Annotated in this window: 46 protein-coding genes and 1 pseudogene; 21 read left to right on the forward strand and 26 right to left on the reverse strand. The window is 63.7% G+C overall.

Annotated elements, in window-relative coordinates:
* From M3I54_RS33155 to M3I54_RS33165, 3 genes are all read right to left on the reverse strand, one after another.
* Nucleotides 1–197, reverse strand: a 197-nt coding sequence (locus tag M3I54_RS33155) for a helix-turn-helix domain-containing protein (RefSeq protein ID WP_254343426.1), incomplete at its 3' end; no start/stop codon positions are given.
* A 191-nt stretch (nt 198–388) separates the two neighbouring features.
* Nucleotides 389–1207, reverse strand: a complete 819-nt coding sequence (locus M3I54_RS33160; protein WP_254343429.1) for a response regulator — start codon at nt 1205–1207, stop codon at nt 389–391.
* Nucleotides 1208–1292: 85 nt separating this feature from the next.
* On the reverse strand, nt 1293–1910 hold the full coding sequence (locus M3I54_RS33165; protein WP_254343431.1) for a hypothetical protein: 618 nt from the start codon (nt 1908–1910) through the stop codon (nt 1293–1295).
* A gap of 432 nt (nt 1911–2342) precedes the next feature.
* Here M3I54_RS33165 and M3I54_RS33170 point away from each other — a divergent pair, with 432 nt between their 5' ends.
* From M3I54_RS33170 to M3I54_RS33180, 3 genes are all read left to right on the forward strand, one after another.
* Entirely contained in the window at nt 2343–3266 is a 924-nt protein-coding gene (locus tag M3I54_RS33170) for a lysozyme inhibitor LprI family protein (RefSeq protein ID WP_254343433.1), read from the forward strand.
* Nucleotides 3267–3344: 78 nt separating this feature from the next.
* Complete coding sequence (locus tag M3I54_RS33175; RefSeq protein ID WP_254343435.1) at nt 3345–4112, forward strand: response regulator; 768 nt, start codon at nt 3345–3347, stop codon at nt 4110–4112.
* A gap of 4 nt (nt 4113–4116) precedes the next feature.
* A complete protein-coding gene (locus M3I54_RS33180; protein ID WP_254343437.1) occupies nt 4117–5430 on the forward strand; it encodes an ATP-binding protein in 1314 nt (437 codons plus the stop codon).
* A 48-nt stretch (nt 5431–5478) separates the two neighbouring features.
* Here the strand turns inward: M3I54_RS33180 and M3I54_RS33185 are convergent, their stop codons facing one another.
* Nucleotides 5479–6411, reverse strand: a complete 933-nt coding sequence (locus M3I54_RS33185; protein ID WP_254343440.1) for a tyrosine-protein phosphatase — start codon at nt 6409–6411, stop codon at nt 5479–5481.
* 185 nt (nt 6412–6596) lie between these two features.
* Complete coding sequence (locus tag M3I54_RS33190; RefSeq protein WP_254343441.1) at nt 6597–6815, reverse strand: hypothetical protein; 219 nt, start codon at nt 6813–6815, stop codon at nt 6597–6599.
* Nucleotides 6816–6840: 25 nt separating this feature from the next.
* Between M3I54_RS33190 and flhC the strand changes: the two genes are divergently transcribed.
* Nucleotides 6841–7539, forward strand: a complete 699-nt coding sequence (gene flhC / locus M3I54_RS33195) for a flagellar transcriptional regulator FlhC (protein ID WP_254343444.1) — start codon at nt 6841–6843, stop codon at nt 7537–7539.
* A 17-nt stretch (nt 7540–7556) separates the two neighbouring features.
* Here the strand turns inward: flhC and M3I54_RS33200 are convergent, their stop codons facing one another.
* Nucleotides 7557–8081: a hypothetical protein gene (locus M3I54_RS33200; protein ID WP_254343446.1), complete on the reverse strand. Its 525-nt coding sequence runs from the start codon at nt 8079–8081 to the stop codon at nt 7557–7559.
* A gap of 50 nt (nt 8082–8131) precedes the next feature.
* Between M3I54_RS33200 and M3I54_RS33205 the strand changes: the two genes are divergently transcribed.
* Together M3I54_RS33205 and M3I54_RS33210 are read left to right on the forward strand one after the other, a co-directional pair.
* Nucleotides 8132–8605, forward strand: coding sequence for a hypothetical protein (locus M3I54_RS33205; protein WP_254343449.1), 474 nt, complete (start codon nt 8132–8134; stop codon nt 8603–8605).
* A gap of 401 nt (nt 8606–9006) precedes the next feature.
* Nucleotides 9007–9849 carry a hypothetical protein gene (locus M3I54_RS33210; protein ID WP_254343451.1) on the forward strand — a complete coding sequence of 281 codons (843 nt, stop codon included), beginning with the start codon at nt 9007–9009 and terminating at the stop codon, nt 9847–9849.
* Nucleotides 9850–9935: 86 nt separating this feature from the next.
* On the opposite strand, the gene M3I54_RS33215 is transcribed toward M3I54_RS33210, so the two are convergent.
* Nucleotides 9936–10373 (reverse strand): hypothetical protein, encoded by a 438-nt coding sequence (locus M3I54_RS33215; RefSeq protein ID WP_254343458.1) that lies wholly within the window; start codon nt 10371–10373, stop codon nt 9936–9938.
* A gap of 163 nt (nt 10374–10536) precedes the next feature.
* On the opposite strand from M3I54_RS33215, the gene M3I54_RS33220 reads away from it, so the two are divergent.
* The 3 genes from M3I54_RS33220 (at nt 10537) to M3I54_RS33230 (ending at nt 13597) form a co-directional block, all read left to right on the forward strand.
* Nucleotides 10537–11139: a DUF1326 domain-containing protein gene (locus M3I54_RS33220; protein WP_254343460.1), complete on the forward strand. Its 603-nt coding sequence runs from the start codon at nt 10537–10539 to the stop codon at nt 11137–11139.
* 45 nt (nt 11140–11184) lie between these two features.
* On the forward strand, nt 11185–11979 hold the full coding sequence (locus tag M3I54_RS33225) for a DUF2182 domain-containing protein (protein ID WP_254343462.1): 795 nt from the start codon (nt 11185–11187) through the stop codon (nt 11977–11979).
* A 373-nt stretch (nt 11980–12352) separates the two neighbouring features.
* The gene (locus M3I54_RS33230) at nt 12353–13597 is read left to right on the forward strand and encodes a sodium:proton antiporter (protein WP_254343464.1); all 1245 of its coding nucleotides are present in this window, start codon (nt 12353–12355) and stop codon (nt 13595–13597) included.
* A 24-nt stretch (nt 13598–13621) separates the two neighbouring features.
* Here M3I54_RS33230 and M3I54_RS33235 read toward each other — a convergent pair whose 3' ends face one another.
* From M3I54_RS33235 to M3I54_RS33265, 7 genes are all read right to left on the reverse strand, one after another.
* On the reverse strand, nt 13622–14038 hold the full coding sequence (locus tag M3I54_RS33235) for a universal stress protein (RefSeq protein ID WP_254343466.1): 417 nt from the start codon (nt 14036–14038) through the stop codon (nt 13622–13624).
* Between the two features lie 102 nt (nt 14039–14140).
* Entirely contained in the window at nt 14141–14842 is a 702-nt protein-coding gene (locus M3I54_RS33240) for a response regulator (RefSeq protein WP_254343468.1), read from the reverse strand.
* A gap of 16 nt (nt 14843–14858) precedes the next feature.
* The gene (locus M3I54_RS33245; protein ID WP_254343470.1) at nt 14859–17666 is read right to left on the reverse strand and encodes a sensor histidine kinase KdpD; all 2808 of its coding nucleotides are present in this window, start codon (nt 17664–17666) and stop codon (nt 14859–14861) included.
* 82 nt (nt 17667–17748) lie between these two features.
* Nucleotides 17749–18330 carry a potassium-transporting ATPase subunit KdpC gene (gene kdpC, locus M3I54_RS33250; RefSeq protein WP_254343472.1) on the reverse strand — a complete coding sequence of 194 codons (582 nt, stop codon included), beginning with the start codon at nt 18328–18330 and terminating at the stop codon, nt 17749–17751.
* A 3-nt stretch (nt 18331–18333) separates the two neighbouring features.
* Nucleotides 18334–20484, reverse strand: coding sequence for a potassium-transporting ATPase subunit KdpB (gene kdpB, locus M3I54_RS33255; RefSeq protein WP_302059246.1), 2151 nt, complete (start codon nt 20482–20484; stop codon nt 18334–18336).
* Between the two features lie 13 nt (nt 20485–20497).
* Nucleotides 20498–22306, reverse strand: a complete 1809-nt coding sequence (gene kdpA, locus M3I54_RS33260) for a potassium-transporting ATPase subunit KdpA (protein ID WP_254343474.1) — start codon at nt 22304–22306, stop codon at nt 20498–20500.
* Complete coding sequence (locus M3I54_RS33265; RefSeq protein ID WP_254343476.1) at nt 22303–22398, reverse strand: potassium-transporting ATPase subunit F; 96 nt, start codon at nt 22396–22398, stop codon at nt 22303–22305. The genes kdpA and M3I54_RS33265 overlap by 4 nt, the downstream gene beginning before the upstream one ends.
* 434 nt (nt 22399–22832) lie before the next feature.
* Here M3I54_RS33265 and M3I54_RS33270 point away from each other — a divergent pair, with 434 nt between their 5' ends.
* A complete protein-coding gene (locus M3I54_RS33270) occupies nt 22833–24800 on the forward strand; it encodes a potassium transporter Kup (protein ID WP_254343478.1) in 1968 nt (655 codons plus the stop codon).
* Between the two features lie 225 nt (nt 24801–25025).
* Nucleotides 25026–25883, forward strand: coding sequence for a PA4780 family RIO1-like protein kinase (locus tag M3I54_RS33275; RefSeq protein WP_254343532.1), 858 nt, complete (start codon nt 25026–25028; stop codon nt 25881–25883).
* Between the two features lie 371 nt (nt 25884–26254).
* On the opposite strand, the gene M3I54_RS33280 is transcribed toward M3I54_RS33275, so the two are convergent.
* Nucleotides 26255–27028, reverse strand: coding sequence for an SDR family oxidoreductase (locus tag M3I54_RS33280; protein WP_254343480.1), 774 nt, complete (start codon nt 27026–27028; stop codon nt 26255–26257).
* Between the two features lie 93 nt (nt 27029–27121).
* On the opposite strand from M3I54_RS33280, the gene M3I54_RS33285 reads away from it, so the two are divergent.
* Nucleotides 27122–27757, forward strand: coding sequence for a TetR/AcrR family transcriptional regulator (locus tag M3I54_RS33285; RefSeq protein ID WP_254343482.1), 636 nt, complete (start codon nt 27122–27124; stop codon nt 27755–27757).
* A 151-nt stretch (nt 27758–27908) separates the two neighbouring features.
* On the opposite strand, the gene M3I54_RS33290 is transcribed toward M3I54_RS33285, so the two are convergent.
* Nucleotides 27909–28367: a TetR/AcrR family transcriptional regulator gene (locus M3I54_RS33290; RefSeq protein ID WP_254343484.1), complete on the reverse strand. Its 459-nt coding sequence runs from the start codon at nt 28365–28367 to the stop codon at nt 27909–27911.
* A 75-nt stretch (nt 28368–28442) separates the two neighbouring features.
* Here M3I54_RS33290 and M3I54_RS33295 point away from each other — a divergent pair, with 75 nt between their 5' ends.
* The 3 genes from M3I54_RS33295 to M3I54_RS33305 all read left to right on the forward strand — a co-directional run bounded on the left by M3I54_RS33295 (nt 28443) and on the right by M3I54_RS33305 (nt 31905).
* Nucleotides 28443–29177, forward strand: a complete 735-nt coding sequence (locus tag M3I54_RS33295; protein ID WP_254343486.1) for an SDR family NAD(P)-dependent oxidoreductase — start codon at nt 28443–28445, stop codon at nt 29175–29177.
* Nucleotides 29178–29344: 167 nt separating this feature from the next.
* Nucleotides 29345–29944 (forward strand): NADPH-dependent F420 reductase, encoded by a 600-nt coding sequence (locus M3I54_RS33300; protein ID WP_254343488.1) that lies wholly within the window; start codon nt 29345–29347, stop codon nt 29942–29944.
* A 713-nt stretch (nt 29945–30657) separates the two neighbouring features.
* Nucleotides 30658–31905, forward strand: a complete 1248-nt coding sequence (locus tag M3I54_RS33305) for a glycosyltransferase (RefSeq protein WP_254343534.1) — start codon at nt 30658–30660, stop codon at nt 31903–31905.
* Between the two features lie 2 nt (nt 31906–31907).
* Here M3I54_RS33305 and ubiM read toward each other — a convergent pair whose 3' ends face one another.
* The 3 genes from ubiM to M3I54_RS33320 form a co-directional block, all read right to left on the reverse strand.
* Nucleotides 31908–33218 carry a 5-demethoxyubiquinol-8 5-hydroxylase UbiM gene (ubiM, locus tag M3I54_RS33310; RefSeq protein WP_375542259.1) on the reverse strand — a complete coding sequence of 437 codons (1311 nt, stop codon included), beginning with the start codon at nt 33216–33218 and terminating at the stop codon, nt 31908–31910.
* Complete coding sequence (locus M3I54_RS33315) at nt 33128–33559, reverse strand: hemerythrin domain-containing protein (protein ID WP_302059247.1); 432 nt, start codon at nt 33557–33559, stop codon at nt 33128–33130. The genes ubiM and M3I54_RS33315 overlap by 91 nt, the downstream gene beginning before the upstream one ends.
* A gap of 275 nt (nt 33560–33834) precedes the next feature.
* A complete protein-coding gene (locus tag M3I54_RS33320; RefSeq protein WP_035514678.1) occupies nt 33835–34044 on the reverse strand; it encodes a hypothetical protein in 210 nt (69 codons plus the stop codon).
* Between the two features lie 221 nt (nt 34045–34265).
* Between M3I54_RS33320 and M3I54_RS33325 the strand changes: the two genes are divergently transcribed.
* From M3I54_RS33325 to M3I54_RS33335, 3 genes are all read left to right on the forward strand, one after another.
* Nucleotides 34266–35309 (forward strand): D-cysteine desulfhydrase family protein, encoded by a 1044-nt coding sequence (locus M3I54_RS33325; protein ID WP_254343495.1) that lies wholly within the window; start codon nt 34266–34268, stop codon nt 35307–35309.
* A gap of 54 nt (nt 35310–35363) precedes the next feature.
* Complete coding sequence (locus M3I54_RS33330) at nt 35364–35750, forward strand: SgcJ/EcaC family oxidoreductase (protein ID WP_254343497.1); 387 nt, start codon at nt 35364–35366, stop codon at nt 35748–35750.
* A gap of 233 nt (nt 35751–35983) precedes the next feature.
* Nucleotides 35984–36838 carry an alpha/beta fold hydrolase gene (locus M3I54_RS33335; protein ID WP_254343499.1) on the forward strand — a complete coding sequence of 285 codons (855 nt, stop codon included), beginning with the start codon at nt 35984–35986 and terminating at the stop codon, nt 36836–36838.
* A gap of 4 nt (nt 36839–36842) precedes the next feature.
* On the opposite strand, the gene M3I54_RS33340 is transcribed toward M3I54_RS33335, so the two are convergent.
* From M3I54_RS33340 to M3I54_RS33370, 7 genes are all read right to left on the reverse strand, one after another.
* The gene (locus M3I54_RS33340; protein WP_254343501.1) at nt 36843–38318 is read right to left on the reverse strand and encodes a cytochrome P450; all 1476 of its coding nucleotides are present in this window, start codon (nt 38316–38318) and stop codon (nt 36843–36845) included.
* 24 nt (nt 38319–38342) lie between these two features.
* Nucleotides 38343–39053 (reverse strand): YceH family protein, encoded by a 711-nt coding sequence (locus tag M3I54_RS33345; RefSeq protein WP_254343503.1) that lies wholly within the window; start codon nt 39051–39053, stop codon nt 38343–38345.
* Between the two features lie 84 nt (nt 39054–39137).
* A complete protein-coding gene (locus M3I54_RS33350; RefSeq protein ID WP_254343505.1) occupies nt 39138–41933 on the reverse strand; it encodes an Hsp70 family protein in 2796 nt (931 codons plus the stop codon).
* A gap of 5 nt (nt 41934–41938) precedes the next feature.
* Nucleotides 41939–43783, reverse strand: coding sequence for an Hsp70 family protein (locus tag M3I54_RS33355; protein WP_254343515.1), 1845 nt, complete (start codon nt 43781–43783; stop codon nt 41939–41941).
* Nucleotides 43780–44370, reverse strand: coding sequence for a DUF2760 domain-containing protein (locus M3I54_RS33360; protein WP_201696473.1), 591 nt, complete (start codon nt 44368–44370; stop codon nt 43780–43782). The genes M3I54_RS33355 and M3I54_RS33360 overlap by 4 nt, the downstream gene beginning before the upstream one ends.
* A gap of 401 nt (nt 44371–44771) precedes the next feature.
* A complete protein-coding gene (locus M3I54_RS33365; RefSeq protein WP_254343522.1) occupies nt 44772–45281 on the reverse strand; it encodes a DUF1269 domain-containing protein in 510 nt (169 codons plus the stop codon).
* Between the two features lie 150 nt (nt 45282–45431).
* On the reverse strand, nt 45432–47357 hold the full coding sequence (locus M3I54_RS33370; protein WP_254343524.1) for a potassium transporter Kup: 1926 nt from the start codon (nt 47355–47357) through the stop codon (nt 45432–45434).
* 261 nt (nt 47358–47618) lie between these two features.
* Here M3I54_RS33370 and M3I54_RS33375 point away from each other — a divergent pair, with 261 nt between their 5' ends.
* The 3 genes and pseudogenes from M3I54_RS33375 to M3I54_RS33385 all read left to right on the forward strand — a co-directional run.
* On the forward strand, nt 47619–48728 hold the full coding sequence (locus M3I54_RS33375; RefSeq protein ID WP_254343526.1) for a purine nucleoside permease: 1110 nt from the start codon (nt 47619–47621) through the stop codon (nt 48726–48728).
* A gap of 368 nt (nt 48729–49096) precedes the next feature.
* The gene (locus M3I54_RS33380) at nt 49097–50401 is read left to right on the forward strand and encodes an NAD(P)/FAD-dependent oxidoreductase (protein ID WP_254343528.1); all 1305 of its coding nucleotides are present in this window, start codon (nt 49097–49099) and stop codon (nt 50399–50401) included.
* A gap of 534 nt (nt 50402–50935) precedes the next feature.
* A pseudogene (locus M3I54_RS33385) lies at nt 50936–51058 on the forward strand (GGDEF domain-containing protein); the annotation flags it as partial.
* Between the last annotated feature and the right edge of the window lie 133 nt (nt 51059–51191).

Consider the following 51191-nt stretch of genomic DNA (forward strand, 5'->3'; position numbering starts at 1 on the left):
GCCAGAAACCGGCTCGACCAACGGCTAATGAAGCGGGAGTCACAGCGCAGCCGCTGCATGATCGCCTCACGTGTCTCTCCGTCGTCAAGCATCAGGATCAACCGGGCACGCCGCGTGTCTGCTGCGCGCACCGTTTGACTACGAGCCGCCGACAGCAATTGTTTGCGCTCAAGCGTGGTTAAGTTCATCTTTTCCATGTGTTTCATTGAATACCAAATAAGGTGCTTTTTCAATGACGCAATGGACTAGCGGTTTGAGCGGCTTTCTTTTGCCTACTTTTCTTTGCCGCTGCAAAGAAAAGTAGGTGCCGCCCCGCACAGGGGCAACCCAGGCAGACCGACGCAAAAACAAGGAAATGCCAATGGTTTAAAACCGCACACAAAGACGCTCAGTCTTCCTCACCTTCAGGAATTTCACCTTCAAACTCATCGCCATACTCGCTGCGGGCTTCACCGGCCGGCTCCCGAGCAGCATGCTCACCAAACCGCTCGGCAAACCCCACCTCGCCATCCGGCACAAACACATACCCGTGCCCCCACACCGTCTGAAGATAGCGCGGCTCAGAAGGATCGGTTTCTATGAGCCGCCGCAAACGCCAGATCGCGACATCGAGACTACGGTTCCGATACCGCCCAGCCTCCCCATACACGATTTCGATAATGCGCTCGCGTGAAAGAATCGTCATCGAGTGATTGACGAACAGCTTGAGAAACGCGAATTCGCTAGAACGCAGCGGCATGCGGACTTCGTCGCGATACAGCTCCCGCGAACGGAAATCGAGTTCAAAAGGGCCAAAGCGAAACGATTCCCGGCTCTCCGGCGCGCCCGTGAGGTTCGAAATGCTGCGCCGGCGCATGACAGAACGAATGCGCGCCACAAGCTCGCCCGGATCGAACGGCTTGCCCACGTAGTCGTCGGCGCCGAATTCGAGGCCCAGCACGCGGTCGATCACTTCGTTGCGCGCGGTTAGCATGATGACAGGCAAGTCGTCGCCGCTTTCGCGCAAGGCGCGCAGCGCGCTGATGCCATCCACGTCCGGCATCATGATATCGAGCACGACAACCTGCGGCCGCTCGGAGCGCAGCCGCTCCTGCATCGCGCGCACGGATGGCAGTGTCGTGACAGTCAAGCCACGCATCTGCAGATATTCGGCCGTGACGTCGCGCACGACCGGATCGTCGTCGACGAGAAAGATATTGTTTGCCATGCGTAAATCGTAAGGGACGAGAACGAGCCGGTACAAGCCCGCAGCCTTACCAATCCTTTCCCGCGCCTCGCGCGGGATACCAGGTTTACTGGTCGCTCGAAGCGGACTGGAACGAATTGCCCAATTGCGTCTGGTCGATCACCATACTGTCCAACAGCCCCTTGAGCTTCACCGCCGCGCTCGAATAGCGGTCGGTGCCGAGGCCGCGCACTTCGTAACGCCCCGTAACGGCAATATGGTTATGCATGAAGATCGTCAGGTTGATCGTCGAAAGATAGGCCCGGCTTTCGTCGCTGAACGTCGGCTTGCCGAATTCGATCGATGCGTTATACACGAGCCGTCCTTCACAACTCACCGGCTCGGTTCCGGCGCCATAGACGTCCGAAGTCACGCCGCGCTGAGAGAGCACGAGCTGCAACGAGGGCACGAAGTCTCCCGACGTAACCATGGGATTGTTCTCGATGCAGATCGAACTGAGATTGACCGGCCGGCCCGACACGAATTTAGGCGAGGAGTAATTTGACGCGACCGCGTAACCCGCCTGAATCACGGAGCCAGTCGCGTCGGCCGCAGTGATGAGCGTCCATGCGCAACCGTTGAGCGCGAGCGCCGCGGCGCATGCGGCGCATGCGGCGCATGCGGCGCCGAGTTTCACCGTGCGCGCGCTCGCACGGCTGACGTATGACGCGATTTCATGTGGCATGGGAGCGGATACCCGATGCGTTGATGGGCTGCGCGGAACATGACACGTTCCCGGCAGGACTTGCCACGCATGATCGGTGCAAAGCGATACGCGCGATAGCCGGGACATCGGTCAATGTTGAATGCCACTTTCCACTTCTTCAAAAACCTCCCGCTCGGTAAGGAGTTGAACGGCGATCGTGCGCGCTTTTTCAACGCAAAGGCGCGCACCACAAGCGGTCGACGACCTTGGGTCATTACCGGGCTCGGCTGCGCGTGTAATGTTTCGTAAGCGCTCCTGCATTCTCCCCGCTGAGTGAGACATTGCGGATGCACCGCCGCGCTATCGTTCTCACTGCAGTTCTCAATGCGGCGCCTCGCATCTTTGCGACGCCGGACGAGCCACACGCTGCACCTGTCTTTCTCCTGCTATTTCAACATGATCATGGCTGCCATGAACCGAGAACCGAAAATCCGTCGCGCCCCCTTCTTCAAGCGCGGCCTGAACGCTGCTGCGATCGCGCTGTTCGCGTCGCTCGCTGGCTCGCCGTTCGCACACGCTGCAAGCTTTCACTGCCCGCATAACGCGTCCGCTTCCGAGCGGCTCGTGTGCAACGATCCGACGCTCTCCGCGCTCGACGACAAACTGGCCGCGCTCTATCGCAGCGCGTTCGACACGACCACCGACACGACCGCGCTCGAGGCCGACCGCGTGAGCCAGTGGCAATGGCGCCAGCACAACTGCAAAGACAAGGCGTGCGTCACGGACTGGTACGACCGCCGTATCGCCGAACTCGAAGGCGATCTCAAGCACGGCAAGCAGGCTGCCGTCCGCCGCGTGAAGGAAGGCGTCGTGGACCAGCACCTGGCCCCGTCGGCACAGGACGCCGTGCTCGAAATGCACGGCATCCCGCCCGCGCCGAAGGACGATAGCGCAGCGGCCACACCCTCTGCAGACAGCGCGAAAAGCGTGAAGAAAGCAGGCGCGAAGGCCGCGGCTGCCGAACCCAATGCGCCGCTGCACCTGCAAAAGATGCCGAGCGGCGTGGCCGCTGACGCGCGCCAGACGCGGCTCGCGCAAGCGCACGCCCATCGCCTGCCCACGAAGGATGCCGCACCGTCCGGTGATGTCTCCGCGATGACCGCGAAAATGGCTGGCGCGAACTCGGCATTCGCCAAAGCGGCAGGCATGGCGTCCATCGACACGCCGCCCGCTCAGCCCGCGAGCCCCGCGGCCACCGAAGCAGCCGCAAAGCCGGCGGACCAGCCGAGCGTACAGCAGGGCGTGAGCGCACTCAACTGCGCATCCGTCGCGTCGACGGAACCCGCGCACGCTACGCAAGCGTCCATCGAGCAAGGCGCCGTCGCCATGAAGTAAGGGGCCATGTAAGCTACGGCAAGAAATCTGCGGTCGCGCGCTGTTCTGCCGGTTGTCGATATCAAATAAAATACGGCGATGAGTCCACACGTTCTCATCGTCGACGACGATCCGGTCGTGCGCGATCTCCTCTCCGGCTTTCTTCGAGCCAATGGTTTCGAAGCCTCGGTCCTCCACGACGGCACGCATCTCGGCGCGCGGCTGGAACGCGAGCGGCCATCGGTCGTCGTGCTCGACGTCATGATGCCCCGCACCGACGGCTTGCGTGCCCTTGCCGCCCTGCGCGCGCAAGGTGACGACATTCCGGTGATCTTCGCCTCTGCGCGCGGCACAGTGGGCGACCGCATTGCGGGTCTTACGCTGGGCGCGGACGACTACGTAGCCAAGCCTTTCGATCCCCACGAACTGCTGCTGCGTATCCAGACCGTGCTGCGCCGGCGCGGCAACGGACCCGCGGGCGCACCCGTGGCGCGCGAACGCTACCGCTTCGGCGCCTTCGAGCTCGATTTCATGGCGCGCACGCTCGAACGGGACGGCAAGCGCATACCGTTGCGCAGCAGTGAGTTCGTGCTCCTGAAGATTTTCACGGAGCATCCGTATCGCGTGCTTTCACGCGTGCTGATTCACGACCTGCTCCACGCAGACGGCCTGGAATTTAACGAGCGCAGTCTCGACGTACCGGTCTGGCGCTTGCGCCGCGTGATCGAAGACAATCCTGCACAGCCGCGCTACGTGCAGACCCTGCGCGGCAAGGGCTACGTGTTCGTGCCGCAGAGCGGGGCCGGCATTGAAGGCGACAACGACACTCCCACAGCAGACGACAGCGGCCGCAGCCTGAACGCGTAATTGCATGAACAATCCGTTGAATACGCTGTTCGGGCGCATGGCGCTGATGTCCGCGCTCCTGCTGTTCGCCATTCAGGCATGCTGGTTCATCGTGTTCGCGCCGCAGCCGCGCCGCCACGAAGTGGAAGGCTTCGAGCGCGGTCTGCTGCTCATGCTGCATGCCGCGACAAGCGCGGCACCCGGTACGGCGACGAGCGCGGCACCCAGCGCGCCCCCCAACGAAATGGACCTCGCGCCGGCCCTGCGCGTGCATCTCGTGCCCACGTGGAACATGCCCGCCGACGTGCGGCTCGAAGTGCCGATGCGCGAGCCGCTCGCCGACTTGCGCAAGCAACTTCTGCGCGACCTGCCGCCCGGCACCGAGATTCTCGCCGACCTGCGCCATCGCGAAGCCCTGTGGGTGCGTTTCGCGGGCCAGCCCACGTGGATCGTCGCGCCGGTCGATCTGCCGCCGCCGCGCAACTTGCTGCCGCTGTTCGGTTCGATGCTCGCCATCTCGCTGCTTCTCGCGCTGCTCGCCATGTGGCAAATGCAGCGGCCGCTTTCGCTCGTAGCCCAGGCCGCGCGCGCGTTCGGCACCGGCCATCGTCCCGCGCCCGTCAAGCAGCACGGGCCGCGCGAATTGCGCGAACTGATCGGCTCGTTCAACGGCATGATGAAGCAGCTCAACGAAGCCGACGACGATCAGGCCGTCATGCTCGCGGGCGTCGCTCACGATCTCAAGTCACCGCTCACGCGCCTGAAACTGCGTGCGAGCATGATGGGCTCGGAGCGCGAGCGCGAACAGCTCATCCGCGAAGTCGATTCGCTCAACGATATCGTCCAGCAGTTTCTGGAATTTGCGCGGCAGCGGCCCGAATCGGGTCCCGAAGTGGAAGTCGATGCGCTGCTGCGCGAGCAGTTCTTTTCCGATGCCGGCGACGACCACGATGCCCTCATCAGGCTCGATCTGTGCGCGGGCTCGGCGTTTCGGCTGCCGCGCACGCTGCTCGACCGGCTCGTGTCGAATCTCGTCGACAATGCGCTCGAGCATGGCGTACCGCCCGTGGAAATCGCCACGCGCCGCGAAGGCGCGCAGTGGATCGTCGAAGTGCGCGATCATGGCCCCGGCATCCCACCGGAGCGCGTGGCCTCGGCGATCAAACCCTTCGTACGCCTTGACGAAGCGCGCGGCGGCGAAGGCCATTGCGGGCTGGGGCTCGCCATCGTGACGCGCCTCACGCGCAATCAGGGTGGCCGCTGCGAGTTGTCCAATCACCTCGAAGGCGGGCTGCGCGTGCGTATCGCGCTACCGGCCGATGCACGGGCCGCTGGGTAAGTCCTTTATGGCCCTCCGATTGCCCGTTGATTCTTCGCTGCGCGCCGCTCAGACCACGAGCCGGCCGCGCAGGCGATTCACCGTATCGTACGCAAGGCCGAGGCCCACGGTGAGATAGCGGTTGAGGTCCCCGTAGCTTCCCTGCACCGCGTCGAACGCGGCCTGCAGATAGCTGGCCTGCACGGGCGGCGACACGTTGACCGAATCCACGCCCGTTGAGCGCCACGCATCGGTCAGCATGAAATCCTTCACGATGATTTCGAGCGGCACGTTTGCGATCAGTAGCAACAGCGCGCACGCCCAGCCCACCACGTCCACGCCTGTCCCAGCCGTGATCAACAGCGGCCCCGGCGCGTCCGCGATATGTTCGAGCAGCGCGCCGTAGATCGAACATTGCATGCGGCCAGTCACGAGCGTGCGCCAATGCGTTTGCATCGCCGCATCCAGTTCGCCGGCCAGCATTCCAGCGAACGACGGCCGCTCGAGCGTGCCCAGCACATTGAGCGCGAGGTAACTGGCCGTGGCGGGTGTCATGTCGGGCGCCGCGTCGATTTCCGCAGGCGTGCGCAAATCGTAGACGTTGGAAAGCGCCATGCGCGCAAGCGTCGCGGCGTCGGCTGCGTTCGGGGAGAGCGCGTCGGAGCGGTAAATCAAGGCGCGGCGCACGTGCGCGCCGTCGCTCGTCGAGTAGCCCGGTGCAGCGCCGCCCAGATCACGGAAGTTCGCGACGGAACCGATGACGGGCGTCGGCGCGTCCTGCGCGCCGTCGCCTCCGGTGTATTCGCCGCCACACGCACTCAGCAACGTGCTGGCGCAGCCGCTCAGCGCAAGCAAGCTCACCGTGCCCTTGAGCAGCGCGCGGCGCGGCGGGTTGGCGACTGCGCCGCCGCCACTGCGGTTGAAGTTGCCGGTCGCGGCCACAGGCAAACGCTTACGCGCCTGCGCGAACGAAGAAGTGTAGGCGGAGAAAGGCAAATTCATCGGTTGGCAGCTAATGTTGGGAACCCGCAGTTCGAGCGGGCCGCTGCAACGTCGCGCGTCGCATGCGTTCGGAAAGGGCGCAGTTTACCGGCAGATGCGCCTGAATAGGTAAAAGCGCAAAACACCGTAATAATTCTTTCCGACTTCCGGTGCATTGCGCACTGACATTCTCCGCCGGTTTCTATTTATATTCTTACCGGACCTTTCCATTTACACACAACAGGTAATTCTGGTGCTAATGCGCGGTTATTTCCCGCTTCAATCCATGCTTGAATATCGGCTGCACGGGGCATTTTCTTTATAGATCCTCCAAGTCCTTTCCAAATATTATTCTTGACGCTCTTTGTCGCGCTTTTATAATCGCCCGTGAATTCAGGCATTCGCCTGGCCGTCGTGGCAGTCATCGGCTGCCCCTGGGAGTACTACGTCATGTACAAAGGCAGTGTGACCGAAGAAGCGCGTGAAGTGCTGCGCGCAATCGAGCTGATCCAGCTGGGCGCACGCATGCCTGTGCTCGAAAAAGAACTGACGCTTTCGCGCAATCGTTTGATCAGACTTTATCGGGAACTCAAGAATGCTTCGCCGCCCAAGGGTATGTTGCCGTTTTCGGCGGACTGGTATTTCACGTGGCTGCCGAACATTCATGCGTCGCTCTTCTACAACATCTATCTTTTCCTCACGGATAGAGCGAAATGCAGTCGGCTCGATGCCCTCACGCGGGCGTACCGCCTTTATCTCGAGCACTGCGAAAGCGCCGAAACCGAACGCGTATTGAGCTTCACGCGGGCGTGGACGCTGCTGCGCTTCTTCGAAGGCGGCCTGCTCACGCTGTCGAGCTGCACCGTTTGCTCAGGCCGTTTCGTGCGCCACGTGCGCGACGCACACAAGCCCACCGCCTGCTGCATTTGCATGCCGCCCGCGCGCGCCGGCATGACGCGCGCCGCACGCGCGAGCCGCAATACGGAAACCGACACCCCGGCGTCCACCTCCGCCACGCGAGGCCGCGCCGCAGCAGCGCTGGGCGAGCTATCGGGCACCATGCGCGACACGCTCGCCGAAGTCACGCGCGCCCTCGATCCGAAGCGTTCAGCGAACCGCTTGCGCCTGGTCGCTTCGGTTCCCGTCTAAGCGAAAGCAGACGTTCCTCACCTCACATCCTCATCGCGCTCTGCATCCGCCTGCAGAGCGCGAATATTGCACGCGCAAATCCGGCAGATTGCTTTGTGATCCTGATGAACGTGCCGATTCTGGAGAAGTTCGCATTGCTGCGCCGCAAGCTCGATAGCGTGTGAGTGGGCGGCCTGCCAGATCTCCCAGGCGATCTGCGCGCCGCTTTGCGAATAGTCGTCGTTTTGATCGCGCTCGAGCGCATCGGGCAGGCGCGTGTGGACTTGCAGATAGTGCGTGCGATAAAGCGCCTCGAAAATCTCGCGGCGTGACGGGCGCTTCAAGCTCGCCTCTTCGCGAACGTGACCGGATTTGTGAGGCGCTGAGACTTCATCCACATGCGACGTCGAGGTGTACTTCTTCTTGCGGGTGGGGAGGATCACGCGGTCGTCGCGGGGCAATACGCGCACGATGTTACGGATACCGATATTGTCGCAGGCTGGGTAAAAGAATTGGCCGCGGAATATCGCGAATTTTTCTGCGTTATTCGTGGCTCGTTTCACCTCCGGACCTGCGATTATTGTGGGCATAAGAAAGTCGAAAGGAGTCGACCATGCAAATCGGGGCGGCGACACAGTTCGCCAACAGCAGCGCCAACACGAACACACTCCGTGCGGGCGCGGCTTCAGACCAGGCAGAACAGGACGGCACGCAGTCGAGCGACGATTCGACGAACGTCGCGTCGCCCACATCGCAGGACGATGCCGTGCAGATTTCGCAGCAAGGCTATGCTGCCTCATCCACTGACGATACCGCAGACAGCGACGACGCCGCGACCGACGCGAGCGATGCAACGGACGCGAGCGATACCAGCGATGCAACGGACCCGAGCGACACGAGCGACGCCGCCAGCGCAACCGACGCGACATCGACGCCGGCCAACGCGCAACCCGTGAAATCGCTCGTTTATGGCGCGCTAGGGCTCGAGCGTCCCGACACGCCCGCCGACCCGAACCACACCTATACGCTGGGGCGCTGGATCGCAGCGGGCATCACGCTGGGCGGCATCATTTCCCTGTTTATCTGAGCGCACTGCGTCGCAATGCCCGGCGCGGGGCACATCGGCTTGACGCTGGATGCCCCTGCAATCGCCACGATCATCGGCTGCGTGAAGCCATAAGGCAGGCGCCACGCGTTGGCGCATCGCCTGTCCGTATCCGCCAAACTGGCGGAATCCGCCGATTGATCTTCGCACCGAAGTGGCCCATATTCGAATGAGTGCGCAAATCAGGCACCGATTTCGCAGCATTTCGTCAATCGAAGCGAAAGCACGCTCGTCCCATGCTCAACGCCCCTGGTCACGACGATTCTGGTCCGTCGGAGTGCCCCTACTGCGGGACCAGGTTCAATCTACCGCTCACACTCTGCCCCCAATGCGGAGCCAATCAACTGGCTGCTGCCGCCCGCATCGCAGCCGCGAGCGACCCCGTGCCCGACGAACGCGCGCACGGGGTCGCCGAGCGCCTGCGCGCAAACCTGGGCGCGCTCCCGGGTGGCCTTGGCGGCAATCGGGCCTACGACGGTGAGTACCCTTCGATCGACGAGGCACACGTCGCCGAGCGGACGCGGCTGCCGCGCTATGCATGGGCGGGTCTCGGCGCGCTCGCGATTGCACTCAGCGGTTATGCGTTCCTGCATCGCAGCGAATGGGAGCCGAAGCTCGGCGCACAGGTGGTCGTGGGGTCCGTGAGCGGTGCGAAGGCCACACAGGGCACTCAGGCCACTCGGGGCACACTTGCCGCGCTGGCTAGCCGGCCGCCCGCCGTCCTGCCGCGTGGGAGCGCGGCGCAGCACCGCGTCGCCCAGGAGAATGCGCCTGCCGTCCCACGCGCGCCCGCCGCGCCGCGCTATGCGAGTGCGCATCCCGGCGTCGCGAGCAATCTGGCCAGCGCGCGCCTCAATCTCGACAAGAACAACCTTTGGCCCGCTCGCAGGGCGCTCACGAGTGCGCTCGCCGTAGAGCCCGGCAACCCCGACGCGCAGCAGATGCAAGCCGACCTCGTCGCCCGCGAGCAGCAGCGTGACGCGTTGATCGGCCAGGCACGGCAATGCGAGCACGAGCGCCAATGGGCTTGTGTGCGGCAAGACGCGAGGCATGCCGTGAATGTCGACGCGTCGAGCCGCGAAGCGAGGCGCCTGCTCACGCTCGCCAGCGCCGAGCGCCGGCCGGGCGCCGGAAAGCACAATGGCCGGGCGTGGCCATGGGAAAGCCAGTATGCGCAGGCGGGCGACAGCCGTTCTCGCCAGGATCCTCTCTTCTGGCATCACTGATCCTTCCCGCCCCCGAGGGCAGTACTTGCAGAGAATTTGTGAACGATGAGAATATTGAACAACGTTCAATATTCTCATCCCTATGTCTACACCCACGTCCGCTTCCCCAGGTGTCCTTGCACAATAGATCCCAAAAAAAATAGCAATAGACCCGGAAAACCGGCCTTGCTGTCCCGCATGGACGGCACCTTCACGATCCCAAAGCGGGTGTCCTGCATATCGTCCCAGTTATATCCGACCGTGGCCAATATGCTGCCCAGGAAATAGGAGCCGTCGAGCATCGTGAACATTTGCGTTCCCGGATTATTCGGGAAAAGGTGCTGCGGCGCCGTTGGCCCCATGCTTCGGCGCGCGCCAGTATTCGCGCTAGTCGTGCTGAAGGCCATGCTTTTCCACGTCACAACCTGGCTGAACGAGGTATTAGGCACAATATCGTCGCCGCAGAAGTCGATGTGATCGTGTTGGCTTCGGCAGGAATCCTCGGAGGAATCGCACTGGTTGTGCTGCGTCGGGAAAGTCAGCATGACAGGCGGGCGTAAAAGCACGGCGAACCACGAATCCGTGCAAGACGCTGCGCCGACGGGACAGGATTTTCTTTCATCGGTGCATCCCCACGTCGGCGCGCGGTGCATATATTTAAAGTCCGGTACCGATCATGTCCGGGGAATCACAACAGCGGAGGTCATCATGAGCTACAGCCTGGAGGGACGCATACTGGAAGTCTGCGAGTGCAAGGTGCTTTGCCCGTGCTGGATCGGCGAAGATCCCGACAACGGCACGTGCAGGTCGACAGTCGCGTATCACTATGACAAGGGCGCGGTGGACGACGTGGATGTATCGGGACTGACGATCGCGCTTGCCTGCTTCATCCCGGGCAACGTGTTGAAAGGCAACTGGCGGGTGATCATTTTCGTCGATGAACGTGCCAGCGATGCCCAATTCGAGGCGCTCGCCAGCGTCTACCGGGGTGAGCGGGGCGGCCCACTAGCCGACTTTGGCAAACTGTTCGGCGACATCGTGGCGATCGAACGTGCCGCGATCGATTTCGATGTGCGCGATGGCAAAGGCACTCTCAAGGTCGGTAACACCACCTACGCCGAACTCGAACCTTATCTTGGACCCACTGGCGAGCCGACCAAACTGGTCGAAAGCATTTTCTCGACGATTCCTGGCTCTCCTGCATTCGTCGGCAAGGCCAGCACGTTCCGGATGCAGGACCAGAAGCTCGGCATCGACCTCGATCTGAGCGGGCATAACGCCATTCAGGGGTATTTCACATTCCAGGCGTGATGCACCTCGCAAACGCAGTCGCTGGCATACCGCCTGGGCATCGCAATGAGCGCGGCTTCGCACCCCCGTCTGTTCGTGCCGCTGGCAGTCACGCTGATCGCCGCGGCGTGGCTCACCCTATGGGTATGGGACAGCAGTCCGTACGCGCGCTACCTGCATCGCGTCGACTGGTCTCAAACTGGCTTGGCCGGGCTGTGCAGCGTGGCCCCTGCGGGTCTCACGATCATTCCGGCGGTGCTGCATGCCGCTGCGTGGCTATTGATGATCGTGGCGATGATGCTACCGACAATGCTGCCGTTGCTGCAGATATTCGAGAGGTTGACAGCCGCACGCCCGGACCGAAAGCGTCTGCTGCTGCTCGTGGTGCTCGGTTATCTATCCGTGTGGGGCGCTTTCGGCCTGCTTGCCCATGCAAGCGATGCCGGCCTGCACGAAGTGGTACGGCAAACACCGTGGCTGGTTTGGCATGGGTGGATCGTCGGTGCCTCAATCTTGGGGCTCGCAGGCGCGTATCAATTCAGTTCACTCAAGTATCGATGTCTCGACAAGTGCCGGTCGCCGCTGATGTTTGTCAGCGAGCAGTGGCGCGGCGGCAACGTTCGTCGGAACAGTTTCCTGCTCGGGATACGTCACGGCCTGTTTTGCGTCGGATGTTGCTGGACGCTGATGTGCCTGATGTTTGCCGTCGGCACCGGCAGCATTGGATGGATGCTGGCGCTCGGTGCGGTGATGTCGGCTGAGAAAAATCTGCCTCAAGGACGCAGATTGAGCACGCCGTTGGGCGCCGCCCTGCTAGGGTGGGCGGCGTTGATCGTAGTGAACGGTCTTCGGCAGGCCTAATCGGCCTGACTGCGATTTCCGGTGTCGATGCTTGTCAATTGTATTAGAACCGTTGCCCTGGTGCCCCATGTCGGGGGCCGCTTCTACCGAAGCAAGACCGTCGCTTGGGGTCGGTATGTGCCATTTTGTGACCGTCCGCCTCATGCCAAGCCTCGGTCATTCAATTCACGCAGCCGAAGGGCAGTTGCGGGTCGATATGCGTCCGACGCGACGGGCCTCCATTGCGATCGTTGTCCACCACTGGCCGACGACCTATGGACACCATCCCAACGCCTATCGTCATCCCTCGCGATGAACAGGCTGCGGATTGATGTCCGCGTCGTCCGAGCCCTGCAGCGCAACGCCTATACTGCGGGATTCGCCCAACAACGCAATGCGTTGGCGAGATCGGGCCAGCCGCAGCGAACCTATTGCATCCTCGACCGGAGCCGTCCGGATGGACTTTAACGTCGGCCTCTTCGAAGTCCTGTTGCTCGTTTCGGCATTGGTGGCAATGCTCGTGCGGCGCTTGCACATGCCGTACAGCGTCGGTCTGGTCATCGCTGGCATCGTCCTCTCTTTCCTGGCGTCTTCCCGATTTCCCGTTATCCCCCTCAACGAGGATTTCATTTACAACGTTCTACTACCGCCACTCATTTTCGAAGCGGCGTTTCACATGCGTTGGGGTGAAATTCGCAGGGACTTTGCCGTAGTCCAGACCTTAGCTTTCGTCGGAGTGCTCGTGTCGGCTGGCGTGGCGGCAATGGGCATGCATTACCTGTTGCATTGGGAATGGATTTCGGGCCTTCTTTTCGGCATGTTGATCGCCGCCACGGATCCAGTCTCTGTCCTTGCAAGTTTCAGGGAAGCCGGCGTGGCTGGGCGCTTCAGGAATTTGATGGAGGCAGAAAGCCTGTTCAACGACGGCACGGCCGCGGCAGGCTTTCGCGTTGTGCTGGCATTCGTTGGCGGCGCGCACGTTCATCCGATCGACGTGCTGAGGATCTCCGGCATCGTGCTTCTCGGTTCGGTATTTTGCGGCTTGCTGATTGGCAACGTTGCGCTGTCGCTGCTACACCGTACCGACGATCACCTGGTCGAGATTGCGTTTGCAATGATCGCGGCCTATGGCTCGTTTCTGCTCGCCGAGAATCTTCATCTTTCGGGGGTGCTGGCAACGCTGGTTGCAGGCCTCGTGATGGGGACGCGCAACGCGGTCAATCCGATGACGAAGAGAGGCCGCGAAGCCGTCGAGAACGTACTTGAATACGCGGTATTTTCCGCGAATTCGTTCATCTTTCTCTTCATTGGCATTCAGCAGGTTCAACGGGAGTACGAAACGGTGTGGGCTTCGATCGGCATCGCCGTGGTAGTCGTGATGCTGGCCCGCGCTGTGGCTGTCTACCCGTGCTGCATGCTTTTCGCGCGCTCATCGCTGCGCATCGACGTGCGGCATCAACATATCCTGTTCTGGGGTGGAATGCGAGGTGCGCTGGCTTTGGCGCTCGCGATGGGCTTGCCGCCCGGCGTGCCGCGTCGCGAGGAAATCGTTACGGTGTCCTTTGCCGTGGTCGCCTTTTCAATCTTCGTTCAGGGCACCACGATGACAGCGCTACTGCGGCGATTGCGGGTCGTGTGACGTTACGTGGGTGCGGCGAAGATGTCAGTGGAGCATCGTGACCGGGGTTGAAGTCAGGCGCCATAACCTGGCGAGGACGGTCCATTTGTGGAAGAACCCGAGGTGGCTTGCGTCAAGCACCACAATATCCGCATGCCCCTTCTCTGCACACTGCGCGATGGTCCGCTCCGCCGGCCCGAACACGCGTTTCCATGTGTACGGGACGCCAGCGGCATCCAGAATCGCCCGCGTCTGCATGAGCGCATCGAGTGCTGCCTGTTTCTCCCGCCTGTGCAACGCTGCCGGTGAATGAAACGCTACGGCACGGCCTTGCGCCACATCGTCGAGCACTTCGACGATCTCAACCTCGGATACGCATCGCTCGGCAAACAGGAACGCTCCGTGACGCGCCGCTTCAGTTGCCCCTTTGGCACCGAGCACGGGAATAAGCAGTTTCAGCACAGCCAACCTCCAGTCCACACCAATTCGTCATTCTCAGCTTGATTGAAGCACGGACCTCGCCAGGATGACGTAAAAGTAAAGGAGCGACGTATAAAAATCTCATCAACATCCTACGCCGACCAGGCAATATCCAACCCCGGTCTCCGTCACAATATGCTCGGGTCGGGCCGGATCTCCTTCGAGCTTCTGGCGCAGGTGCGCCATATAGATTCGCAGATAGTTCGCGTTTTGCGCATGGGCGGGTCCCCAAACCTCCTCCAGGAGTTGGCGATGGGTCAGCACACAGCCCGCATGACGAATGAGCGTGACCAGCAGGCGATACTCGATGGGTGACAGATGGATCGTCTCGCCGTCGCGCTGCACCGACCTGGCCGCCAGATTGACCGTCACCGCGCCGAACGACACCCTGGCCGAATCCGGCATCACGGAGCGATCCTGCCTGCGCAGGTGCGCCCGGATTCGTGCCAGCAATTCGGCGATGCCGAACGGCTTGGTCACGTAGTCGTCAGCCCCTGCGTCGAGCGCCGTCACCTTGTCCTTTTCCCGGGAGCGTGCCGACAGCACAATGACCAGCACAGCGGACCAGGCTCGCAGTTGCCGGATCACGTCCACACCATCAATATCCGGCAGACCCGGATCGATAATCACCAGGTCCGGCCTGGCGATGGCGGTGATGGCGAGACCCTCCTTCCCGGTGCTGGCATCGAATACGCGCATCGCCTCGCTTTCAAGCGAGGCTCGCACATACCGGCGAATCTGCCTGTCATCCTCGATCAGGACAACCGTAACGGTCGGATCGCTCATGACATTCATATGCAATTCACGACGTACTACGGGAGACGTTTGGCGACCGGCTCTGGAACGTGCCCGTTTCGGGAAGCTCCGGGACTTCGGTTTCCGCGGGTGGTGTCTCGTCCGCAGGCAACATGAACCAGAAACAGGCGCCGAGCACTTTACCGCTCATATCGGTGCGGTTTGACGCGCCTATCCTGCCCCCGTGCGCCTCGACGATCGCGCGGCAGATGGCAAGCCCCAGACCAATGCCCGGGAGTGCCGATTCCTTCTCACCACGGGTGAACTTGTCGAACACCCGTGATTCCATTCCCGCAGGCAGACCCGGCCCGCTATCCGAGACTTCGACCCGCACGTACCGGTGTGCCTCATCCTGCAACATGGACGCATCGATGGTTAGCAGTGTCCCGGCGGGCGTATATTTGGCCGCGTTCTCGAGCAGGTTCGCGAAGAGCCGTTCGACGAGTACCGCGTCGAACTGCACAAGCGGGATATCCGGGGGCACACGTGCCTGAACCTTGCGTTCGCCCAGCATGCGCCGGTAGCCGGCCAGCGCGGAGCCGATCACCTCCTCGATCGACGACCACTGCCGGTTCAGCCGCATGCTGCCTTCCTCGAGACGCGCCATGTCGAGCAGATTGACGACGAGCCCATTCATCCTCAGTGCCTCCTCGCGGATCGCCTCCGAAAGCTCCTGTGCCCGTGGCCCGCCTGTCACGGCAGCGCCCTGCTCGGCAAGCACCGATGCAAAACCCACGATCGCCGTGAGGGGTGTGCGCAAGTCATGGGAAATCGCGGACAACAACGAGTTGCGCAGTCGTTCCGACTCCATGCTGACCAGTGCGTCCTGCGCGATCTCGACGTAGTGCACCCGTTCGAGCGCGAGCGCGATCTGCGCGACGAAGGTGTCGAGCATGCGCCGCTGCTCGGGCACGGCAAACTCTGCCATCCGTTCGGACAGCAACGCGAACACGCCGCGCGTGCGCATCGGCGCCTTGAGCGGCAGGTACAGCGCCGTCGCGGCAGGAAGGGTCTCCGTGCCGTGACCGGCCTGTTTCTGCTGGTCGTAGACCCATTGGGCGATATCGCGATCGAGATCGACGTCGTTGAGCGTGGTCGCCGGATCGGGATTCTCCACTTTGGGCCGCACCTTCTCCGTGCTATCCGGCAGCAGGATCGCCGTATGTGCCTGGAACACTTCGCTCACGTGACGCATGCCGATCTCGATGATCTGGTCCGTCATCAGTGCGCCACCCAGTTCGCGCGTCATCGCGAACATGGCCCCCGTGCGGCGCTCGCGCAGCGTGGCGAGATGCGCCTGACGCTTGAGGCTCGCCGTCAGGTGACTGATCATCAGCGAGGTCATCAGCATCACGGCAAAGGTGAGCAGATATTGTGTGTCGGCGACCGTGAACGACATGCGTGGCGGCACGAAAAAGAAGTCGAACGCCGCCACGCCGAGAAACGAGAACAGCACGCCTGGCCCGCGCCCGAGCCGTGCGGCCGTGAAGACAGCGCCGAGCAGGTAGAGCATCACGAGATTGGTCTGCGCGATCCGGTCAAGCAGCATGCCCGCGATCGCAGTAATGGCCGCACAGATCGCGACTGCGTAGGCGTAAGGCACCGGTGCGGAGCGGCGCGCTCCCATAGCGGGCCCAGCAAACCCCCTCACCGCATCGTGGCGCTCGGCGGCTTCGCGCACCGCGCCGGAGTTGACCACCGTGACGTCGATATCGCGCGCCGACCAGACCATCTGCTGTGCGACGGACGGACTGAGGCGCGCGCGCCATCCCCTCACAGATGACGCGCCCACCACCAGCTTCGATACGTTGCGCATGCGAGCGTAAGCCAGCACCGTCGGCGCGACCTCGTCGCCCTGCAGCGTGACCGTTTCCGCACCCAGCTCGGACGCGAGCTTGAGCGCGTCGAGCGTGCGCTTACGAATGGCATCAGGCAGCCGCGCAAGCTTCGGCGTCTCAACGTAGACTGCCAGCCAATCCGCTTTCTGATTCGAAGCGAGGCGCGCCGCCGCACGCACGAGATTGCTACTCTCCTGGCCCGCGCCGACGCACACGATGATGCGTTCGCGCGCCTGCCAGATCCGCTCGATCGACTGATCGGCGCGGTATTCGCGCATCTGCGCATCGACGCGGTCAGCCGTGCGGCGCAACGCGAGTTCGCGCAGCGCGATCAGATTGCCCTTGCGAAAGAAATTGCGGACCGCGTGCTCCGCCTGCTGCGGCATGTAAACCTTGCCTTCGCGCAGCCGGTCAAGCAGTTCCTCAGGCGGCAGATCGACCAGCGTCACCTCATCGGCGAGATCGAACACGCGGTCGGGTACCGTCTCCCACACGCGGATGCCCGTGATCTGCCCGACCACGTCGTTCAGGCTCTCGAGATGCTGGACGTTGACCGTCGTGAACACGTCGATGCCGACATCCAGCAGTTCCTGCACGTCCTGCCAGCGCTTCAGATGCCGGCTGCCCTGGACGTTCGAATGCGCGAGTTCGTCGACGAGGATCAGCTGCGGCTTGCGCGCGAGCGCGGCGTCGAGATCGAATTCGGCTAGCAGGCGGCCGCGATATTCAATGCGCGCCGGTGCGATGACCTCCAGGCCTTCGATCAGTGCGAGCGTCTCCTTGCGCCCATGCGTTTCGACGATCCCCACGACGACGTCGGCACCTTCGTCCTTGCGGCGACGCGCGGCCTGCAGCATCGCAAACGTCTTGCCGACGCCGGCCGATGCACCAAAGAAAATTTTGAGCCGTCCTCGCTGGCTTTTCTCCTCGTCACGCTGCATCCGGTCCAGCAGTTCGTCGGGATCGGGCCGGTTCATCGCACGTCTCCTTGCGAGTCATCCCATTGTCGTACTGTCGGAGGGACGCGCGTTGGCCAGGTCACGCCGCGCCAGCAGAACCTCAACGCATCGGCTTGATCTCGTCGAGCGCGAGATTCAGCGTCAGCACATTCACGCGCGGCTCACCGAATATGCCGAGCTGCCGTCCAGAGGTGTGCTGCGCGATCAGTCCGTCGACCTGGTCGAGCGGCAGTCCCCGCGCTTTCGCCACGCGCGCGGCCTGATACGCCGCCGCAGCCGGTGTGATGTCAGGGTCCAGCCCGCTGCCTGACGAAGTCACGAGATCCACCGGAACAGGCATCGTGTTCGATGGATCGGCGTCATGCAGCGCCGCGATGCGCCCCTTCACTTCGTCGGCGAGCGCGGGATTCGTGGGGCCGAGGTTCGAGCCGCCGGAATTCTGTGCGTTATAAGGATTCGGCGTCGTCGCCGATACGCGGCCCCAGAAATAGTACGGCGCGTCGAACTGCTGGCCGATCAGCGAGGAGCCGACCGGCTTGCCGTCCTTCTCGATCAGGCTGCCGTTGGACTGCCGCGAAAACACGGCCTGGGACACCGCCGTCACCACGAGCGGATAGATTCCGCCCGTGATCACCGTCAGCACAACAAATAGGACCAGCACGGGGCGCAGATAATTGTTCATGGTTCAGACCCATCCAAATGCGGCAAGCACGACATCAATCAGCTTGATGAACGGAAATGGCAAGAGGATTCCGCCAAGGCCATAGATCAGCAGATTCCGGCGCAAGACAGCCGCGGCGCCGAGTGCACGATACCGGACACCCTTGAGCGCGAGCGGGATGAGCGCGACGATGATGAGCGCGTTGAAAATGACTGCCGACAGGATGGCCGACGACGGGGAGGTCAGGTGCATCACGTCCAGCACGCGCAGATTCGGATAAGTGGAAGCGAACGCCGCCGGAATGATCGCAAAGTATTTCGCAACATCGTTTGCAATGGAGAACGTCGTGAGCGAGCCGCGCGTCATGAGCATCTGCTTGCCGATCTCGACGATCTCGATCAGCTTCGTCGGGTTCGAATCGAGGTCGACCATGTTGCCCGCTTCCTTCGCCGCCTGCGTGCCGCTGTTCATTGCCACCGCGACGTCAGCCTGTGCGAGCGCGGGCGCGTCGTTGGTGCCGTCGCCCGTCATCGCGACGAGACGCCCGGCCGTCTGATGCTCGCGGATCATCTTGAGCTTGGCTTCCGGCGTCGCTTCGGCGAGGAAGTCATCGACGCCGGCTTCAGCGGCAATGGCTGCGGCCGTGAGCCGGTTATCACCGGTGATCATGACCGTGCGGATGCCCATCTTGCGGAGTTCGGCAAAACGCTCCTTGATGCCACCCTTGACGATATCCTTCAGCTCGATCACGCCGAGCACGCGTGCCGGACCACCTTCGCCAGTGCCGTGGCCACCCGGCTTCTCGGCGACCACCAGCGGCGTACTCCCGCGTCTCGCGACATCCGTCACCGCATTGTTGACCTCTCCCGGATAGCGACCGCCATGGGCCTCGACATACAACTTCACCGCATCCGACGCACCCTTGCGGATCTCGCGCTCCGGCAGGTCGACGCCGCTCATCCGCGTCTGCGCCGTGAAGCCGAGGAACGTGGCGTGCAGCGCGCTCATGTCGCGCTCCCGGATATTGAAGCGCTGCTTTGCGAGCACGACGATGCTGCGGCCCTCCGGCGTTTCGTCGGCGAGCGACGCCAGTTGCGCTGCGTCGGCGAGGTCCTGTTCAGAGACGCCCGGAGCCGGTACAAAGGTCGACGCCTGCCGGTTACCCAGCGTGATGGTGCCCGTCTTGTCCAGCAACAGCACGTCGACGTCGCCAGCCGCCTCGACAGCACGCCCCGACGTCGCGATCACGTTCGCCTGCATCATCCGGCTCATGCCGGCGACGCCAATCGCCGAAAGCAGTCCCCCGATGGTGGTGGGAATCAGGCACACCAGCAGGGCCACGAGGGCCGTGATGGTCACGACGTGGCCCGCCTGTGCGGCCGCAACGGAGAAGATCGAAAACGGCAGCAACGTCGCCGTGGCGAACAGCAGCACGAGGGTCAGCGCCACCAGCAGGATCGTCAGCGCGATCTCGTTTGGCGTCTTCTGACGTTTGGCCCCTTCGACCATTGCAATCATCCGGTCAAGGAATGCCTCCCCGGGATTGACCGAGACCCGCACGACGATCCAGTCCGACAGCACGCGCGTGCCGCCCGTCACCGACGAAAAATCACCTCCCGATTCGCGAATCACCGGCGCGGATTCGCCCGTAATGGCCGATTCGTCAACGGACGCGACGCCCTCGATGACCTCGCCATCAGCCGGAATCGTGTCGCCCGTCTCGACCAGCACGACATCGCCTTTCCTCAGATCGGTGGAGGCCATGACCGTGACGGGCGATTTCGGATGGGAGTCGTTGAGCTTTTTCGCCATCACGTTGTGCTTCGCGCTGCGCAGCGATGCTGCCTGTGCCTTGGAGCGGCCTTCGGCAAGCGCCTCCGCAAAGTTGGCAAAGAGCACGGTAAACCACAACCACAGGGCAATGGCGAGGATGAAGCCCGCCGGCGCCTCGGCCTGACCCGCGAGCGCGGCAAACCAGAGTATCGTCGTCAGGATACTGCCCACGTACACGCAAAACATCACGGGATTGCGCAGCTGCGTACGCGGCTTGAGCTTTCTGAAGGACTCGGCGATCGCGGGCTTCACGAGCACCGGGTCGAACATCGACCGTGCGGCCGTGCGCGCCTGGCCAAGATTGTCGGGACGATGGGCAGGAGGTTGACTGGACGTAGTCATGCTTTCCTCATACTCAGTGAGCTGCAATCATCGACAGATGTTCGGCAACGGGCCCAAGTGCAAGCGCAGGCACGAACGTCAGCGCGCCGATCAGAAGCACGGCCCCGAGCAGCAGCACGACGAACAGCGGGCCGTGCGTGGGTAAGGTCCCTTCGGTCACCCCGATGCGCTTCTTTTCGGCGAGCGAGCCCGCGACGGCGAGCACCGCAACCATCGGGACGAACCGGCCAAACCACATGGCGATTGCCAGCAGCACGTTATAGAACGGCGTATTGACGGAAAGCCCAGCAAACGCGCTGCCGTTGTTGTTCGCGGCCGAGGTAAATGCGTAGAGAATCTGGGAGAATCCGTGCGGGCCGGGATTGGAGATACCCGCGGTGCCCAGCGGTGACAGCACGCCGATCGACGCGCCGACGAGCACGATCAGCGGCATGATGAGGACCGCGATCGATACCATTTTCATCTCGTAAGATTCGATCTTCTTGCCGACATATTCAGGTGTGCGCCCGATCATCAAACCGGCAATGAACACCGCGAGAAGCGCGAATACCAGCATCCCGTAAAGCCCGGAACCTACGCCGCCGTAGACGACCTCGCCCAGCTGCATCATCAGGATCGGGACGAAGCCGCCCATCGGCGTGAGCGAGTCGTGCATGTTGTTGACCGCGCCGCACGATGCTGACGTGGTGGCGACCGTGAAGATGCCGGAGTCGGCAATACCGAACCGCACTTCCTTGCCTTCCATGTTGCCGCCCGTCTGCAACGGCGACCTTGTCTGGTCGACGTGCAACGAGGTGAACAACGGATTGCCCGCCTGCTCGGATGAGATCTCACCCCAGCATCCAATCGCAAATGCGATGGTCATGGCCGCAAGCACGGCATAGCCTTGCCGGTTGTCGCCGACCATGCGGCCAAAGACGATGCACAGCGCCGCGCCAATGCACAGCATGGCGATCATCTGGACGAAATTCGCCAGCGGCGTCGGGTTCTCATAGGGATGCGCGGAGTTGCCATTGAAAAAGCCGCCACCGTTGGTGCCAAGCATCTTGATCGCTTCCTGGGACGCCAACGGCCCCATCGCAATCGTCTGCTTATCCGCCTTCATGTCCTGCATCACGGGGTTGCCCTTTGCATCCTTGAGCGGGTTGCCCTGTGCATCGGTCTTTGGCACCTGGTAGGTCGTGACCTGGAGCGTCGGTACGTCCACGTATGCCCTGAAGTTCTGGATCGCCCCCTGACTCACGAACACCAGCGCGATGACAACCGATATTGGCATGAGGATGTACAGCGTGGAGCGCGTCAGGTCGACCCAGAAATTGCCGATCGTCTTTGTCGTATGGCGGGCAAACCCCCGGATGAGCGCGACGGCCACGGCAATCCCGGTCGCTGCGGAAAGGAAGTTCTGCACGGCGAGCGCCGTCATCTGCGTGAGATAGCTGACGGTCGTTTCCGGCGTGTAGTTCTGCCAGTTCGTGTTGGTAATGAAGCTCACTGCCGTGTTGAAGGCAGCATCGGGCGTCATCGGACCGAATCCCTGCGGGTTCGCAGGCAGCCATTGCTGCAGGCGCAGAAAGCCATACACCGCCAATGCGCCCAGCGCGTTGAACAGCAGCACCGCGAACGCGTACTGCTTCCACGACATCTCGGCATCCGGATCCACCCCAGCAAGCTGATACAGGGAACGCTCGACAGGCCGGCCGATCTTGCGCACGACGACAGACGAGCCGTCGAGCACCGAAGTCATGTAGTGACCAAGCGGAATGGCGACAGCAGTCAGGACGACGATGAAAAGCACGACGTGGAGTAAGTTGTAGGAATTCATTCGAGCTCCTCCGCGCGCAGTAGCGCGTACACGAGGTACACGAGCAGGAGAAGCGTCGCGGCGGCGGCGAGCCAGATCATCCATGCGGTCATGGCCGGCCTCCCGGTGCATGCCCGTAAAGCTTCTCGCAACCAATGACAAGCGCGACACTGAGTCCGACGAAGACCACAATGCCGGCAATGTAGATCAGGTCCATATTGATTCCCCGCAACGGATCGGAAATCACGACGTGAAGTCAGCCCCTTCCACTGGCCTTGTCTAGCCTAGGCAAGGCCAAATAAAAAAGGTGTAAATATCGAAGACATGGGGAAAGGTGGCCGTCGACGCTTCCCTGGCCGGTGCGTCACCTGGGTCGATCGCGTAAGCTGTTTAATTCATCGGGTCCTGGTCTCGATATGACGGAATCGCCTGCAAAATCCTTCTCGTGTGACCTACGCTACGAGCGACGGCGTCGCGGAACTGATGCAAAATCCGCGTACCGATGGCTGCGATTTGCAGTGATTCAAACCACACGACCTTAGCCAACATGTCGAACCCAACTAACACCAGCGTCGATCCGGCTGGCCAGCGCGAGAACAACACAAGTCCTCCACATGCGCCACCCTCAGCGCTCGGCGCCGGCGCATTGGCATCGCTGGCACTCGCAGCGCTCGGTATCGTTTTCGGTGACCTCGGAACGAGTCCGCTGTACGCATTGCAGGAGGCTTTCAATGGCGCGCGTGGTGTGGCGGCGACGCCCGAAAACGTGGTGGGGATCGTCTCGCTCTTTCTGTGGTCCCTCATCCTGATGGTGAGCGTCAAGTATGTTCTCGTGCTGATGCAGGCCGACAATCATGGCGAAGGCGGATTGCTGGCACTCCTGGCGCTACTGGTAGGCGAGCGTACGGGACGCGAAACACGGAAGGCTGCACTACGCTGGGTGTTCCTCGCGATGTTCGGCACAGCCATGCTGTATGGCGACGGCGTCATCACTCCCGCGATATCCGTGCTGAGTGCGGTCGAGGGGATCGAGGTCACCACACCGGCCTTTTCGCACTACGTCGTGCCGATCACCGTAGTGATCCTCGTGGCGCTGTTCGCCGTCCAGCCCCTTGGGTCGGGCAGGGTCGGTGTGGCATTCGGGCCGATACTGGCGATCTGGTTTGTCGTGATCTTTATCCTCGGCGTCGCGTCCATTGCAGGAACGCCCGGCATTCTTGCAGCGTTCAACCCGATCAACGGCTTCACGTTCTTCCTGCACAACGGCTTCAGGGGCTTTCTCGCGCTGGGAGCCGTGGTGCTGTGCCTGACCGGCGGCGAAGCACTGTATGCTGATATGGGGCACTTTGGCGCCAGGCCTATACGTCTGGCCTGGTATGGATTGGCACTGCCTGCGCTCACTGCCAGCTATCTTGGACAGGGCGCACTTTTGCTGCGCGATCCCGGCGCAGCATCGCGGCCCTTCTATTCGACTGTACCCACGTGGGCGCTGTATCCCATGGTGGTCCTGGCGACGCTCGCCACCATCGTCGCGTCGCAGGCCCTGATCTCTGCGGTATTCTCACTCACGCGACAGGCGGCACAACTCGGGCTCTCACCTCGCGTGACAGTCAGGCACACTTCGTCAAGCACGGCCGGACAGATCTACCTGCCCGGTCTGAACTGGCTTCTCATGGCCGGCACCATCGGCGTGGTGCTGCTCTTCCGCTCGTCAGACAGTCTTGCGGCCGCTTTTGGCATTGCGGTGTCAACAACCATGGCGATTACAACCTTGCTGTTCGCTGCTTTCGCCCACGTGCGATGGAAGTGGCCTGTGTGGCGTGTCGCACTCGTCGCCGGGGTTTTCATGGTGGTGGATGCATCTTTTGTTGCCGCTAATGCGCTGAAATTTGCGGACGGAGGCTGGCTGCCACTGGCGATCGGCGCCCTCACGTTTCTGGTATCGACGTCCTGGCTCGTTGGGCTACGGACAATGCGCCGTTCACGGGGGGATTCGGGCTTGCCGCTTGACGTCTTTATCGCAAGTCTCGCGAAAGACACACCATACAGGGTCACGGGCACGGCTGTGTTTTTGATGGCAGCCGGTGACTCGGTGCCCACAACGCTGCTTCATCATCTGAAGCACAATCAGGTCCTCCACAGGCGGGTGATTCTGCTGACGTTGCTGACCGAGGAAATCCCGCGCGTCCCGCAGGAAGAACGGTTCGACGTGCAATGCTTCGACCAGGGATTCGTTCGCGTTGTGGGTCGCTACGGCTATCTGGAGTCGCTCGACGTGCCGGAACTCCTCAGGCAAGCCTTGCAGAAAGCCGGACAAGAAGCGTATGACGCCATGACCACCTCCTTTTACCTCGGGCGCGAATCGCTCACCGTATGCACGGGCCTGAACTTCGGCCGGCGGTTGCTGTTGAGTTTGTTCATCCTGTTGCGCAGGAATGAACTGGATGCGACCACCCACCTACGGGTGCCGCCTAATCGCGTGGTCGAGATGGGGGCGAGGCTCGACCTCGATTGAGTGAGCCGCGGCGATCAGTTTGAGCGAGCGGTCTGGAACTGCGGCGCAATGCATCTACACAGTCGCCGGGAGATTTGCATGGGCTCGTCTTCGGACGCCCTTATAATCCGGCATGACTTCATCCATCTCCCACGCAGCAAGCTTACGGCCGCCAGCACCGGCAGCTCGATTCATCGGTTTTTTGGTCGCGCATACCTCAGCGGGCCATTCACGGCGGACGATCGCATGAAAATACCCAAACGACTTGCACCGCTTCTCGAAGAAGGACTGATCGACGAAGTCATCGGCCAGTTGATGAGCGGCAAGGAGGCAACAGTCTACGTCGTGCGCAGCGGCGAATCGACGCGTTGCGCCAAGGTCTATAAGGACGCGAAGCAGCGCAGTTTTCGGCAAGCCGCGTCGTATCGGGACGGTCGCAAGGTCAAGAACAGCCGGCAGGCGCGGGCGATGGAAAAAGGTACGCGCTACGGCCGTCAGATGCAGGAAGCGTCATGGCAGAACGCTGAAGTCGATGCGCTGTTCCGGCTCGCCGACGCGGGTGTGCGCGTGCCGCAACCCTATATTTGTACCGACGGCGTGCTGCTGATGGAGCTGGTGATCGACGAGGTGGGCGACGTCGCACCACGGCTCAACGACGTCGATCTGACCGAAGCCCGCGCCCTCGAACTGCACGCGCTGCTGCTGAACCAGGTTGTCCGGATGCTCTGCGCAGGGGTGATTCACGGCGACCTGTCGGAATACAACATCCTGCTGGCAGCGGATGGGCCGGTGATCATTGATCTGCCACAGGCCGTCGACGCAGCCGGCAACAACGAAGCGGCCTCGATGCTCAAGCGAGACGTCGACAACCTGGCTGCGTATTTCGGACGGTTTGCACCGCAAATACTCACCGCGAGTTTTGGCACGGAGATCTGGGCGCTCTTTGAAGCTGGGCAGCTGCATGTCGATGCCGAACTGACCGGTCGCATCGAAGCCGACACGCGACCTGTGGACCTCGACGGCGTGCTGCAGGAACTCGAAGAGACACGCCTTGAGGAGGAGGCGCGAGTGCGGCGACAGCAGGAACTGAGCGCAGGCCGGTAACCGTGCTCGATGTCCCCCGAAGATCGTCCGAAAGTAAAGGTCTTCGAGGATGTCGCCGCTCGGCCAGCAGCGGGCAGTGGCGAGCATGAAGCCAATGCCCGCATTCCGCGCGGTTACCATCACGGAATCACGCGATCGCCACCGCGCAACCACACTTGACGCGGCCGTTTGCCCTTAAGGTGACGAGTCGATGGCCTGGTGACGAAAGTGGGCTCGCATCGGCCATGCACACCGCGAGAATGCTTTGTCCATGGTTGCGGCTTGAAGATGCGAGCGACTCACGCCATTCCTCTCGTTCAGAAGTGCATAGCGTATTCGTCCATCGACCTTTATACGCTGGCGTGACCTTTACTATTTAACGGGCGAAATGGTTAGAGCCGGGTGCCGCCCGTCGCGTCGATCACCTGTCCCGTAGTCCAGCGTGCCTCATTCGAGGCCAGGAAGGTGATGACGTCAGCCACGTCGGCAGGTTGACCCACTCGCGAGAATACCGACATGGCCTCCGCGCCGGCACGCGCCTCCGGTACGGTTATCCACGCCGCATTCATGTCAGTTTCCGTCACACCTGGCATGACCGTATTTACCGTGATGCCGCGAGGACCGAACTCAGGGGCAAGCGCCAGTGTGAGGGTTTCAAGGGCACCCTTCGACGCGGCGTAGGCAGGATGCGTTGGAGCGGCGACGCGTGTAAAGCCCGTCGAAACGTTGATAATTCGTCCATCGTCGCGGATGTGGTCGGCAACAGCCTGGATCAGAAAGAACGGTGCCTTGAAGTTCACCGTCAGGACCTCGTCGAAGACGGACTCACTGGTCTGAGACAGAGGAATCGCCGGTGCCACGCCGGCATTGTTGACTAGAATGTCGAGCCGAGGCTCTCCCGTGGCGGCAATCGCAGCTGCCCTGAATTGCTCCCAGATACTGTCCGTTGCTTCCTTCCCGCGACTCAAGTCCGCTTTGATGGCAACGGCTTTTGATCCGAGGGCCTCGATCTCGCGGATGGTGGCGTGAGCAGCGTCCGCGTTGCTGGCGTAGTGCACGCCGATGAGCGCGGCTCCTTGTCTCGCGAAGGCCAGTGCCACAGCACGGCCGATACCACGAGAGCTTCCCGTTATGAGGGCCGCCTTGCTTGAAAGTTTTCCTGACATCAATCGCTCCTGTCGGCCGAATTGAATAGTGACCGCTATAATAATAACGCTGGAAACCACCCTGTCAATGATTTTTATAGTAATCGATATAAAATGACCGAACCCGCCCGAAAACGTGGCAGACCAAGGTTGCTGGACCGCGATGTCGGGCTCGATGTCGCCGCGCGGCTGTTCTGGGAGCATGGATACGAGGGAACCTCGATAGCCGACCTGACCGAGGCCATGGGTATCCCGCCGCCATCCCTCTACGCAACGTTCGGCTCGAAGGATGACCTTTACAGACAGGCACTCGACCATATCAACGAGCGTGAGAACAAGCAGTGGCTGGAAGCGCTGCAAGGAAAGATGCCGGCCTACGATGCGATAGCGTTTTACTTGCACGACGCCGCGGCACGCTTTACCGACCCGGGAAGGCCGCGCGGCTGCATGATTTCGACCGCTGTTCTTCAACATGGCGAAAAGAGCGAGTCTGCCGCCCAGACGGTCGCCGCGTGGCGGGAGCTTGGGTTAGAGGCCATCAAGGCACGCTTCGACCGTGCCTTAGCCGAGGGTGAGCTTGCCAGCGAGACCGACACCGAAGCGCTTGCCCGCTTTTACGGGGCGGTTGTGCAAGGCATGTCGGCGCAAGCCTGTGACGGGGCATGCGGGGCAAAATTAAAGCGGCTGGCTGATATTGCGCTGTCGGCATGGCCGTGGCCGCACGCTCATCGGCAGAACCCGGTTCTGTGAGTGCATTGGTTTTCAGCAAACACGACACGGCTGTACCACTGGGGTTCGGCCATGTGCGGTCGCTGGGTAGTACGACAGCTCAGCCGCTTCAATGTCTCTTCGCCTTCGTCAACAGTCGCTCAAAACCACCGACACGACGAGCCGCACGCCGCTACGTGGCTTCCTTGACATCGTCGCTCGACCGATTTGTCAGGATGGCGCTCGCGATAATGTCAAAAAGATGATCGGCCCGCGGCGCGAATGAGGGCTGGTCGACCAGCCAGCCGAGCGCCGACATCAGGGCGAACAGGTCGACCCCATCCATATCGGCGCGCGCCGTTCCCTCGGCCTGAGCACGGAGCAGTAATCCCTCTCCCGCCGAGTGCACCGTTGCGCATGAAGCATAGAGCGCGGACTCCGGGTCCGAGTGGGCACTCGCCATCAAGGCCACAACGCCGCTATAGCTGTGGACGAATGCCACTCCTCCCCGAAACCAGGACACGAGCGCTTCGCCCGGCGCATCCGACGTTTCGAGTTCGCGTGCCTTCTGCGCCAGTGCGTCCAGATTCGTACACAGCAACGCTTCGAACTGGTCAGTGATCCATATATTGACAATCAGGATCTGGATCACTGATCCACAAGATACAGCGGATTTGTGCGAATGGGAACAGTTCCGTTGTCCGACACCACGAAAGGAGATGATGTCATGGGAAAGCTTGAGGGTAAGGTTGCGGTCGTCACGGGTGGATCGAGCGGCATGGCGCTGGCGAGCGCGAAGCGGTTCGTTGAAGAAGGCGCGTACGTTTTCATCACGGGCCGGAGGCAGGAGGTGCTCGACCAGGCCGTCGAGCTGATTGGCCGGAACGTGACCGGCGTGCGCGGCGACGCCGCCAGTCTCGACGACCTCGACCGCCTGTTCGATACGGTCAAACGCGAAAAGGGCAAGATCGACATCCTGTACGCGAGCGCTGGCATTGGCGAATCCGTCCCACTGGGCGAGATTACCGAGCAGCACTTCGATGCAACCTTCAGCCTGAATGCGCGCGGCACGCTGTTTACGGTTCAGAAGGCGTTGCCGCTGTTCAACGACGGCGGATCGATCTTCATGACCGGGTCAGTTGCTTCGGTGAAAGGTTTTCCTGGTTACGGCGTCTACGCGGCGAGCAAGGCAGCGTTGCGCTCATTCGCACGCACCTGGCTCAACGAACTGAAGGGCAGGAATATCCGGGTGAACGTGCTGAGCCCGGGGCCGATCGCCACACCGATGCAGGACCAGGTTCTCGACGAGCAGGCGAAGCAGATGTTCGAATCCCTGATCCCGCGGGGAAAGATGGGGCGTCCTGAGGAAATTGCGACGGCCGCGCTGTTTCTTGCTTCAGACGATTCGAGCTTCGTGAATGGGGTGGAGTTGTCGGTCGACGGCGGTTTCTCGGCCATCTGAAATCACGCAGAAAAGCGCGTAGCGGGGCCTTTCAGCTTGACGGAGATGATTCGATATCCGCCTGTCAATATGGATTCCTTATCAATTGACGGAATTGATTTCGGTGATTGCCCAGCGGGTGTCGTGACATGGGTCCGCGGCTGATCCCCCTTGAATGGAGAGTTCGCATGAGCTATTCGATCATTGGCTTTGGCGCGGTAGGTCAGGCGCTCGCCCGGGCGTTTGCACGAAAGAACATCGATGTGACCGTCGCCAGCCGGCGCCCTCCCGAGACGTTGATGCAGCAGGCACGAGCGATCGGCCCCTGCGTTGTCCCCAGGACGCGGCAGGAGGCAATCGCGTCCGACACGATCTTCCTGGCGATTCCGTTCTGGGAACATCGCGAAGTCGCGAAGCAGATCGCAACCTGGAAGGGCAAGACGATCATCGATGCGACCAATGCTTACGGTGTTCCCGTTGCAGACCTGGATGGTCTGCCGTCGTCCGCCGTGGTCGCCAAAGCGTTTACCGGCGCGAGGTTCGTCAAGGGCTTCAATCATCTGCCCGCTGCCGTTCTGGCCGCTGATCCGAACGTGAATGGCGGCAGCCGCGTCGTGTTTCTGTCGAGCGATGACGAAGCTGCGGTGGCGCCGGTCGCGGCGTTGGCCGGACAACTCGGTTTCGCGCCGGTTGCGCTAGGACCGCTGAAGGATGGCGGCTTGCTGGTCCAGGCCAAGGGGAATACCTGGGCTGAACTGATCTTCAAGGATCTCGTCAAGTTCAAATAACGGCACATCACGGCAAAGTCACAACGGCCACGTGATGCGGACCGATGTCCGTTCGGAGATGGAAGGCGGTCGTTGTCGGCATGCTGACTCGAATGACGGCTCAGGGTTGCGGATTCAACCGGTCGATGCAACACAATCGAAGCTGCGTGAGCAGCAGAAGTGTTGCATCGACCGGTTGAATCCGCACACAAGAACGAACGTTGCCTTCACGTAGGCCTGTTTTATGGTCGATCCCGCGAGCATTCCTGTGGAGCGCCATAAACGGCGCGCAAAGTCGTATCAGATAAAAAGGTTCAAAAGATTAGGAACAAGTTCCCGAAGCCGCGCAGCAACCGAGCAGCACAGGCCGACGCCATGTATCGCAGGCAGCGCCGCGCGGCGCAAGCCCAGTAGGCTGCGACGGGACCAGGAGAGGTGACGGGACCGGCGGCACGCCCCGGCGTGACTACTGATGCATGCGTGCGGCGCAGCCTCTTCGCCAAAAAGGAGCCAACATGACAATCTGCGTCGTACCGTTGGCCCCCCGCCGAGCCACCTTGGATTCGTTCGCCGCCGCGATATGGAGATTCAACGTTTACCCGTCTGCTGCATACACTTTTACATTACTCTTCGGCAGATCGACCACCACTGAAAAAGACGCTTTTGGTCTGGGTACAACTGGCGGCCCGGAAAGCACCCCGGACGGCCGTGCCGAAATCGAGGAGAAATGCCCCATGAAGCTACTCATCGCGACCTACGGCACCGAGGGCGATGCGCGCCCGTTCGCCGCGCTGTGCCGTGACCTGATGGACGCCGGGCACGAAGCGCGCCTGCTCGCCGACGCCACCACGCTTGGCAGCGCCCACGCACTCGGCGTGCCGGCCACGGCGCTGGCCGGCGACATTCGCGGCATGCTTCGCCCGGACCACGCTATCGCTGGCGTCGTCGCGAAAGGCGGCGGCTTCAACGAGACCGCACGCGCGCTCGCGAAGATCGCCAACGAAAACGCGCAGTCGTGGATGCGCACCATCGTCGAGGAGGGCGAGGGTTGCGATGCGATTCTGGTCGCCGGGCTGGCCGCGTTCGTGGGGCTTTCCGCGGCGGAGTATCTGGGCGCGAAAGGCATAGGCTCGGGCATGATCCCGCTGACGCCGACGGCGGCCTTCCCCTCGCCGTTTTTGCCGCCCAACTGGGTACCGCGCGTGCTGAATCGCGCCAGCCACAGCCTTGTGAACGGCATGCTCTGGAAGGGGTTCCGCGACAAGACCAATGCCGCGCGCGCGATGTTCGGCCTGCCGCCGCGCAAGGCGGTTTGGAAAGACCACCCGATGGTTTATGGTGTCTCGCCAAGCCTGCTGGCCACCCCCGCCGACTGGCCCGTCAACGCTCATCTATGCGGACAGTGGCTGGCGCCGAGCCCGGCATGGACGCCACCGGCCGCGCTGGCGCGTTTTCTCGCTGCCGGAGACGCGCCCGTCTACATCGGCTTTGGCAGCATGACGGGCTTCGACAATTCGCGGCTGCTGAATGCCCTGATCGAGGCCATGCAGGGCCGGCGCGCACTCTTCTACCCAGGCTGGAGCGGCATCGATCCGAACGCGCTTCCTGAAAACTTTTTCGTCGTCGGCGACACGCCGCACGACTGGCTGCTCCCGCGCACCGCCGCCGTCGTTCATCACGGCGGCTCCGGTACTTCGCACTCCGCAACACGCGCAGGAGTGCCTTCCATTGTGACGCCGTTCGCGGGCGACCAGTTCTTCTGGGCGGAGCGCCTGCGCCGGGCGGGTGTCGCGCCGGCGGCCGTGGACGGGCGCAAGCCCAACGCCCGAGCGTTCGCGAGCGCACTCGACTTTGCCGCCAGCGAAACGGTGCGAAACCGCGCCCGCGCACTAGGCGAAACGATGCGTGCGGAAAACGGCGTGGCGAACGCGGTGGCCGCCCTCGAGCGCATCGTGGCGGTCGATGTGCGCGAGGGAGCCTGAAGTTAGCCGGTCAGTGAAGCCGCAATGGCCTTCCTGAACGGCATCAGTTTCGAAGCCGCGCGCAGCATGAAGTCGCGCGCCAGTTTCGCGGGCGCGGTGTTGTTCGTATAGACGTCGGTGATGAACCGGGTCGCGAGATAGAGCGGCCTGGTCGCGCGGCGGTGCTGCGTTTCATAGCGTTGCAAGACCGAGAGGGCTCCGATATCGAAGCCGCTATTTTGTGCATCGATAATTCGGTTACCTAAGGTTTCCACGCCGAGCAGCCCAAAATTAAATCCATGCGCGGTTACCGGATGCATGCCGACCGCGGCGTCGCCCACGGCCGCGAAACGTGTCCCGACGAAGCGCTCCGGATAAACGGCAACGAGCGGATAGACATGCCGGGTGCTCGCCAGCTTCATCGCGCCTAGCCTGTGCATGAAACGATCCTCGATACGCCTCGCGAATTCGTCGGGCTCCAGCGCGGCGATCTCGTTGACCTGGCCCACGGGCAGTGTGAGCACGACCGACGACTGATGCGCGTTCGTCGAGCGCTCCGCGTTCATGGGGAGCAACGCGAGCGTTTGACCATAGCCGAACCACTCCCACGCGGCGTGCTCGTGAGGCGCTTCATGCGTCATGCGGCAAACCAGCATCGCCTTGCCGAAATCGTGCATGTTGGCGGCAATGCCCATCATCTTGCGCGTAGTCGAGAAGCGGCTGTCCGCCGCGACGATCAACTTCGCCGAGAGCGTCTCGCCGCTCTCCAATGACACGCTCGCCAGCGCTTCGCCGGCTTTCACGCTGCTGACCTTTTGCGCCGCAAGCAGCGTCACATCGCCATGCTCAGCCGTGCTTTGCCGCAGCGCCTCGTAGGCAGCCTTGCGAATCAGGTGATTGGAGACCAGCCAGCCCAGCTCCGCGTGACCGCTCAGTTCGTGCCCGATCTCGAGCGCCCCCGGTGAAGAACCATTGAACACCTTGGCGCTGCAAAGCGGGGCACGCGCGTGCGGGTCGATGAGATCCCAAAGCCCGAACTTGCGCATCGAACGCACCGACTTCTGGGTCAGCGCGATCTCGCGCCCGTCGAACTGCGGCTCGCTGATGTCAGCCAAGCGCTGCTGCTCGACCATGACGATCTTGAGGCCAACACCACTGAGCGAACGCGCGAGACATAGCCCCACCGGCCCGGCGCCCACGATTACGATATCTGCTTGCATGAATCGAACGATTTGAATATGACTCAGACAACCTGATCGACCTGCGCGATGCCGCGTTCGCGCAAGGCTTCGACCATGAGCGCGTCCATCGACTTCACGTGCCAGGCGAACCATTCGCGCAGTTCGGCCACCAGTTGCCGCCCCGTGTCGAAGCGCCCCTCGTCGGCAACCTGCCTGCGCACCTCGCCGACCACGTTCAGGACGTGCCGATGCTGGCTCGCATGGCAATGGCGCGGACCGAAGTTCATTTCCTCCATCCACGCTTCTTCCTGCGCGAAATGCTGCTTCGTATGCGCCGCCCACGCGTCGAACGCACCGACCCATGTTTCGTCGCTCGCGCGCGCGAGCACGTCGAGCAGCGCAACGAACCCGGCATGCATCGTATCGGTCATGGGTTCGCCCAGTTGGAGATCGGGCGCAAGTGTTGGCGAGGGGCGCGGCGCGGGTGAGGTCATGAAGGAAAGTGACGGCGTCCAGGAACGGTCTGAAAAGCCCTCTCGGGCAATTTTTCACGATAACGGGGCACATCGGTTTGCGCGCTGATTTTTAGCAAACGTCGCACGATCGGTCACTGAGGTCGATGGACGCGGCCTGCCCGCATGCGGGCGAAGCGATCAGACGAAAGGAAACGTCGATTCCGGCGCAGCGCGGGGAGCGCGGGCCGCAGACGTGGAAGGATGCGAGGAAAGGTGCTGCAGACGCGAAAACACGAAGCCGCGCGGCGCGCGGCTCAAACCAGTTCGGCGAGATTGACGAGGGCGCGGTCGCCGTCGGATTGTGCTTCGTTTTCGGCGCGGAACGTCTTCTCGCTGTACGCGATGACCTTGAACCCGCCGCCTGCCGAACGCTCTATGGTGATACCCCAGTGCCAGCCGCCTTCCTGTTCGAATACGTGCAGCCTAGGACTCGATGGTTGGCTCGGCGATTGAAAAATATTCATGTGATGCCTCCCCGTGGTGGGAATATCGTCTCGGACGATTGCCTGGATAGGAATCAGTCTAAAAAACCCCTTGCTGCGACGCAATACGGAATTACGTGGACGTGAGAACCCTGAGGCGTTGCGCATCATTCGCGCATTACCCTGGTTATGATTCGACGCCTGGCAAGCGCGAATGCAGCCAGCAACGCTCCCATCCCAAACTGCGAGACAGCGAGAGCCCGATGACTACCGTAACGAATGGCGCGGCGCATTCCGCGTCCCCGTATCAGCTTGATCTTTCGCGGCATGCTCGCCGCGCACTGCTGGAAGGACCCACGCCGATCCAGGCATTGCCGCGGCTAAGCCAGGAACTTGGGGGCGTGAATGTCTATGTCAAGCGCGACGATCTGTCCGGCCTCGGCGGCGGCGGCAACAAGCTGCGCAAGCTCGAGTTCCTGGTGGGCGAAGCGCTGGCTGCGGGCGCGGACACCATCATCACCGTGGGCGCCCGCCAGTCGAACCATGCGCGCTTGACGGCGGCTGCGGCAGCGCAAGTGGGACTACAGTGCGAACTCGTGCTCACGCGCGCCGTGCCGCGCGACGACTTCGAGTATCTGGAGAACGGCAACATCCTGCTCGACGACCTGCTCGGCGCACGCGTGCATGACCTGCCCGGCACGGCCAATGCACTGGAGTTCGCACAGGAGCGCGCCGACGAGCTGCGCGCCCAGGGCCGCAAGGTCTATGTGTGCCCGCTGGGCGGGTCGAGCCCGGTGGGGTGTCTGGGCTACGCGGCGTGCGCCGCCGAAATCATGACGCAGGCCCATGCACAGGGATTGAGCTTTGCGCGCATCGTCGTACCCAACGGCAGCAGCGGGATGCACGCGGGGCTCGCCGCCGGCTTTGCGGCGCTGGGCATCGACCCGAGCCTCGTGCTTGCGTTCACCGTCCTGGCGAAGGCTGAGCAGGCGCATGCCGCAACGCTCGAAAAGGCCGCGAAGACGCTTGAACTGATCGATCCGGCGCGGCGCATCGAGGGCCGGTCGATCGTGATCGACGAAACACAACTGGGCGACGGCTACGGCATTCCAACCGACACGATGCGCGAGGCCGTGCGGCTCGTCGCTTCGAAAGAAGGCCTGCTGGTCGACCCCGTGTACGGCGGCAAGGCATTCGCCGGTCTCGTGCAAGCCGTGCGTTCAGGACGCCTTGCGCGCGGCGAGAATGTCCTCTTCATCATGACCGGCGGCTTGCCGGGCCTGTTCGCTTATCGCAGTGCGTTTTGAGGCGCCGCGCGGCGCATTCCAGAATCGTTGATCTGAACGACCAGGGAGTCCACGATGACCGATGACGAACGCGCAATTCGCGAGCTGGTGCAAACGTGGATGGAAGCCAGCCGCTCCGGCGACACAGCCAAAGTGCTGAGTCTGATGAGCGACGACGTGGTGTTCACGGTGCCCGGCCAGGAGCCGTTCGGCAAGGCCGAGTTCGCCGCGGCTTCGCAAGCGCAGCAAGACATGCGCATAGAGGGCACGGCTGAGATCGTGGAACTTCAGGTACTGGGGGATTGGGCCTTTCTGCGCAATCGCCTCGACCTCTCCATCACGCCACCGGGCGCGACCCAGCCCATGCGGCGTACGGGCTACACGCTCACGCTGGTGCGTAAGGATGCGAGCGGACGCTGGCTGCTCGCGCGCGACGCCAATCTCGTGGCGCCGAAGCCATAAATCCGCCGCGCGAACGCGGCCCTCGCCGCCGCAAAACACGATTCGGCCGCGCGTACCAAGCCCGGCGCGCCCGATTGCTTTCGCCACTGAAAGGAAACAACCCCGCCCGACAGGCCTCGCCGCGTTACGCCCCTTTTTTGAATCAGAAAACCTTATCGATTCCTTCAGTTTATTGAGTTTCCCTTAATCGTGCGCTTGCGGCAAAGTGACGCTCATACGCTCGGAGCCACTCCTTGAACCAACGCATCGATCCCTCCCTACTCGCCGCGCCCGACCTGTCGTACGCCACGCTGCACTCGGGCATTGCCCTGCCGTTCCTCGAGCGGGGCGAAGGCGAGCCGCTGCTGTTCGTTCACGGATCGCTCTGTGATTACCGCTACTGGATGCCGCAACTCAACGGCCTTGCGGAGCATTTCCGCTGCATCGCGCCGAGCCTGAGCCACTACTGGCCCGCGGCGGATGCCTGCATCCAGGGCGATTTCGGCTGGGAGAGCCACGTCACCGAGCTGGCCGATTTCATCGCCGCGCTCGGTCTCGAATCGGTGCACCTCGTGGGCCATTCGCGTGGCGGCTGCGTGGCGTGGCATCTCGCGCGCCGCTATCCGCGCCTCGTGCGCACGCTGGTGCTGGCCGACCCGGGCGGCCCGCTCTCTCGCGTGGACAACGACGAAGCCGCGCTGCCTCCCGCGACCAACGCGCTGCGCACGCGCGCCGCCGACCTCATCCACGCCGGCGAAGTCGAAGCGGGACTCGAGTTGTTCGTCGACTCCGTGAGCGTACCGGGCGCCTGGAAAAAAGGCTCCGCGGCGTTTCGCCAGATGGCCATCTCCAACGCCACGACGCTGCCCAAGCAGTTGCAGGACCCGCTGCCGCCTTATGCACCGCGCGCCGCCGGCGAGATCAAGTGCCGCACGCTGCTGATCGATGGCCAGCGCAGCCCGCTCATGTTCCGCAACAACGTCGAAGCGCTGGACGAGTGGATCGAGTTCGCGCGGCGCGTCACGATCAAGGGCGCGACGCATGGCATGAACGGCACGCACCCCGACCTCTTCAACACCCACGTGCATACCTTCATCACGCAAGGTTGAGACGTCAGTCGCGGCCCGGTGAATGCTTCGTTTGGGGTCGAGGCGACGCAACCGTTGGCCGCAATTCCAGCCGCACCGGCATGCGGTTCGGCACCATCGCGAACGCCGTGATTTCCTCGATCGTCGCGGGATCGACGGCCAGCTTCACCGTGAACCGGTTCATCAGCGTGGAAAGCACGAGGCGCATTTCCATGGCGGCCAGATGCCGCCCCGGACACACGCGCGGCCCCGCGCCGAACTGCACCCACGCGCGCGGATCGTGCACGCGCGCATCAGCATCCGCATGGCCACGCAGCCAGCGCTCGGGATCGAAGCGCCCGGGCAGCGAGTAGTGGCGAGCGTCGAGCATGGGCCCACGCGTGAGGAAGAACATCTTCGAACCGGCGGGCAACGCGACGTCTCCCACCTGCACATACTCTACGGGCTCGAAGGCCATGATCGCGGCCACCGGACGCAAGCGCAGCGTTTCGCTGCACACGGCTTCGAACAGATCGAGGTCCTTCACGAGGCCGTACTCCGGACACACCGCGTGTGTGCCCAGCACCGCGCGCGCTTCGCTGGCGAGGCGCTGCTGCAGCGGTTCGTCGGCGCATAGATAGTAGAGCGACCACGCCAGCGCATTGGCCGTGGTGTCCTCGCCCGCCAGCAGCAGCGTGAGCACGTTGGCAGCGATGATGTCGTCGGTCACGTCGGAGCCAGGCGCATCGCGCAGCGCGAGCATCGCTTCGAGCAGATGGCGCGGCGCATCGGACGGCTCGTCGCGCATGCGCTCGCGCGAGCGCGCCATCATGCCGCGTATCGTGCGATGCACTTCGGCGAGCGCCCGGTCCGTGCGGCGGTCGCGCGGCAAACGCACATAGCGCCAGTACGGGAATGGCGCGTTCACCCGATGCATGAGCGTCGGGAAGATCTGCGCGAGATGCTCCTGAATGACGCCGCGCTCCTGTTCGAGGGTGCGCGGGTCCTCGCCGAAGGCGAGCGCGCTCGTCACATCCACCGTATAGCGCTTGAGGTCGTCGGTCATCTCGACCACGTCGCCACGCTCGGCCGCACGTTGCCAGCGGTCGTGCAGACGCGCCGTGATCGTTTGCAGCGTGGGATAGAACGCGCGGATGTGCGGCAGGGAAAGCGCCTGCGTGACGAGCCGGCGCTGTGGCTCCCACGCCGCGCCTTCAGCCGAGAACACGCCGTTGCAGCCGATTTCGGCGAGCACGGGTTCGAGCGACGCGTAACGCCGGTAGCGATGCGGACGCTCGCGCATCACGCTCTGGCTCAGCTCCGCGTCGCTCCATACCGTGACCGGCATGCCGCAGATCTGGAAACGATACGGCGTGCCAAGTTCTTCAGCCCACGCCTCCAGCACGCGGTGCAGCCTGGGCGCATCGAGCTGATGGAGGTTGCCGATGAGCGGCAAGCCGCGCGGGCACGGCAGGTCGCGCACCTGGCGCAGGCGCTGGGCGGAGGATGCGGCGTCGTCCATGGCGCGACGGCGGGCTGACGACGCTCAGTCGAGCGACATTCCCAGTTCGGCGGCCATGCGCGCGACGAGCGTTTGCAAACGCGCGACTTCGTCGGCGAGACGCTGCTGCTCGGCGCGCACCGCCTCGAAGTCCGCGAGCGAGACGCTCTCGCCGGCCTCCTCGCGAGCCCCGGGCGCGAGGGTCCCCGCGGCAACGAAACTCTCCGTGTTGACCTCACCGCACATCAAATGCATCCAGCGGCTTTCGCGCTCGCCCGGCGCGCGCGGCAGCTTCACGACGAGCGGCGGCTCGCGCTCGGCCAGTTCTTCCAGGAAGCCTTCGACCGACGAGACATCGGCGAACCCGTGCAGGCGCGACGAGTTCAGGCGCAATTCCGCCGCCGTCTGCGCGCCGCGCAGCAGCAGCACGGTAAGGAGCGCCACGGCCTGGCTCGGCACGCCCAGCACGCGGTTCAAATTGTGCTCGAAGCGCGGCACGCGGCTGCTGCTGCCTTCGAACACGAGGCTCAGCAGCTTGAGGTCTTCGATGGCGGCCAGGACTTCCGCTTCACTCACGTTCATGACCGGGGTGCGCGCGGTCTTCTGGTTGCAGCCGAGCGTGAGCGCGTTGAGCGAGAGCGGATAGGTGTCGGGCACCGTGTGCTGCTTTTCGATCAGCACGCCGACGATACGCGCCTCGATCGGCGAAAGCGCGCGCAAGGCGCGCGGCGAGGAAGCATCGGCAGGAGAATTCATGGGCAGATCAGTCCGCTGTATTTCAGTTGGAATCAGGCGTTCGATCATACGCGCGCCGGGCTTCCCGCAGAAGTCACGTGCCGCTCAGCCCGCGATCAGTTTCAACCCCGCCGGCAGCGCCTCGCCGAACACCCGGCCCGTGTCCGCCGTATCGAGCGCGACGACTTCGCGCACCATCGTGACCCACGCAGGCGGCGCGTTCGCCGACTCCATACGGCGCACCACGGTCTCGCGCAACTCGGGGGGCAGGTCGCGCGAACGGTCGCCCGTCACGCGGGCGATTTGCGCGGCGGCGAACATTGCCGGTTCGATCTTTTTCCAGTCGAGCGCGAGAATCGCGTCGAGCCAAAGCGCGGCGGTTTCCGGCGGCACCACGCCGTGCGCGCTGCCGTAGAACGGCTGGCGCGCGCCGATACGGCCCACGGCCCACCACGTCTGATGATTCTCGGAAGGCTTCTGAAGCCGCTGCAACAGCCGCTCGCCGATCTCGATCTTGCGCCCGGCCGAAATCTGTTCGAGCGACGCATAGAGCCGGATCATGTCCGCAGCGCCAAGCTTCGCGGGATCGAAGGGCAGCTTGTGGCGCTTCGAGCCGGCCGCCTCTTCGAGGTACGTCATCGCCTCCAGCACCTCGTGCTGCTGCGCCTCGTTCAGGCCGCCAGCCGCGCGCCGCCAGAGCGTCCACCACTCCGACCACACCTGGCCTTCGCCCACGAACTGGATGCCGTCGTCGAAGAGCGACCAGAGTTGCTCGACGCGCCATTCGTCCAGCGGATAGCCGAAGCCCGGACGCAGACAGAAGCCGGCGAGGTTCAGCCACAGGCGTTCGTGATCGGCGGAGCGCCGGCGCTTGCCTGCGCGCTCCCAGAGCACGCCGAACAGCTCGCGCAGGAGCGCGCCGTCCCAGTTCTGGCGCGGCCCGAGCCGCTCTTCGAGATGCGCGCGCAAGCGCTTCACTTCCTTCGCGTCGACCTTGACGGAGCGAGCGCCGAACACGCGTTCGATCGCATCGATGGCTTCGTCGAGGCCAGTGTGGCGTGCCTCGCCGTTCGCCGCGCCTGCGCCGCCCTCGTGCTCCGCGCGGCGCAGCGCGAATTCGAGCAGCCAGCGCTGCGAGGCGTCGTCGGTGGCGATGCAGTGCATCTCCAGCGTGCCGACTTCGGTGAGCGCGGTCGTGAGCTTCACGGGGCGCTCGCGCGCCGTCTTTGCATCGCCGCCTGCGGGCACCACGGTCGCGAGCGGCGGCAGGCGCACGAAGTCGCCCCCCGCGAGGTCGGCCAACTCGCCGGGTTGCCACGCGGTGTCGGCCACTGTCGATGCGAGGTGGAACTGCACCGGCTGCCCGAGTTGCAATGCGAACGTGCGGTCGTCCAGATGCAGCTCGTGGCCTTCCTCCGTGCCGCGCGGCAGGACGCACACGCCGCGCGGAGCGGCATCGGCTCCGGCGCCTTCATCGAGCACGAGAAAGTAGCTGCGCGGCGAGCCGCCGCCGATACGCGGCGCGTTGCCCGCCCGCGCGAGCGCGTAAGCGACCGCGCCGCGCGCGACGGCCACGTCGGGCTGATTGTTCTGCAGCACGTTGAGCGGCTCGCCGCGCCAGGTGCCGAGCGTATCGGCCAGACGCCGCGCGAGCGAGCGAGCGCGGAACACGCCGCCGTTGAGCAGCAGCGCGTCGGGCATAGGCAGCGCGGTTGCCGGTTCACCGGCAGCGCCAGAAGAACCCAGCGCCTCGCGCGATTGCGCGGCGAAGCGCTGCAAAAACGCCGCGATATGGCGCGTGATGGCGGGATCGGCGGCATAGGGCAAGCCGAACTCGACGATCGCCGCGCGCGAGCGGCGCGGCAGGTCGTCCGCAGTGCCCATCGGGAAGAAGCCGTCCACCACGATCTGCGCGACTTCCTCGCGGCCGAGCTGCGTGGTGCGCGCGCCGCCCACGAGACGCGCGCCCGCGCCGAGCAGCGTGATCGGCACGGACTCGGGCGCGCTGGCGTCGAGCAACTGCTCCTTCGCGACGCGGCAGCGCTCCACGAGCTGCGAAAGGCTCGCCGCGCTCAACCGCGTTTGCGCGTTCGCGAGCCGGCTTTCGGCCAGATGCGCGAGCGCGAGATCCATGTTGTCGCCGCCCAGCATCAGATGATTGCCCACGCCAATGCGCGTGAGCTGCGGCTCGCCGCCCTCGAACTGCACCTTGATGAGCGTGAGGTCGGTCGTGCCGCCGCCGACGTCGCACACGAGCACGAGGCGCGACGCACCAAGTTGCACGTCGAGCGTCGCGCGATGGTGATACAGCCAGTCGTAGAACGCGGCCTGCGGTTCTTCGAGCAGGCGCAGCGCGGGCAGCAACGCCTGCCGCGCCGCTTCGAGCGTGAGCGCGCGCGCGCCGTCGTCGAACGAGGCGGGCACGGTGAGCACCACGTCCTGATCCTCGAGCGGCGCATGCGGAAAACGATGGTTCCACGCAGCGCGCACGTGCGCGAGATAGCTCGCGCTCGCGGCCACCGGCGAAACCTTGGCGACGTCGTCGGGCGCGCCCCACGGCAGGATCGGCGCGAGGCGGTCCACCGCCGCGTGCGAGAGCCAGCTTTTCGCGCTCGCCACGAGGCGGCCGGGTACCTGCGCGCCGAGCGTGCGCGCGAGGCGGCCGATGACGGCGTCGGCGCCTGGGGAAGGCGCGCTCCACGGCAAACGCAAATCGCCCGCCGCAAGCTCGCCCGCCGCCGGGTGATAACACGCGGAAGGCAGCATCTTTTCCGCGCCCACCTCCCCGAGGCCAGTGAGCTGCTCGACGTCGAACACGCGGATGGCGGCGCCGCCTGCCTCCACATATGCCACGACGGTATTGCTCGTCCCCAGGTCGATGCCGACGACGTATGGCTTCATCGGGCTCAGGCGCCTGCTCCGCCACGCACGTCGAACTCGACCTTCCAGCGCTCGTTCGTGCCGCTCGGCATGGCTTCGAGCTCCAGCGTGCCCGCCTCCGTCACGCGCGCATGCAGCTTCACGGGCACGACCTCGCCGGGCGTGCGGCCTTCGGTCGGCAGCGTGGCCTGGATCTCCTCCAGTTCCTGCAATTCTTCGGGCGACCAGTAGTCGAGCATCGTGCCGACCTGATCCTGACGCCGCACCGAAGAACCGAAGAAACGGAAGTGCACCGGCTCGCCCACCACGAGGCCGAACTCTTGCGGCGGCAGCGCCGCCTCCGTGCCCTCTTCCATGCCGAACGGCGCGACGCAGAGCGCCGAGACAGGCGGCTCGAGCCCCGGCACCGCCGGCATGGCCGATTCGACGGCCACGTAATACGCGCGCGCCGTGCCGCCGCGAATGCGCACGCCCTTGCCGCGCTTCACATAGCCGTAGTAGGCCGCGCCCCGCGCCACCGCGAGATCGAGATCGGCGCCGCCGAGCAGACGCGCGGGCGCAGCGCCCTCGGCCGCGAGCCAGCCGTTGAGGATATCGAGCACGCGTTGCGAGAGCAGCGCCGACTTGAACACGCCGCCGTTGAAAAGGACCGCTGTGGGATGCAGGAAGGTCGCGCCCTCGGGCGGCGCACCAATGCCTTCGAGTTCCGCGAGCGCCTGCACCTGGCGGCCGAGGAAGGCCGCGAGATGGCGCGTGACGCCCGCGTCCTGCGCGTATGGCAGGCCAAGCTGCGTGAGACCCACGCGCGTGCGCACGGCGGGGCGCGCGGCGGCGTCCACCTGCGGGAAGAAGCCTTCGAGAATGATCTGCGTGAGTTCGGCGCGTGTGAGTTCCGTGCGGATCGAACCGCCGATCAGCTTCGAGCCGCGGCTCGGCACGACGATCGGCACCGTATCGACCGAGGCGTCGCTCAGCAGCGTTTCCTTGGCCGACCGGCATGCATAGGTCAGCGCGCGCAGTTGCCACGGATCGGCCTGCGTGCCCTGGGCCGCGAGCTTGCGCGCGACCACGTGCGCGAGCGCCAGGTCCATGTTGTCGCCGCCGAGCAGAATGTGCTCGCCCACGGCCACGCGGTGCAGTTCGAGATTGCCTTCGCGCTCGACCACGGCGATCAGCGAAAGGTCGGTCGTACCGCCGCCCACATCGACCACGAGGATGATGTCGCCGACCTTCACGTCCTTGCGCCACGCGCCGCCGCTTTTCTGAATCCAGCTATAGAGGGCCGCTTGCGGCTCTTCCAGCAGCGTCATCTTCGCGTAGCCCGCCGCCTGCGCGGCTTCCGCCGTCAGCTCGCGCGCGGCAGGGTCGAACGAGGCCGGAATCGTGACGGTGATCTCCTGCTCGCCGAACGGCGCCTCGGGGTGCGCGTGGTCCCAGGCCTCGCGCAGGTGCGTGAGATAGCGCACCGAGCTTTCGAGCGGCGAAACGCGCGTGACTTCGGGCGGCGCGTCGTTGGGCAGAATGGCCGCGCGGCGATCCACGCCGGGGTGGCACAACCAGCTCTTCGCGCTCGAAACGAGGCGGATCGGCGTGCCTGCGCCACGGCTGCGCGCAAGCTCGCCCACGGCGTACTCGCGCGTGGTGGTCCACGGCAGCGTGAGGTCGCCCGGCGTCAGCTCGCCCGCATGCGGCAAATAGAGAAACGAAGGCAGCAGGTCGGGCGATTCCAGCGTGCCCGGCGCCGTCAGCTGGGTCACGTTCAGCACGCTCTGCTGGGTCTTTTCGCCATCGCTGGCGGTGAGGTCGACGTAGGACAGCGCGCAATGCGTCGTGCCCAGGTCGACGCCAATCGAATATCGCGGATCGCTCACAGCTCCACCTCCGCCGGCGCGATGATGCGCGCGTCGTGCGTCTTGACGAGTTGCGGCAGCTTGACCTCCTCGACGCGCCAGCCGCGATGCGTGAGGCTGCCGCTGAACGGCGCCTCGCCCACCACATTGCCGGTGAGGCGCACGGCGGCGGCGTCGAAGCCGGCCGGCAGCGTCACGCGCGAGCCTTCGGATTCGCTGCGCACCGGGCGGATCGCGAAGTGGTCGCGCAGCGTGGCGCGACAACCTTCGTGGACGATGCGGGCGGCGGCGCCGATATCCGCATCGGCATAACCGGCGATGTCTTCCTCGACGAAATCGACGAAGCGCGCGTTGCGCTGGAGCAGGCCGAGCAGTTGGAGCGCGGCGTCGGGCGTAGCTTCCTTGATGACGGTCGGCGCAGGCGCGGGCGCGGGTGCCGGCTTCGCGACCGGAGCCGCGGCGGGCGCAGGCGCAGCGGCGGCGGGCGCAAGCCCGCCTTCACGCAGACGGCGCACGTTGGCGGCGAGCTCGCCATCGCCGAGGATCGCGAAGAACGATCCCAGCGCGACCGAAAGGCGGCCGAAGAAAGACAGATTCGATTCGGGCATGTAGACGACTCCAATATCGCTTGAGGGCTCGCAGGCAAGGCGAGCCGACCTGCCGGGCTCGCAACGAGGCCCGATCGATGCCTGGAAGGAGGCGGCCGGCAGGGGGAACTCGAGCCCGGCGCGGGCTCAAAACCCGTATTTTGCCTTGTCGCGGGCGCAAGCCGGTCAAAATGCGGGATTTGGCGGGGGAATGGCGTGCCCGGCGCCGGGCGCGGGGCTTTGGCGGCGGGCTATGCGCGCGGGCAGCGCGGCTGAACCGCGGCGGTCAGTGGCTGAACGCTGCGGCCCTTAAAAGGCGCGTCAATGCTGATAAATGGGGCACAACCGGGGGGCGACTGGCGGCGTGTGCAAACGGCCGTGCCTGCGCCGCCGCCATGATTCGCATTAAAGCCCCGGTGCTTTCAGGGAAAGATGGGCGTCGTGGATTCCGCGCCTTCTACGTCGGCGCGCGGAACATGCTGCGTGATGCTCTCCTCGATCTCCGCTTCGCGCGAGCCGGGCACGTCGGCCATGACCAGCAGTTGGCCTTCCTCGATCGGCCCGTTAAAGCGCGCAAGCCGCGTGTTCGGTTCGTCCACGCCGATCATGCCGGCCGCCCACGCGCCGAATATCGCGCCCGCGAGAGTCAGCGCGACGACCACCCCGCCCGTGATGTCGAAGTTCGAAGGCGGAAACATCAGCGCCACGAGTCCGACGATTGCGCCGGTCGCGGCGCCGAACATCACGCCGCGCTCCAGCGCATGCACGACGTCGCTGCGTTGCAGCAGCGAGGCCTCGGGCAAGCGTTCGAGCCCCACGCTGTGATTGGCGAGCACGTGGATATGACGCCACGTGATGCGCGCGCGCAGCAGATCATCCACGATTGCCTGCGCCGTGGTGGTGTCGGGAGCGAGGAAATAGAGGCGTCTCATGATGGCCCTCCTTCGGTCATGCGGCGACCCGCCTGCAACCGGCTCGCCGCCACATGACTACGATGCGATTCCGATCATCCTACGCCTGAGTTCCCTTCAGCGCGACAGCCTCGCATGGGTTTGCGCCACAACCCACTCGCATCGAGACACCTAGATCTCGATGCGCGCACCGACCTCGATCACACGATTGGCTGGCAGCTTGAAGAACGCGGCGATATTCCCGACGTTGTGCAGCATCACCGCGAAAAGGCGCTCACGCCAGAGCGACATGCCATGGCCGCGCGTCGGCACCACCACGGCGCGGCTGAGGAACCACGACGTCTCGTCGAGATCGAACGTCAATTCCGCGGACTTGTAGGCGGCGAGCGTGCATGGCAAGTCCACCTCGTCCTTGAATCCGTAATTGACGACGGCGCAGTAGCAGCCCGGGCATAGCAGCTCGATCATCACGCGCTCGCTCTCGGCCACCCATGGCACATCCTTCGTCTTCACGCTCAGGAATACTACGCGTTCGTGCAACACCCGGTTGTGCTGCAGATTGTTGACGAGCGCGTGCGGTACGGCGTCGGCGTTCGGCGTGAGGAAGATCGCCGTGCCGCCCACGCGCACAGGGTTGCTCTCGAGCAGCATCGCGAGATAGGGCTTGAGGGGCTTCTTGCCGGCGCGCACGCGCGCCTCGGCCGCCATCATTTCCCAGCCCCGTCCCCAGGTCGCCATGACCGTGAACATCAGTCCGCCGATCACGAGCGGGAACCAGCCGCCGTCCACGATCTTGAGCAGGTTGGCCGAGAAGAACATGGCATCGATCACGAAGAAGAACGCCGTGGCGAACACGCACAGCAGCCAGTTGTAGTGCCACGCGTAACGCACGACGAAGAACGTGAGAAACGTCGTGATGAGCATTGTGCCGGTCACGGCGATGCCGTAAGCGGAGCCGAGCGCCGTCGACGAACGGAAGCCCACCACCGCCGCGACTACGGCGACGAGCAGGATCCAGTTGATGCCGGGCACGTAGATCTGCCCGATTTCGCGCTCCGAGGTGTGCACGATATTCATGCGCGGCAGGAAGGAGAGTTGCATGGCCTGCATCGCCATGGAATAGGTGCCCGAAATCACGGCCTGCGAGGCGATGACGGTGGCGACGGTCGCAAGCACGATCATCGGCACGATGGACCATTGCGGGAAGAGCCGGTAGAACGGGTTTTGCATCGCACCGGGGTTGGTCAGCAGCAGCGCGCCCTGCCCGAGGTAGTTGAGCGCGAGCGCGGGAAACACAATGCCGAACCACGTGAGGCGAATCGGCTGCTTGCCGAAGTGACCCATGTCGGCATAGAGGGCTTCGGCGCCCGTGAGCGAGAGCACGACCGCGCCCAGCGCGACGAAGGCGAGCCAGCGGTGATGCAGACAAAACGCGATGCCCTCACGCGGATCGAGCGCGAACAGCACGGCCGGCGCGGAGGCAATGTTGGCGACGCCCGCCACGCCGATCACGACGAACCACAGCACCATCACCGGCCCGAACACGGCGCCGATGCCCCCAGTGCCATGCTTTTGCGTCAGGAACAGCACGATGATCGCCGTGAGCGTCACCGGAATCACGTAGGTCTTGAGCGCGGGCTCGGCCACTTCGAGGCCTTCCACGGCGCTCAACACCGAGATGGCCGGCGTGATCACGCTGTCGCCGAAGAAGAGCGCCGCGCCCATCACGCCGATCACGAGCAACGTGGTACGCAGATGCGGCCGCGACGCAACCGAGGAAGCCGCGAGCGCGAGCAGCGCCATGATGCCGCCCTCGCCGTGATTGTTCGCGCGCAGGATGAGCGCGACGTATTTGAGCGAGACGACGATCATGAGCGACCAGAAGATCAGCGAGACGATACCTACGATATTGAAAGCATTGACCGCAAGGCCGTTGCTGGGATCGAACACGGTGGCGAGCGTGTAGAGCGGACTCGTGCCGATGTCACCGTAGACCACGCCGAGCGCGGCCAGCGCGAGCGCGGGAAGCGCCGGGCGATGCGGGCCGGAGTCGCCAAGGCGCCCGTCCGCAGGCGCCGCGGATGCGGATTGTCCCATGTCTCCCTCCTGATGCTGCCGCATGCGTGCCGGGGGGCCGCGCGGCCTTGTCGTTTCGTATTGGCGAGGCTGCCCCGTTGGGCGCGCTAGTCGAAGTATAGGAACTTGGCGCAAAAATGCGCTTCGCGTGGCACGCAACGGCAACAGCGCTGCGCGAGGCGCCGTGCTTTCGCAAAACTGTCATAGTCGAGCGTATTTTCCTGAACATTCGCCCGATCAATCGGGCCGCCCGGTACGCGTACAACCCAAAGGACCTGCACAATGCGAACCCGCCTCACGTTCCTCTGCGCCGCGCTAGCGCTCGCTGCCTGCGCGTCGCAGCCCCGTTCAGCGCAACAAGACGCCGGGACGCTTCGCGCTCAACCCGCGGCCTTCGCGCAAGCCGGCGCAACCGCACACGGACGTCCGGTGAAAGTCATGATCGTGACGATGTTCGCGCCCGAAGCGAAGACATGGCTCGATCGCCTCGGTCCCTGGGAGTCCGAGACGATCGCGGGCCTCTCGAGCGACTACCCCGATGTGAAATGCAATGCCGACGACGTATGCGTGATGACGACCGGCATGGGCCACGCGAATGCCGCCGCCTCGACCATGGCCCTCGCGTTCGCGCCGCAGTTCGACCTGCGCAAGACATACTTTCTCATCGCGGGCATTGCGGGCGTGAACCCCGAGCACGGCACGATCGGCTCGGCGGCCTGGTCGGACTGGCTCGTCGATTTCGGCCTGCAGTGGGAAATCGACGGCGATGGCCGCCCGCGCGGCTGGCACACCGGCTATCTCGGCATCAATACGAAAAGCCCCGACGATAAGCCAGCACTCGACTACCGCACCGAAGTGTTCCGCCTGAATCCGAGGCTCACCTCAGCCGCCTGGGCGATCTCGCGCGACGTGGCGCTCGCCGATAGCGCACAGGCCAAGGCCGCGCGCGCGAAATATGCTTACGCTGCCGCCAGGCGGCCGCCCACGGTGATCCGTTGCGATTCGGTCGCCGACGATACCTGGTGGTCGGGCAAGGCGCTCGGCGCGAGGGCGAGCGAGTTCACGCGTCAGTTGACCGGCGGACAAGGCGTGTACTGCATGACGCAGCAGGAGGACAACGCCACATTCGAAGCACTCAGCCGCGCGGCGCGGGCGCAACGCGTGGACCTCGATCGCGTGGCCGTGCTGCGCGCGGGCTCGGACTTCGATCGTCCGTATGCGGGCGAATCGAACGCGGCGAATCTGCTGAACTATGCCAGCCAGGGCGGCTTCGCACCTGCGTTGGAAAACCTCTATCGCGCGGGCCATCCGCTCGTGCAGACCATCGTCGCGCATTGGAGCGAATGGCAAGATGGCATTCCTGAAAATTCGGCTGCAGCGTCGCCTCGTTAGCAACATCACGCCCTGTCCCCGCTTTGCATCGAAGCATCCTTGTGAGGAATACAGACGATCGATGCGTACCGCTACCCGGCACGCATCGCCAATTCGCAAAGCAATTACAGCGCACGATCGTCCATACGCATTGCGCATCGGAATGCGGGATTTCCGCTACTGAAATCCTCCTTTGACCGGATAGCTTTATCGCGGCATCTATGCCAGATTAGGTCTCACTCATTGCAAGCGCAGCGCCGGGGTCGCGAAGCGATGCGCCATGATTCCACGGGGGACAGCATGCACGGTTACTTCCCTCCCTTTCATGCCGTCACGGACATCATGTTCGCGAGCATGCTCGCATGTGTGCATTCGCGAGCGTGCGCGTCATGAACGCCGCCAGCATCGTCGTGCTCGGCGCGGGGCCAGCGGGCGCAGCCGTTGCACGCGCGCTCGCTGGGCTCGGTTATCGCGTGCAGGTGGTAAGCGACTGGCGCCGCTTCGATGCTGCCGAAGCCCTAACGGCACGCGTGATCGAAGCGCTTCGCCGCGCGGGCCTGCATCGCGCAGCCAGTTGCGGCGAAGGGCCGTGTGTGCGCACCACGCTCTGGAACGGCGCGCTGCAAACGCTCGACGCAGAATTCCTCGTGGACCGGCGCGTGTTCGATGCGGCCCTGCGCGAGGACCTGTGCAGCGCGGGCGTGGAGATGATCGAGGCGAACGTGCGCTCGCTGCAGTCCTCTTCCGCGGGTCACGACCTCATGATCGAAACCGCCGAAGGACCGCTCACGTTACGCGCGGACTTTCTTGTCGAAGCGCGCGGCCGCCTCGCGCCGCTGTTGCGCGACGCCACGCGCGGCCCGCAAACCGTGAGCCTGCTGAACGTATGGAAGGGCCGCGCGGGCGCGGCGGCCACTGCGGTGGAAAGCCTGCCGGCCGGCTGGGCATGGATGGCGCGTCTGGGCGACGGCCGCTGCTACTGGCAATTGACGCTGGACGTCACGAACCCCGAACTGCCGCAGCGCGATGAGTTACTCGCGTTTTGCGAGCGCATGCGGCACTCACCGCTTGCCGGCGACTTCTTCGCGGGCGACGCCGCCAACGATGTGCGTCTCTATGCGCGCAGCAGCACCGCCACGCTGTGCGGCCGGACCGGCGGCCACAACTGGCTGCGCGTGGGCGACGCCGCCATGGCCGTCGATCCGCTCGCGGGCAATGGCGTGTTCCAGTCGCTCACCTCCGCATTGCAGGCGCCCGCGGTGATCCACACGCTGCTCGCGCGGCCGGAGCGTGCGCCGCTCGCGCTGCGCTTTCATCAGCAGCGCATCGAGCAGTTGTTCATGCGCTTCGCGCGCACCGGGCGCGATGTGTACGCGCTCGAGCAGCGCTGGACCACGCAACCCTTCTGGCAAACGCGTGGCGCGTGGCCCGACGACCGGCCCGCTCACGTGAGCGCCGATTTCAACGAGTTGAACGTGGGACGCGCACCCGTGATCGATGGCGGCATGATTACCGAAGTGGACGTGGTCGCGAGCCCGGACCAGCCGCTCGGCATATGGCATCTGTGCGACGCTGCGCTCGCGCCTGTGGTTGAAGCGCTGCGGCGCGAGCCTGCTGAGCAGGTGCTCAAGTCGCTCGATGCGGATCAGGCGCGGATGATTCGGCACTGGCTTGCTATGCAGGATTTTCCTTAGCCTTGCGGTTGTTTTGGCCTTTCCTTGTTTTCGTGTCGGTATGCCTGGGTTGCCCCTGTGCGGGGCGGCACCTACTTTTCTTTGCCGCGGTGTATGGACCGGAGACATGGGTAACAGGTGTGCGGGGACATGGGTAACACTTCCGGCGGCGCTCCGCGCGCCGAAGGGCATAACCCAAAACCAGCGGCTCACGCAGTTCCGACGGTTTCCCTTGCAGACCCATCCGCAGCGCGCGTAGCGAGCAGCGGGATGAATGAGCGCCTTGTCACTAACCTGGAAGGTGCGAGGCGACAGACGTTCCGGAGCCACTACCCATGACGGCGAGTGGTGCAAGGGGACAGGCGCTGGCGGTTTGAGCGGCTTTCTTTGCCTCCTTTCTTTGCCGCGGCAAAGAAAGGAGGTGCCGCCCCGCACAGGGGCAACGCCTGCATACCGACGCGAAAACAAGAAAACGCCAAAGAGCCCTGATCACAAAAAATCCACAAATTCCATCGCACTACTGAGTGCCTAAAAGCACCTCACCCGCGCTCCCGCATCGGCCTCGCACAGCATGGGTATGAAGCGTCCACGCTCTCCGACCTGCTGGCCGCCGCCGACGCCGCGCTCTACAGCGCGAAATCGCTGGGCGGCAACCGGCTCGAAATGCTGCTTCTTTAACGCGGCATGCCAAATCAGGTCCAAGTCAGCAATTTGTAAGCTGCGCGCATTCTTTTTGCTAGCCCACTTAGGCCCGCCCTATCCGGTCGCGGGCGCAATCGCGTCAAGGGTAAGGGGGCACAATGGCAACGAT

Source organism: Paraburkholderia sp. CNPSo 3274 (genome assembly GCF_024206475.1).
In the GTDB taxonomy this organism is placed as follows: Bacteria; Pseudomonadota; Gammaproteobacteria; order Burkholderiales; family Burkholderiaceae; genus Paraburkholderia.

Bases quoted from the DNA above. Each gene is read 5' to 3' on its own strand.
- M3I54_RS33160 (WP_254343429.1), bottom strand. From the start codon at position 1,207: ATGGCAAACAATATCTTTCTCGTCGACGACGATCCGGTCGTGCGCGAC.
- M3I54_RS33165 (WP_254343431.1), bottom strand. From the start codon at position 1,910: ATGCCACATGAAATCGCGTCATACGTCAGCCGTGCGAGCGCGCGCACG.
- M3I54_RS33170 (WP_254343433.1), top strand. From the start codon at position 2,343: ATGAACCGAGAACCGAAAATCCGTCGCGCCCCCTTCTTCAAGCGCGGC.
- M3I54_RS33175 (WP_254343435.1), top strand. From the start codon at position 3,345: ATGAGTCCACACGTTCTCATCGTCGACGACGATCCGGTCGTGCGCGAT.
- M3I54_RS33180 (WP_254343437.1), top strand. From the start codon at position 4,117: ATGAACAATCCGTTGAATACGCTGTTCGGGCGCATGGCGCTGATGTCC.
- M3I54_RS33185 (WP_254343440.1), bottom strand. From the start codon at position 6,411: ATGAATTTGCCTTTCTCCGCCTACACTTCTTCGTTCGCGCAGGCGCGT.
- M3I54_RS33190 (WP_254343441.1), bottom strand. From the start codon at position 6,815: ATGACTGCCACGACGGCCAGGCGAATGCCTGAATTCACGGGCGATTAT.
- flhC (WP_254343444.1), top strand. From the start codon at position 6,841: ATGTACAAAGGCAGTGTGACCGAAGAAGCGCGTGAAGTGCTGCGCGCA.
- M3I54_RS33205 (WP_254343449.1), top strand. From the start codon at position 8,132: ATGCAAATCGGGGCGGCGACACAGTTCGCCAACAGCAGCGCCAACACG.
- M3I54_RS33215 (WP_254343458.1), bottom strand. From the start codon at position 10,373: ATGCTGACTTTCCCGACGCAGCACAACCAGTGCGATTCCTCCGAGGAT.
- M3I54_RS33220 (WP_254343460.1), top strand. From the start codon at position 10,537: ATGAGCTACAGCCTGGAGGGACGCATACTGGAAGTCTGCGAGTGCAAG.
- M3I54_RS33225 (WP_254343462.1), top strand. From the start codon at position 11,185: ATGAGCGCGGCTTCGCACCCCCGTCTGTTCGTGCCGCTGGCAGTCACG.
- M3I54_RS33230 (WP_254343464.1), top strand. From the start codon at position 12,353: ATGCGTTGGCGAGATCGGGCCAGCCGCAGCGAACCTATTGCATCCTCG.
- M3I54_RS33240 (WP_254343468.1), bottom strand. From the start codon at position 14,842: ATGAGCGATCCGACCGTTACGGTTGTCCTGATCGAGGATGACAGGCAG.
- M3I54_RS33245 (WP_254343470.1), bottom strand. From the start codon at position 17,666: ATGAACCGGCCCGATCCCGACGAACTGCTGGACCGGATGCAGCGTGAC.
- kdpC (WP_254343472.1), bottom strand. From the start codon at position 18,330: ATGAACAATTATCTGCGCCCCGTGCTGGTCCTATTTGTTGTGCTGACG.
- kdpB (WP_302059246.1), bottom strand. From the start codon at position 20,484: ATGACTACGTCCAGTCAACCTCCTGCCCATCGTCCCGACAATCTTGGC.
- kdpA (WP_254343474.1), bottom strand. From the start codon at position 22,306: ATGAATTCCTACAACTTACTCCACGTCGTGCTTTTCATCGTCGTCCTG.
- M3I54_RS33265 (WP_254343476.1), bottom strand. From the start codon at position 22,398: ATGACCGCATGGATGATCTGGCTCGCCGCCGCCGCGACGCTTCTCCTG.
- M3I54_RS33270 (WP_254343478.1), top strand. From the start codon at position 22,833: ATGTCGAACCCAACTAACACCAGCGTCGATCCGGCTGGCCAGCGCGAG.
- M3I54_RS33275 (WP_254343532.1), top strand. From the start codon at position 25,026: ATGAAAATACCCAAACGACTTGCACCGCTTCTCGAAGAAGGACTGATC.
- M3I54_RS33280 (WP_254343480.1), bottom strand. From the start codon at position 27,028: ATGTCAGGAAAACTTTCAAGCAAGGCGGCCCTCATAACGGGAAGCTCT.
- M3I54_RS33285 (WP_254343482.1), top strand. From the start codon at position 27,122: ATGACCGAACCCGCCCGAAAACGTGGCAGACCAAGGTTGCTGGACCGC.
- M3I54_RS33295 (WP_254343486.1), top strand. From the start codon at position 28,443: ATGGGAAAGCTTGAGGGTAAGGTTGCGGTCGTCACGGGTGGATCGAGC.
- M3I54_RS33300 (WP_254343488.1), top strand. From the start codon at position 29,345: ATGAGCTATTCGATCATTGGCTTTGGCGCGGTAGGTCAGGCGCTCGCC.
- M3I54_RS33305 (WP_254343534.1), top strand. From the start codon at position 30,658: ATGAAGCTACTCATCGCGACCTACGGCACCGAGGGCGATGCGCGCCCG.
- ubiM (WP_375542259.1), bottom strand. From the start codon at position 33,218: ATGGTTCGCCTGGCACGTGAAGTCGATGGACGCGCTCATGGTCGAAGC.
- M3I54_RS33315 (WP_302059247.1), bottom strand. From the start codon at position 33,559: ATGACCTCACCCGCGCCGCGCCCCTCGCCAACACTTGCGCCCGATCTC.
- M3I54_RS33320 (WP_035514678.1), bottom strand. From the start codon at position 34,044: ATGAATATTTTTCAATCGCCGAGCCAACCATCGAGTCCTAGGCTGCAC.
- M3I54_RS33325 (WP_254343495.1), top strand. From the start codon at position 34,266: ATGACTACCGTAACGAATGGCGCGGCGCATTCCGCGTCCCCGTATCAG.
- M3I54_RS33330 (WP_254343497.1), top strand. From the start codon at position 35,364: ATGACCGATGACGAACGCGCAATTCGCGAGCTGGTGCAAACGTGGATG.
- M3I54_RS33340 (WP_254343501.1), bottom strand. From the start codon at position 38,318: ATGGACGACGCCGCATCCTCCGCCCAGCGCCTGCGCCAGGTGCGCGAC.
- M3I54_RS33345 (WP_254343503.1), bottom strand. From the start codon at position 39,053: ATGAATTCTCCTGCCGATGCTTCCTCGCCGCGCGCCTTGCGCGCGCTT.
- M3I54_RS33350 (WP_254343505.1), bottom strand. From the start codon at position 41,933: ATGAAGCCATACGTCGTCGGCATCGACCTGGGGACGAGCAATACCGTC.
- M3I54_RS33360 (WP_201696473.1), bottom strand. From the start codon at position 44,370: ATGCCCGAATCGAATCTGTCTTTCTTCGGCCGCCTTTCGGTCGCGCTG.
- M3I54_RS33365 (WP_254343522.1), bottom strand. From the start codon at position 45,281: ATGAGACGCCTCTATTTCCTCGCTCCCGACACCACCACGGCGCAGGCA.
- M3I54_RS33370 (WP_254343524.1), bottom strand. From the start codon at position 47,357: ATGGGACAATCCGCATCCGCGGCGCCTGCGGACGGGCGCCTTGGCGAC.
- M3I54_RS33375 (WP_254343526.1), top strand. From the start codon at position 47,619: ATGCGAACCCGCCTCACGTTCCTCTGCGCCGCGCTAGCGCTCGCTGCC.
- M3I54_RS33380 (WP_254343528.1), top strand. From the start codon at position 49,097: ATGAACGCCGCCAGCATCGTCGTGCTCGGCGCGGGGCCAGCGGGCGCA.